Source organism: Bacteroidota bacterium (assembly GCA_039821555.1).
Classification (GTDB): domain Bacteria; phylum Bacteroidota; class Rhodothermia; order Rhodothermales; family Rubricoccaceae; genus JBCBEX01.
This window is the reverse complement of the sequence record JBCBNX010000001.1, coordinates 57,672-112,476: the sequence shown is the minus strand read 5'-3', so window position 1 is coordinate 112,476 and position 54,805 is coordinate 57,672. Positions and strand designations below refer to the sequence as shown.

The window sequence follows — 54,805 nt, the reverse complement described above, 5'->3', positions numbered from 1 at the left end:
GGCTGCACTGGTGGGCACCGGCTGCACTGGTGGGCACCGGCTGCACTGGTGGGCACCGGCTGCACTGGTGGGCACCGGCTGCACTGGTGGGCACCGAGTGCATCGAGCTTCACGGAACAGCGGCATCGAGCCCCTATTTAACTCGTATCACCGCTTTGCGTCCGCCTACGCATGCTGCCCCTGCTACCCTGGCCAACACACGCCCTCCTATGTCGCATCCGGTGCTCGACCTCTTCCCCCGGCCCAAGCCCGTCATCGGCATGATCCACACCGGGCCAACGCCCGGCGCTCCTGGGTCTGACACGTGCGGCTGCCGCTCCGTCGATTGTGCTGTCGAGCGCGCACTCATGGAGGCGATGGTCTACCAAGAGCTCGGCGTCGATGCGCTGCTGGTGGAAAACATGCACGACTTCCCGTGCGTGCACGAGCGCGAGCACGGGCCGGAGGTAGCAGCGTTCATGACGCGCGTCGCCTCGGAGGTCAAGCGCCGCGTTCGCGACATGCCCGTGGGGATCCAGGTTCTCTTCCAGGCCAACAAGACCGCGCTGGCTGTGGCCCGCGCTGCAGGCTGCGACTTCGTGCGCGCCGAAGGCTGGACCTACGCGCACGTGTCCGACAAAGGCATCGCCGATGCGCAGGCAGGCCGCGTCCTCCGCTACCGGCGTGCCATCGGGGCCGACCACATCCCGGTCTTGTGCGACATCAAGAAAAAGCATGCGGCCCACGCGTGGACGGCCGACCTCTCGATCGCAGACATCGCACAGACGATGGCGCTCCACCGTGCCGACGGCCTCGTGGTCACCGGCTCTTCGACGGGCCTGGCTCCTGACGTGAGCGACCTCGAAGAGGTGCGCGCCGTGTCGGACCTGCCGCTCTTCATCGGCTCAGGCCTCGACCGCGACAACTTCGAAGACTACGCGCGCCTCGCCGACGGCTTTATCATCGGCAGTGCCTTCAAGGAAGGCGGTCGCTGGAACGCCCCGGTGTGCGAGGAACGCGTGCGCAGCCTCATCGGCACCATCGAGTACGTCCGCGGGCGTGAGAACGCCGCCGTGCGTGACCTCCGCTGATGGTGTCTTACGCTGCCACGACGGAAGGCATCACCATTGCCGTCCGCCCGGTCTACCTCGACGGGGATTCCGAGGCACTAGGTGGGAGGTTCGTGTTCGCCTATTTCGTCCGGATCGAGAATGACGCGCACGGCGAGGTCCAATTGCTGCGACGCCACTGGATCATCACCGACAGCACAGGTAAGCGCACCGAGGTGGAAGGCGAAGGGGTTGTGGGCGAGCAACCCGTCCTCGGCCCCGGCGATGTCCACGAGTACCAATCGTTTTGCGTGCTGGAAACCTTCACCGGCACGATGGAAGGGAGCTACCTGATGCAGCGCGAGAATGGCGAGCGCTTTCGCGCGCAGATTCCACGGTTCTACCTCGCCGCGCGAGCGAACTAGCAGCGCACTCGACTACACCGAACCGGTTGTGGCTCACTGGAGCCGAGTGCGATCTTCGGCAGCATAGGATCTCTAGCCAGTCACGGACAGCGCAGGCTCCTGGATCTCGTCTGTCTCAGGCTCCACGTCAATGATCAGGCGAGGCGTACGGTCCCAGGTGATGTAGGAGTAGACCCACGAAAAGAAAACCGCGACCTGGTTGCGGAAGCCAGCCAGCTTGACGACGTGGACGAACACCCACGCACACCACGCGACGAAGCCCTTCATGCCCGTCCCGTTGGGCAATTCGAGGATCGCTCGGTTGCGTCCGATTGTAGCCATCATGCCAAGGTCGTTGTAGACGAAGGCCTCCGGGCCGAGGCCGCGGTGTGCGCGTATCGCGTTCCCCGCAGCCTGGATCCCCTGCTGGATGGCTACCTGTGCGACCTGTGGATAGAGCACGCCCTGAGGGTCTGCCGCTCCTGCAATATCGCCGGCCACGAAGACATTGGGGTGCATCGGAAGCCGGAGGTATTCGTCGGTGACCAGCCGTCCCCCCCGCGTCTGTTCGATGCCCTCCGTCTCTGACAGTACATCCGCGAGTGGATTCGCCCGCACGCCTGCGGCCCAGATGAGCGTCTGCGTCAGAATGGCCGTCCCATCCGCGAGACGCACCTCGGTGGGCGTGACCTCCGTCACAGCCGTCTCTAGGCGCACATCCACGCCGATATGTTCGAGGGCGTCCTTTGTGTAGACCTGCAGGTCCGCCTTGTAGGGCAGCATCAGCGCGTCCGCACGCTCAAGTAGGATCACGCGGACGCGGTTGAGGTCGAGTCCCGGAAAGTCCTTGCGCAGCACCTGGTCGAAGAGCTCGCGTAGGCCCCCGGCCATCTCCACGCCCGTCGGGCCGCCACCGACGATGACAAAGTTGAGCACCCCACCCTCGATCAACGCCGGATTGCGGTTCGCTTCCTCGAAGCAACGCAGCACGTGCGCACGCAGCTCGACGGCATCGGCGACGTTTTTCAGGGGGAAGCCGTGTTCCTCGGCACCCTCGACGCCGTAATAGGCCACCGAAGCGCCCGCCCCAATGATGAGCGAGTCGTAGTGGATCGGCGGCCCCTCTTCGACGTGCACGAGCTGCGCTTCCAGATCGACACCGAGGACGGTGGCGAGACGGAAGTCGAAGTTGTCCTGCTGCTGGAAGATGTGGCGAACCGGCATGCAGATGTGTCCGGTCTGCAGGCCTGATGTGGCAACCTGATAGAGGAGCGGCTGGAATTTGTGGTAGTTGTTTCGGTCCACCATCAGCACGTCCACGTCCTCGCCACTGAGGGCCTTGCATGCTTCAAGTCCTGCGTGGCCCGAGCCGATGACAACGATGCGAGGCCGGTGGACCAAGCCCTCGGCGCTGAGTTGTCCGTCGGTGCTGCGGATGGCGGTAGCGGATGTTGCCATGACGTTGCGGCGGTGTACCTAGTTGTTGGATGGTGCCTATGGACGCGATCAGTACGGCGTACGTCTCCGAGGTCACTAGGTTGTTTGCCTCATGCGAAGACGCGGCGTCCAGACTTTTCGCTGGTTCGAGGAACGGCACGCACCTTGCGCGGAGAACCGTAGCCGCGTGCACACGGCGGTTCGCCCGCCAATTGACTACGATTCTCCATCTTCCGTTTCGCAACCTCCCATGGGCAAACAACAACTGCTCCTCATCGTCCTCGGCATCATCGCCACGTTGCTGGCGATCAACACGGGGTTGAACTTGTTCGATGAGTTGGGCGAGCGCAACGCCTACGACAACATGGCCCAGGAAGCGGTCTCGGTGGCGGCGAAGGCCTTTGCCTGGCGCGCCTCCCCGAGCGCGATGGCCGGGGGCAACAGCGCGCAGTACCTCAACGGCGTCACAGCGGAAGCCCTCGGCTTCGAGCGCTACCAGAACGGCACGCCGCTCGACTTTCACGACGACGACGCCTACCGCTGGATCCGGGGTGAAAACTCATCCCGACCTTATGTCCAAATCGCGTCCAAGCGATACCCCGACTTGATGGTGCAGTCCCACGTCTACGGCGCCGACGAGGAGTGCATGACGTTCCGCACCATCCGTCGCCTCGAAGGCTTCTGGGTGCCCGACGGCCCGGTCCCTGATGAGCCTGCCGGCTGCGCGGGCTGGCGCTAAGCCCCGTCTGTTTCCCCAAGCGGTCCGCTGGTGCATCCGGCGGACCGCTTTTCGTTGCGCGTAGTTTTCGGCTCGCTGCCTCCGCGCTTCGCTCACCCCTCAATGCCCCCTGCTACCGACGGCCCGGTCCGGGTCGGCCTCCTCTACGGCGGTCGCTCCTCCGAGCACGATGTCTCGATCCTCTCCGCTCGCAACGTCCACGAGGCACTCGTTGCCCAGCCCAGTCGCTACCGCGTCGAGGCGATCTGTATCGACCGTACCGGCCATTGGCACAGGACCGCTACCGTAGGCGCTCTCGATGGAGCTGCCCTGGAAGATGAGATCGGGCACGTCGGCACCTGGGGCCTCGACGTGGTGATCCCGATGCTGCACGGGCAGAACGGCGAGGACGGACGCGTGCAGGGCTTTCTCCAGACGCTCGGGCTGCCGTACGTCGGCCCGGATGTGCTTGCCTCGGCGGCATGCATGGACAAGGAGGTCACCAAGCGCATGCTCCGCGACGCGGGACTCCCCATCGTACCGTTCCACCTCGTCCGGCGCGGCGACGTTGCCGACTATGACCAGGTCGCGGACGAACTCGGCCCGGCCTTATTCGTGAAGCCCGCGAACTCAGGCTCCTCGGTGGGTACCTCCAAAATCGCGGACGCGGACGACTTCCAGGCTGCCCTTGACGACGCGCTGCAGTACGACCATAAGGTGCTCGTTGAGACGGCGATCCACGGCCGCGAGATCGAAGTCGCGGTCCTCGGTAACCTTCACGGCGAGGGCGCCCCGATGCGCGCGTCTATGCCGGGCGAGATCGTCAACACGGCCCAGTTCTATACATACGAGGCGAAGTACCTCGACCCGGTCGCGGCGCGGATGCAGGTCCCCGCCGACCTTCCCGCTACAACCGCCGAGCAGATTCGCGCTCTCGCCCTCGACGCGGCGCGCACGCTTGGCTGCGAAGGCCTCGCTCGCGTCGACTGCTTCCTCGCCGACGACGGCGCCGTGTTCGTCAACGAGATCAACACGATCCCCGGCTTCACCGCGCGGAGCATGTATCCGGTGATGTGGGCCGAGAGCGGCCTCCTGCTCCCCGACCTCCTCGCCACGCTGATCAATCTCGCGCTTCAGCGCCACACGCGTGACGAAGCGCTTTCTACGAACCGATAGCTATGGCCTTCTCTACAGATACACGGACGATCCAGCCCGGTGACACCTTCGTCGCCATTCGCGGCGAGACGCACGACGGGCACGACTTCGTAGCCCAGGCCGCCGTGAGGGGTGCAGTCGGCGTGGTCGTCGAGCGCGCAGTGGAGGTACCCGAAGGCGTCACGGTGACACACGTCGAGGACAGCGTCGCCTACCTCGTTGCGGAGGCGCAGGCGAAAATCGCCGCGGTGCGGCCCGCTATCGTGGCGATCACAGGCTCCGTCGGCAAGACGACCACGCGAGCCGCGCTCGAAGCGGTACTCGCGGAAGCGTTCCCCGTCGTGGCGTCGGAGGGCAACCGTAACACGCCGCTCGGCCTGGCGCTGCTCATTCTCAACCGCACCATCGCGCCCGACACGGTGATGGTGCTGGAGATGGGCGCGCGGCTCATGGGCGACCTGAAGGAACTGTGCGCCTACTTCCCGCCCACCGTCTCGGTCATCACTAACGTGCGCGGCGTCCACGTCGAGACGTTCGGCAGCATCGAGGGCGTACAGCGCGAGAAGTCGGAACTGGTTCGCGCCCTCGACCGCGACGGCACGGCGATCCTCAACGGCGACGACCCCCGCGTGCGCCAGATGGCCGCCGTCAACGACGGGCGTAGCGTCTACTACGGGACGAGCAAGGACAATGACCTCCGCCCTGCCCTCATCAGCGCCGACCTTCCGCTCCTAGGCGACCACGCTGTCCTGACGGCGCTCGCCGCCTACGGTGCCGGGCAGGCCCTCGGCATGACCAACGCGCAGATCAACGCCGGGCTCGCGAAGATCAAGCCCGAGAAAGGCCGCCTCAACCGCCTACGCGGCATCAACGGCAGCACGCTTATCGACGACACCTACAACGCCTCGCCCGACCCCGTCCGCGCCGCGCTACGCGTGCTCCGCGACCACGAGGCCAGCCGCCGGATCGCCTTCCTCGGCGACATGCTCGAACTCGGTGATCAGGAAGTCGCCCAGCATGTCGAGGTGCTCAATGCGGCTGTCGAGATGGCCGATCATGTGCACACCGTGGGGCCACGCATGGCGAAGGCAGCGGCTAGCTTTCTAGACGACCGGCGCTCGTCGGTCACCACCCACGAGACGTCCGCGGCCATCGCTGAGGCTATCAACGCTGGTACGCTCCTGGTCGCCGAGGGCGACGTAGCGCTCGTGAAGGGCTCGCAGGGCATGCGCATGGAGCGCGTCTCCGAGGCGCTGCTCCACCCCGACCTTGACGCGGCGGACCACCTCCCGCGCCAGTCGACGAGTTGGAAGCAAATCGCGTAGGCTATCTCACCGCAGCGGAGCGAACAGCCGCGCCGTGCAGAGCACAAATCCATCTGGAGTTATCCATGCAGTGTGGCATTACTCGTGTGCCGCGCTCTGACGCTTCCACGTTCCGCTGCGATCTACCGCGAAACCGACTGCTGTTCGTTGGCGCGTCCGCTGAGACCTGCCGCTTCGAGGGGAACGGCCAGGATGTCCTCCCCATCCGTGAAGACAAGCAATCTTAGCGCTTCGACGGGCTGGACGCCCCAGACGTAAGGGAGCGCGGCGATCTTTCGGGCGGTGGGCCCCTCGGGCACGCCGAGTTCAACGGCCCATACCCCGTTCAGGTCTCCGGGGTCGCACACGTCGTCGAGGCACCGCGTCACGAGGAGCGCCTCATCCACCGAGGACACGACCCCGTCGAATGTCGTCCCCTCGTCCGGAACATACAGCGGGGCGTTTGGGCCGAGTCCCTCTCCACGACGCCGGGCGACATAGATGCCGTTGCCAGCACTTCCATCGGACTTGTAGACGAGCAAGTCGCCGGCGTCGGTCAGCGCGGGGTACGAACCGCTCACGCCATACTGCGCGGTCAGGCTCTCTGGCTCCGACCACGTCCCCTCCTCGTAGCGAACCTGCAGGAGCGGGCCGTTCGATCCGACTGCATACACCACCCTCTCGCCGTCCGGCGATACCGCGAGGTTGTAGACGGGGCCGACGCCAGGAATCCGCTCCACACCCCAGCCATCGTCAGTCAACCGGGCGACGAACGGGATTTTCTCAGACCAGTCGTCACCGTACCGTGCGAACACCATAACCCGGCCGTCGCGGGAGAACGACGGGGAGGTTTCCGACGCGCTCGTGCTGATCGTTCCCGGTGCCAGCGGGGCCGCCGTCATGAATGGGCGCGGCCTATCGGTTGTGGCCAGCGTCCGAGCCTCGACGCGCTCTGCCACTCCGTCGCGACTTCGCGTACGGATCGTCCAGCGACCTGCTCCGTCGAACGCCTGGTAGGCGTAGCGGAACGAGGCCACTCCGTCGGACGCAGCGGCGCCGCTGCGCTCGATTCGCCGGAAGTCCCACCCGCGCTTCGTCTCGTCGGTGTTCCACAGCACGTCTTCTTCGCCATACTGCGAGCTGTCGGCGCGATAGTATCGCTTGCGAACCTCGCGGCCGTCCGCGTCGAGGTCGGCTTCGGTCCAACCCGTGACGTCGCCTAGCTCTGAGTAATACGTCGTCGTGAGCAGTGGCCCATCGTCGGCGTAGGTGAACGTCTCTCGGTAAGGGGTCAGCTCGCCGCTCTCGAAATAGATCGCCTCTGCCTCGCGGCCGTCTTGGTCGTGGAGCACGAAGAGCAGCAGGGTGGACGCGCCGTCGGCGTCCGTTACGTCGAGGCGAAGCCGACGGCCGTCGGGACCGAGGTAGGTCTGCTCCGATCCGAGGTACGCTCCGGTGAGGGGATCGAAGACGTCGATGCGCTCCGCCGTGATCGTCGAGGACTCCGCCGGGAGCGATAGCGTGAACAGGGCAGCCCAGATAGCGAGCATCGGCGTGGTCAAGTATGTGTTCTCAGCATCAGGACGCCGTTGACAGATCTTTTGGGTTCGACTCAGGTCTGCTCGTCGTCTAGGAGTAACGAGTAGAGGTTGCGCAGCGGAGCCTCCACCGCGAACGCCTAGGACCGGACGACTGCATCCAGGCCCAGGTAGGCGCGGAGTTGCCAGTCGTCGTCGCCCTCGGGGGTCGGAGATTCTGCAAGACGAGCGGACGGCCTGGGTCCACCAACCAGACTTCCGGTACGGTCGGCAATGACATGTAGCGCACGAGCTTCTCGCCCCGGTCCACCTTGGCCGTCGACTCCGACGACACCTCAACGACCAGTTCTGGGTTGAGGAGGATGCGCGGCCGGCTGTCGTCGTCCTCCGGGCGGTGTGCCACCGCGACTTCAGGGTAGGAGTAGCGTCCGACCTCGCCTGTCGTCACGTTCTGGTCCGAGGATAGTGCACGGCAGCCTCGACGCGTCAGCCGCTTTCCAAGCTCACGACAGATGGTGTCTTTGAGTTGGTTGTGCTCCGGCACTACTCCGGCCAGGGCCGTGACCCCATCGGGCTCGTAGCCATTGACGGGCCAGATGATGCCGTCCCAGAACTCGTAGCGCACGCCGTTCGGCGCGTTGCGGTCGATCTCGTGGTATTCCTCCTCGGTGTAACGCCGGTGGCGCTGGACGGCGGCAGGCATGACGGACACGGGCAGCTGTAGACAACGGAGCCCCAACGTACGCAGACGCAGCTCGCTCCGCCATGCCTACATATTGCGCCGGTACTGCCCGCCTACCTCGAAGAGCGCTTCGGTGATCTGACCGAGCGAGCACACGCGGACGGCGTCCATGAGCGCCGCGAACGTGTTACCGCCCTCGCGGGCTACGTCCATGAGGTGCATGAGCGCAGCCTCGGCCCGGTCCGTGTAGCGGTCCTGGAAGGCGCGGAGGTTGCGGATCTGGTGCTGCTTCTCGTCGTCCGAGGAGCGCATCAGTTCGACGGTCTGCGCGTGCTCCTCCGCATTCGGATTCTGGAACGTGTTCACGCCTACCACGGGCAGGTCGCCGGTGTGCTTGCGGTGCTCGTAGAGCATCGACTCCTCCTGGATTTTGCCGCGCTGGTACATCGTCTCCATAGCGCCGAGGACGCCGCCGCGCTCGCTGATCCGCTCGAACTCGACGAGCACGGCCTCTTCCACGAGGTCGGTCAACTCGTCGATGAGGAAGCTGCCCTGGAGCGGGTTCTCGTTCTTCGCCTGGCCGAGTTCGCGGTTGATAATGAGCTGGATCGCGATAGCGCGGCGGACCGACTCCTCAGTCGGCGTCGTGATCGCCTCGTCGTAGGCGTTGGTGTGGAGGCTGTTGCAGTTGTCGTAGATCGCCATCAGCGCCTGGAGCGTGGTGCGGATGTCGTTGAAGTCGATCTCCTGCGCGTGCAGGCTGCGGCCGGACGTCTGGATGTGGTACTTCAGCTTCTGGCTGCGGTCGTCGGCGCCGTAGAGGTCGCGCATGGCCACGGACCAGATGCGGCGGGCGACGCGGCCGAGCACGGCGTACTCGGCGTCCATGCCGTTCGAGAAGAAGAACGACAGGTTGCGCGCGAAGGCGTCCACGTCCATGCCGCGCGCGCGGTAGTACTCCACGAACGTGAAGCCGTTGGCGAGCGTGAAGGCGAGCTGCGTGATCGGGTTGGCGCCCGCCTCGGCGATGTGGTAGCCCGAGATCGAGACGCTGTAGAAGTTGCGGACGCCGTGGTCGATGAAGTACTGCTGGATGTCGCCCATCATCCGCAGCGCAAACTCGGTCGAGAAGATGCAGGTGTTCTGCGCTTGGTCTTCCTTTAGGATGTCGGCCTGGACCGTCCCCCGCACGGAGGCGAGCGCCCTTGCTGCGAGGTCGTCGTACTCCTCCTGGCTCAGCACGCCCTCTGCCACGAGTTCGGGGCCGCTGATGCCGAGCAGACCGAGCCCGAAGCCGTCGTGGTTGGGCGGCAGGCCCTCGGCGATGCCAGTCGGGCCGTAGGGGACATACTTCCGCCGCCCGCGCTTCGCGAGCACGGCCTTTGCCTCGGGAACGCGGCCCTCTTCCTGGAGGTAGCGCTCGACTTGCTGGTCGATGGCGGTGTTCATGAACATCGCCAGGAGCATCGGCGCAGGGCCGTTGATCGTCATCGAAACGGACGTCGTCGGCGCGCAGAGGTCGAAGCCGGAGTAGAGCTTCTTCATGTCGTCGAGCGTGCAGACCGAGACGCCCGCGTTGCCCACCTTACCAAAGATGTCGGGGCGCTCATGTGGGTCGCGGCCGTAGAGCGTCACGCTGTCGAACGCCGTCGAGAGGCGTGCGGCGGGCATACCCTCGCTGACAAGATGGAAGCGGCGGTTGGTGCGTTCCGGGCTGCCCTCGCCCGCGAACATGCGCGTCGGGTCCTCGCCGGTGCGCTTGAGCGGGAAGACGCCCGCCGTGTAGGGGAAGTAGCCGGGGAGGTTTTCGAGGAGCGCGAAGCGGAGCCGGTCGCCCGCGTCGGAAAGGCGCGGCAGGGCGACGCGCGGCACCTTCGTGCCGGAGAGCGTGGTGTGGTAGAGCGGTTGGCGGATGTCGCGCCCGCGCACCTGGTAGACGAACTCGTCCTGGCGGTAGCGCGCGGCGTTTGCATCCCAGTGCTCCAGCAGATGGCGGCTGCGCGCATCGAGTTGGCTCCACCAGTGGTCGACCATGTCGTCGAGGCGTGCGGTGAGCTGCGCGGCGTCTGGCGGCGCCCAGGCCTGCACCTGGTGGCGCGCCCCTTTCGCCTCGCCCCACATACGCGCGACTTCGGCCAGTTGCTCGGCGTGCTGGTGGTAGGTGCGGCAGGTGTCGGCGATCTCGGCGAGGTAGCGCTGGCGCTTCGGCGGGAGGATGGCGAGCGCCTCGGGATCCATCGGCGGCAGGCTCTCGGTGCCGAACGTGGCCGAGGTACGGCCGAAGCCGTGCGCGTCGTTGAGGCGGTCGAGGAGCGCGAGGTAGAGGCCCGTCACGCCGGGGTCGTTGAAGCGCGCCGCCATCGTCGGGAAGGCGGGCATGGCGTCGGGGCTGCGGTCGAAGGCGGCGCGGTTGCGCTGCATCTGCTTCTTGATGGCGCGGAGGGCGTCCTCGGAGCCGCGCCGCTCGAACTTGTTGAGCGCCACCACGTCGGCGAGGTCGAGCATCCCGATCTTTTCGAGCTGCGTCGGCGCGCCGAAGTCGTGCGTCATGACATATAGCGTGAGGTCGGCGAGGTCGACGGCCTCGGTGTCGCTCTGCCCGATGCCGGCGGTCTCCACGATCACGAGGTCAAAGCCCGCCGCCTGGCACACGCCGATGGCATCGCGGAGCGCCTGGCTCGTGGCGCGGTGTGCCTGCCGCGTGGCGAACGAGCGCATGTAGACACGGGCGCGGCCGTCAGCGTCGCGGGCGAGGTCGCCGTAGAGGCTGTTGAGCCGGATGCGGTCGCCGAGGAGCGCCCCGCCCGTGCGCCGCCGCGTCGGGTCGACGGAGAGGATCGCGATGCGGAGGTCCTCGAAGTCGGTGAGGAAGCGCCGGACGAGTTCGTCGGTCAGCGTGCTCTTGCCTGCGCCGCCCGTGCCGGTGATGCCCAGCACTGGCGCGGTGACGTGTGGGGGTGCGGTGACGTGTGGGCGTGCGGGGGTGTGGGAGGTGGGGAGTGGCGCTCCATCTCCGCTAGGCTCGGTGGCCTGAAGCTCGACCGCGGTGAGGGCCTCGGCGACGGCCTGGACATCGGAGGGGTGCAGCCGTGTCGCGGTGTCACGGTGGCGCGGTGTTTGGTTCTCGTCACCGTCGTCCCCGTCCCCTCTCCCTACTTCCCTATCCCCTGCCTTCGCGATCATGTCCGCGATCATGCCTTCGAGGCCGAGGCGCATGCCGTCCTCGGGGCTGTAGATCTTCGCCACACCGTAGGCCTCCAACTCGGCGATTTCCTCCGGGACGATGACGCCGCCGCCGCCGCCGAAGACCTTGATGTGGCCCGCGCCTCGCTCGCGCAGGAGGTCGACCATGTAGCGGAAGTACTCGTTGTGCCCGCCCTGGTAGGATGACACGGCGATGCCGTCGGCGTCCTCCTGGATGGCCGTTTCCACGAGATCGAGGACGGAGCGGTCGTGGCCGAGGTGGATCACCTCGGCCCCCTGCTGCTGGAGGATGCGCCGCATGATGTTGATGGCAGCGTCGTGCCCGTCAAACAGGCTCGCAGCCGTGACGAAGCGGACGGGGTGGGTCCGGGCCTGTGCGGCGGTGATCTGAGCAGTCGTGGGGAGATCGGCCATGTCGATCGGAAATGAGATTGGAAGCGCTACCACTCCCGGAAGATATCCTGCCTCGCCGGTCGAAACGGTTCAGCCTGCTCGAAATTTCCCGACCGCACGCGACGCGCTCGACTTCGCATCGGTCGGGCGGCGGCAATCGGATGAGCGGGGGTAACGATGTGCAGAGGCGTTGACTTAGAGCACGGGCAGGTGTCGATGTGCCCATGCGTCGTGGGGCAGCCTTTCGTTTTTTCGACGGCACGGGTAAGGGCTCTGCGCAATACGCCGTCCAACTAGCACAATTGATGTTGCGACTTCGATGTTGCTCCACCTATCTTCAACCCAACACACGCCCTCCCATGGCAACGTTCTCCGTTCCCACTCTCGACCAGATCATCGACGCCGGCGCCCGTGCGACGCTGGAACAGATCCAGCAGCAGATCGGGATGGTCCCCAACCTCTACGCCTTCGAAGCGTCCTCGCCTGAGGCTTTCCAGACCAACCTCGCCTTCGCGCACGCCATCGAGAACGCACGCTTCACCAACCGCGAGGTGCAGGCCGTCTACCTCACCACGAGCGAAGTCAACGCGTGCTCGTACTGCCTCGCCGCGCACACCGCGCTGGCCAAGATGAACGGCTTCAGCGAAGCGCAGACGTTCGATCTCCGCGCTGGCACCATCAACGACCCGAAGCTTGGTGTGCTCACCCGTCTCACGCGATCCTTTGTGAAGACGCAGGGTCGCCCCGATGCCACGCTCGTCGACGCCTTCTTCGATGCGGGCTATGCGCAGGCGCACTTCGTGGATCTCGTCGCGCTCATCTCCGTCAAGACGCTCTCGAACTACCTCCACAACGCCACGGACCTCCCCGTCGACTTCCCCGCTGCCAAGGCACTGCCCGAAGCCATTGCGGCCTAAGTCTCCGGAAGCAGGCTTCCTGTGTGGGTCGGGTACGCCCCGTCGTGCCCGGCCCACGTCTCCGTGTTTTCCCAGTCTCATGGCAACTCTTCCTCGTTCCGACGCCCGCTTCACCAGTCCGCACCATCGCCTGCGGGCGACGCTGCTGCGCTCGGCGGCGTGGCTCAAGGAGGAATTCAACGCGTTCCTCACGCCGCACGGGCTGACCCAGCCCCAGTTCAACGTCCTGCGCATTCTCCGCGGTCAGGAGCGACGGGCGCCTGGCGTCCCGCTGAGCACGAAGTGCATCCGCGAGCGCATGCTCGACCGAGGCTCGGACACGTCGCGGCTGGTCGCACGGCTCGAAGGACGCGGGCTGGTCGAGAAGCGCCCCAGCGACACCGACCGCCGTCGCGTCGTGGTGGCGCTGACCGACACAGGCGACGCCCTACTCGCCGAGATCGACGCGCGCGTGGACGCGCTCGACCAGGTTACCCAGGCCCTCTCCGACGCCGACGCCAACCGGGTTGCGGATCTGCTCGACCAACTCACAGCCTGACGGCTAGCGTACGTCCTGCGCGGTGTCCGTCCTGAACGCGCCGTGTTCGCCTTTCTTCTACTCATCGCACCTCTACCCTCTTGAAGCTGCTCACACCCTACCGGCTCGGTCCGCTTACGCTGCCCAACCGGCTGGTGATGGCCCCGCTGACGCGCAGCCGACATCCGGATCACATCCCCAACGTCCTCGCGCCGACGTACTACGCACAGCGCGCTGCAGCGGGCCTGCTCATCGCCGAGGCCACGCAGGTGACGCCGCGCGGTGTGGGCTACCCAGACACGCCCGGCATCCATAGCGACGCGCAAGTAGCGGCCTGGCGCGCAGTCACAGACCTCGTGCACGCCGTGGGCGGCCGTATCGTGCTGCAGCTCTGGCACGTCGGGCGGCGGTCGCACTCAGCGTTCCTCGACGGCAAGCTCCCGGTCGCGCCCTCGCCGATTCCGATCGCGGGCAAGCGCGTCCCGCTCCCGGACGGCTCGAAGGCGGACTATGAGGTGCCGCACCCGCTCTCGGTCGACGAGATCGCCGAGACGGTCGAGGCCTTCCGGATCGGCGCAGCCAACGCCAAGCGGGCGGGCTTCGACGGCGTCGAGATCCACGCGGCCAACGGCTACCTCATCGAGCAATTCCTCGCGAGCGGCACCAACACGCGCACCGACGCCTACGGCGGCTCCGTCCCCAACCGCGTTCGGTTTCTGCTCGACGTCACCGAGGCGATCTTACAGGAGTGGGACGCCGACCGTGTGGGCGTGCGCTTCTCGTTCGGGACCGGGGCAAACGGCGTCGTAGACGACGACCCCGTGGCTACGTTCGGTTTCGCCATCGAGCGGATGGCCGACGCGGGCCTCGCCTACGTCCACGCGATGCGCCCGAATCGCTACATGGGCACCGCTCAAGATGGGCAGCCCGACTTTATCCGGCTTGCGCGCCAACGCTTCCCGCGCACCGTGATCGCCAACGGCGACTACGACCGCACGGACGGCGAACGGTCGGTGCGCGACGGTCAGGCCGACCTGATCGCCTACGGCCGCCCGTTCATCGCCAACCCCGACCTTCCGCTCCGCTTCGCCGCGCAGGCCGCCGGGCTCGACGCCCCCATTGCGACGGCCAACCCGCGCACGTACTACGGCGGCGGTGCCGCTGGCTACACAGACTATCCGCTCTGGCACGCCTCTGACGTGGAGGTCCGTCCCCTCACCCAAGCAAAGGTCGCCTGACCTTCAAGCCCTGCCTTCTCTTCTACCGTCCCCTCATCAACCCTCGTTACACGCATGTCCTCCTCTGTCTCCCGCCGCGACGCCCTGCGCGGACTTGGCCTCCTCGGACTCGGCACGGCCGCTGCCCCTGCCGTCTTTGCCAGCACCCCGTGGCCCGTGGCCTCGCATCCCGACGACCACGGCGCGACGCCCACACCGTACTACCGCGCCGAGATTGGTGACATCACAGCCCACGTCTTCCTCGACACCGTCTTCAATATCCCGCCTGCCGCGTTTGCCACGAACGCCGAAGAGGGTGCGATCCAGGACCTTCTCGCCGCGCACAACCTTCCGACCGACAATGCCGCAACAGCCGTGAACGTGCTGCTCCTGGAGACCGGCGGTGAGCGCGTGCTTATCGACACGGGCGTGGGCGGCGAGAACGGGCAGCTGCTCAACGGCCTGGCAGGCGCCGGCCTCTCCCCGGGCGACATCGACAAGGTGGTGATCTCGCACTTCCACGGCGACCATGTCGGCGGCATGGTGCGTGACGGCGCACCGACGTTCCCGAACGCGTCCTATCACTTCCCCGCCCCCGAGAAGACGTTTCTCGACGGCTATGAGCCGGGCGACAACGCGCAGGCCAACCAGGGCGTCGCGATGGCGCTTGGGGTGCTACAACCGTTGATGGATGCGGGAGTGCTGTCGCTCTTCGACGACGGCGCGTCGCTCGCCGAGGGTATCACGGCCAAGGCGGCGCCGGGGCACACGCCTGGCCACATGGCCTTCCAGATCGCCTCGGGCGACGCGAGCCTGCTCGTTACGGCAGACGCTGCCAACCACTACGTCGCCACGTTTGCGCGCCCGGAGTGGATCTTCGCCTACGACACCGTCCCGGAGCAGACGGTCGCGACGCGGCGCATGCTCTATGGCATGGCTTCGGACGACGGCGGGCGCGTGTGGGGCACGCATATGCCATTCCCCGGCTTCGGCATGGCGATCCGTGAAGGCGAGGGCTTTCGCTTCATCACGGCCCCGTAGCTGGTGTTCATCTCCCTGCAGACGCGTCGGTACGTCCGGCGCGCCTGTTCTCCTCTGCGGTCCTCCCCATGCGCGTCTTCCTGCTCGGCCTTCTCCTCTCCCTTACCGCGTGCCAAGCGCCCGACACGCCTGCGGACCTGGCCTCCTCGGACACTGCGGCCCTCGCGATGCCGTCGGATGCCGCCGTCGAGGCCCGCGCTGCTGAAGCCACAGCCCGACTCGACGCCTCAGAAGCCGGACGGCGCGTCCTCGCTGCCATCGACGCGCATGGCGGGCTGACGACGTGGTACGGCAACGGTCCGCTGCACTTCCGATACGCCTACTCGCGCCTCGGCGGCGGCGCGCCAATCGACACCGAGCAGACGATCGACACCTTCAGCAGCCGGGCCGTCCATACGCTGATGCGCGACGCCGCGGGCGAGCCCATGGACGACGGCCCACGCTTCGGCTGGACGGGCACGACCGCCTGGGTGAGTGATACGACCGCATCGCTGCCCACCGACGCACGCTTCTGGAGCCTGACGCCCTACTACTTCGTCGCCATGCCGTTTGTCCTCGCCGACTCTGGTGTCAACCTTGAGATGGCAGGGACGATGACCTTCGAAGGCCGGCTGTACGACCTCGTCTACGTCACCTTTGACGAAGGCACCGGCGACGCGCCAGACGACTACTATTACCTCCTCCTCGACCCTGAAACTGACCAGGTCGGCGGCGTGCGTTACATCGTCTCCTATCCCGCCTTCTTCCCGGACGGGGGCTTCAACCCTGAGAAGCTGATGATCTACGACGGTGCACAGACGATCGCGGGGCCGGAAGGCGCCATCCTCCTGCAGGAAGGCTTCCGCTCGTGGGCCTGGACCGGCGACGGCATCGGCGCGCCCTCGGCCGAGGGCACCGTCACCGACATTGCGTTCCAGCCTGACCTGTCCGACGAGGCCTTCGCCATGCCAACCGGTGCGCACCCTACGAGCGCACTGTAGGCGTCTAGTCGGTAGCTGTCCGCCGCTACTCCACCGTCACACTTTTGGCGAGGTTGCGAGGCTGGTCAACGTCGCATCCGCGCATCACGGCCACGTGGTAGCTGAGTAGTTGCAGCGGGATCACCGTGAGCAACGGCTCTAGGCAGTCGAGCGTCTTCGGCACGGGGATGACGTACTTGCAAAGGTCGTCGAGTTCGTCGTTGCCTTCGTCGGTGATTGCGATGACCTCGCCGCCGCGGGCGACGACCTCCTCGATGTTGGAAACGACCTTCTCATAGATCGCGTCGCGCGTGGCGATGAACACGACCGGCATGAACTGGTCGATGAGCGCAATCGGGCCGTGCTTCATCTCGGCTGCCGGGTAGCCCTCGGCGTGGATATAACTGATCTCCTTGAGCTTGAGCGCACCTTCGAGGGCGACGGGGAAGTTGCAGCCGCGCCCGAGGTAGAGGAAGTTCTGGGCCCAGCGGTAGTCGCGCGCGATCTGCTCGATGGTGTCGTTGAGCTTCAGCACCTTGCGCATGAGGTCGGGGATACCCGCGAGCGCGTCGAGGTAGGCTTGGTAGGCTGGCATCGAGCCGTTGTGATCGACGCCGCGCTCCTTCGAGAGCATGAGCGCGATCATCGTCAGCACGGACACCTGCCCCGTGAACGCCTTCGTGGACGCCACGCCGATCTCCGGTCCAGCGTGGAGGTACGCACCCGCCTCGGTTTCGCGCGCGATTGTGGAGCCGACGACGTTGCAGATTCCGTAGACAGGCACGCCTGCTTCCTTCGCCTTGCGCAGCGCCGCGAGCGTGTCGGCCGTCTCGCCCGATTGCGAGATCACGAACATCACATCGCCCTCCTGGAAGACCGGGTTGCGATAGCGGAATTCGCTCGCATAGTCGACCTCGACGGAGATGCGCGCGTGCCGCTCGATGAGGTACTCCCCGACGAGCCCGGCGTGCCAGGACGTTCCGCAGGCGCAGATCAGGATGCGCTTCGCGTCGCGGAGCGTCTGAAGAACCTCCGGCGTCTGGAGGCCGCCGAGGTGAATCTCGCCAAGGTCGGGCCGCAGGCGTCCGCGCAGACCGTTCTCGATGGCCTCGGGCTGCTCCATGATCTCCTTGAACATGAAGTGCTCGTAGCCTCCTTTCTCGATCTGCTCGAGGTCCCACTCCAACTCGTGCACCTCCTTGGCGACGGGCGCGCCCTCGATGGAGAAGACCTCGTAGCCATCGCGCCGGACGACAGCCATCTCGCCGTCGTTGAGGTAGACCACGTGACGCGTGTGCTCGATGAGCGGGCTTGCGTCGGACGCCACGAAGTTCTCGCCCTCACCCAGACCGAGGATGAGCGGGCTCCCGAGCCGCGCCGCGATGAGCATGTCGGGGTCGTCCTCGCTCACCACGACGATGCCGTACGTACCGCGCACCTGCGTGAGCGCCTGCCGCACGGCCTCGGCAAGCGAGAGGCGCGTCTTGCGCTGCACGTCGTCGATGAGGTGAACGAGCGCTTCCGTATCGGTGTCGCTGTGGAACGTGTAGCCGTCGGCGATGAGGCGCTTGCGGATGGCACCGTAGTTCTCGATGATGCCGTTGTGCACGAGCGCGAACCGCCCATTCGGGGCCGTGTGCGGGTGCGCGTTGACGTCGTTCGGTGCGCCGTGGGTAGCCCAACGCGTGTGACCGATGCCGAGCGTGCCGTGCACCGGGCTCGCCTCGAGCGCGCTTGCAAGTTCGCCGACCTTGCCCCGCTTCTTGCGGATCGAGACGCTGCCGTTAACGACGGCCACGCCGGCCGAGTCATACCCGCGGTATTCGAGGCGCTTGAGGCCGGTGACGAGGAGGTCGCTCGCTTGACGCGTGCCGATGTAGCCGACGATGCCACACATAGACGTTGAGGAGGGTCGCAGAGGAAGAGGGCGAGACGCAACGATGGCATCAACTCCGAAAAGCATGCCAATCACCCACATGGAACCGATCCCACGGAGCGGGCGCAAACTACACGCGCCGCACGCTCAGACCAATTCCAGCGCCGGGCTTGGCCAAATATGTGGCGATCCGCGCCTACCAGCGCTGCCTGCGAGGTGCTAGGCCTCCGCGAGAGGAGCGCGCACCGTGCGGCCCACGACCTCGGCTACGCGACGTACCTGCGCCATGAGGTCCGCGAACTGGTCGAAGTAGAGGGACTGTGGGCCGTCTGAGAGCGCGCTCGGCGGGTCGGGGTGCGTCTCGATCATCAGGCCGTCGGCGCCGACGGCGGCCCCGGCGCGCGCGAGCGGCAGGATCTTGTCGCGTAGGCCGACGCCGTGGCTCGGGTCCACGAAGATGGGCAGGTGGCTGTGCTTCTTGATGACAGGCACCGCTGAGAGGTCGAGCGTGTTGCGCGTTGCCGTCTCGAAGGTGCGGATGCCGCGCTCGCAGAGGATCACGTTGGGGTTGCCGCCCGCGAGGATGTACTCCGCGCTCATAAGCCACTCCTTGATCGTGGCCGAGAGGCCGCGCTTGAGGAAGACCGCCGTGTTGGTCTTGCCGACCTCCTTCAGCAGCGGGAAGTTCTGCATGTTGCGCGCGCCAATCTGGAAGACATCGGTGTACTGCCCGATCAGTTCCACGTCGGCGGGGCGCATGACCTCGGTGATGATTTTGAGGCCGTGGCGGTCGGCCGCGGCGCGCATCCACTTCAGGCCGTCCTCGCCGTGGCCCTGGAACGAGTAGGGCGACGAGCGCGGTTTGAACGCGCCCCCACGCAGAACCGGCACACCCTGCGACGCCACGAAGGCCGCCGACGCCTCGATCTGCTCCTCGCTCTCGACCGAGCACGGCCCGGCCATCACCACGAACTCGTCGCCGCCAAGCACGACACCGTCGCCGAGATCAACGGTCGTGTTCTCCTGCCGCCACGTGCGGCTCGCGAACTTGTACGGGCTCGTCACGCGGTACACGTCCGCGACGCCTTCGAGGATCTTGATGTGGCGGACGTCGAAGTCGGGCTGCACGCCGATGGCGCCGAGCACGGTCTGCGCCTCGCCGGAGGAGCGGTGCATGTCGAAGCCGTATCCGTTCAGGCGCGCGATGACGGCTTCGATCTGGGCCTCAGAGGCCCCGCTTTGCATGACGACAACCATGAGAACAGGAGAGTGGTGGCTGGGTGAGTGCAGGGATGCGTCCGAACGAGAAGGTAGGCCGGACGTTCGGACCGAGATGGGCTTTTCCCCGGCCCCCCGTCTTCTCACGCAGACTTCATGCTCCGATTTTCGTTTTTAGATTTCTGACGTGCGGTTGCACAGAAACCTCTTCCCCAAATCGTCCATCGGAAATCATCCATCAGCAATCTTGTACCGCTCCAGCGTGAAGCTCTCGCCGAGGTAGTGGCGACGCACCTCCTCGTCGTCGGCGAGCTCTTCGGCGGTGCCATGCTTGTAGATCGCGCCGTCGATGAGGATGTACGCGCGGTCGGTGATGGCGAGCGTCTCGTGGACGTTGTGGTCCGTGATGAGCACGCCGAGGCCGCGCGCGCTCAGGCCCGCCACGATCTGCTGGATGTCCTCCACGGCGATGGGGTCCACGCCCGCGAAGGGCTCGTCGAGCAGGAGGAATTGCGGGCGCGTGGCGAGGGCCCGGGCGATCTCGGTGCGCCGCCGCTCGCCGCCGGAGAGCATGTACCCCTTCGAGCGCCGCACCTTCTCCAGGCCAAACTCCGCGATCAGTTCTTCGACGCGCGCCTCGCGGTCGGGCTTGTCCATCTTCTGGAATTCGAGCACCGCCATGATGTTGGCCTCGACGGTGAGGTTGGCGAAGACCGACGCCTCCTGGGCGAGGTAGCCGAGGCCGCGGCGCGCGCGCTGGTACATCGGCATGCGCGTGAGCCGTGTGCTTGCGTGCCCCCCCTGTCCGTCGGGTTCGTCGAGGTAGATGTGCCCGTCGTTGGGCCGCACCATCCCGACGATCATGTAGAACGTGGTTGTCTTCCCCGCCCCGTTCGGCCCGAGCAGCCCGACGATGCGCCCCTGCTGCACCTCCAGGCTGATGCCCTTGACGACGGTGCGCTTGCGGTAGCGTTTGACGAGGCCTTCGGTGCGGAGTACGCGGGCGTCGGCACGGTCGAGCACGGGGGAAGGCGCGGGAGCCTGCATAGCGTGGTGGATTCGGGGAAACGGTCGCCCCACGAAACGCCTGGGGCGCGACACGTTCCCAAACTACCGCCTCACGTCCACGCCGCCTCGGTGTCATCGCCGTTGACGAGGCCCTGCGCCCACGCCCACGCGACGGCCTGGGCCCGCGTCTGCACCCCGATCTTGGCGTAGACCTGGTGGACGTGCTTCTTGACAGTGCTCTCGGTGATGTAGAGTCGCTCCCCCACCTCAGCATTCGAGTAGCCCCGCGCGACCTCCAGCAACACCTCGCGCTCGCGCTCGCTCAGCGCATCGAGAGCGCCCGGCTCGGGCCTGCTGCGCCGCTGCCCCACGAAGAGCGCTGCGATCCGCCTGGAGAGCCAGCCCGTCTCGCCGCGCGCCGCGCCCTGCACGGCCTCGCCGATCAGGTAGAGCGACTCCTGCTTCGTGAGGTAGCCCGCCGCGCCGCGTTCGAGCACGCCGAAGATGTACTCGTCGTCCTCGTACGCGCTCAGGATGAGCACGGGGAGGTCCGGGTGGCTCTGCCGGAGCCGGTCGAGCACGTCGAGGCCGGAGAGGCCCGGCATCTGCAGGTCGAGCACCAGCACGTCGGGCGGCATCGCCTCCACGGCGGCGAGCGTCGCTGCCCCGTCGCTGGTCTCGGCGAGGATCGTGCATCCCGCTTCCTGTTCGAGGAAGGCCCGCAGTCCAGCGCGGAAGGTCGGGTGGTCGTCGGCGATGATGACGCGGGGGGACATGCAGGAGGCGCAGTGTGGAGATGGTGCGAGGCGAGGTGCAAGATCGGCAGGCCGCAGACGCGCGGCAGCCCGGCGCGGCCCACCAACCGCCCCAAGCCACCGCGTTCCTCCCAGCCGACGAGCGGCTGGGCTGGCTTCGTCGAGCCTGGCTCCGTCTACTCAGCGACGTAGAACCAGACTTCGTTCATGCCTTCGAGGTAGCGGGTCGGGTCGGTAGCATCGCGCACCTGCTGCCCGGCTGGGACAAAGCGTCCCCCGGCGATCTCGAACGAGTAGGTCCGCACTTCGTCGTCCACGTTCGGCCCCGTGAGCGTGAGTTCGAGCGTGTAGGCGCCGTCGATGAGGTGCTCCATGCGCAGCACCTTCGGTGAGCCGACGCAGTCCTGCGGGAGCAAGTAGAATGAGGCCGTGTAGGGCCCGGTGCTGTGATCCGCCTGCGTGTACGCTCCCAGCGGATCGTCGACGCGCTGGCACGTTCGGTCGATGTCGTGCGCAGCCACCGTCCGCCCGCTGCGCTTGATGACGGCGACGTACTCGAACTCGGTGCGCCGTTCCAGGTCTGCGCGCAGCGCCTGCTTGTAGAAGCTGAAATAGACCTGCGGCGAGGCGTCGATCTCGCGGCTGTTGAACGAGACATAGCCAACGTCGTCCCACAGCCCCCGCAGGAAGAGCGACGCGCCTCGTGTGCTGTAGGGGTCGCTGCTGCCCCTGCTGACCACCTCGAAGGGGAAGGTCCAGAAGAGCCGATCGTCGAGGTAGAAGTCGAGCTGATACGAGCCGGCAGTCAGCATGTCGTTGACACCCGGCTCGTAGTTGGCCTCGGGCTGCTTGTTGCCCGAGAGCGTGCGGTTGAAGCTGAAGTCCATCGACGGGCCGTTGTGGACGCTGCTGCCGCTGTAGTAGCGGTGCCAGACCTCAGCCCCGCCCTTGACGAGCTTCACATGCATGCGCTGCTGGTCGTAGTAGTCGACAGCGGCTCCGTTGGCGTCCTTCGTCGGCACGAAGACGGCGGTGAAGTCGGTGAGCGCGAACCGCCCGTCGGCCTCAAACTCGACGTAGTCGAGCAACCGCGCGGTGTGGATTGCCGGATCGAACGGACGGTCGTAGACGAGCGGAGCCAGCCCGGTTGGCTCCGGTGTCGCGACCTCTTCGGTGTCTTCGAGCCCACGACTTTCGAGGTACTGCTCGCGGCGGCTCGGACGCTCAGCCTCGGCGGCACTCTCGTCATTGCTGTCGCGCTGCACCTCCTCGGCGGCCTTGCGGGCCCGGTCGCGAAGGCGGTCGAACTGTGCGCTGCTCTCAGGGACCGCTGCCACTGCCAGGAGGCAGCCTAGCAGGAAGAGCGCCATGTGGCGGGAGCAAGCACGGGTCGTCATGGTCGGAGCCGGTCGGTGGAGGAGGCTCCGCAAACAACGCGGGGGCATCCCCCTGCCGGATGGTCCGAAGGTTCCGTTCTCGCCGACATCGGTACCAATCGAGCGCCTCGAAGTCCCTCTGCTCCAGACCGTGGCGGGGGGTTACCCCTGGTCAGCGTCGAGTTCTACGAGCACCTGGGTGCCGTGCCCCGGCGTGGACTCCACCGCGAAGCGCCCGCCGAGTTGCTCGACGCGCTCGGCGGCACCGACGAGGCCATAGCGCTCCTCTCGCGCGAACCGTACGAGCCGGTCGGGGACGGCAAAGCCGCGCCCGTCGTCGCGAACCGTGAGGCGCACGCGCGGCCCCTCCTCCGAGAGACGGATGAGCACGGCGCGCGCCTCGGCGTGCTTGGCGGCGTTGGCGAGGGCTTCCTGCGCGATGCGGTAGAGCGCGTGCTGGGCGTCGAGTGAGAGTTGCCGTCCGTCCGCTTCAATCTCGGCGTGGAGATCGGCATCGGGGAAGTGCGGGCGGGACTGCCGGACGAGCGCGCCGAGGGCGGCTCCCACACCAAGGTGCTCGATGAGCGGCGGGCGGAGCGTGCTCAGCACGCCGCGTAGCTCGCTCGCCACGCCGGTGAGGGCATCGCGCGCGGCCTGCACAGGTGGGGCGACCTGCGCCTCGTGATGGGCCAGCCGGTCGAGGTCGTGGCCGATGCGGTAGAGCTGCTGCACGGGCCCGTCGTGGAGCTCGCGGGCGATGCGGGCGCGCTCGCGCTCACGGCTCTCGGCCAGCCGCCGCTGCATCTCGGCGGCCTCGGCCTGCTCGCGCCGCCACGCCGCCTCGCGCCGACGCACCGTCCCCACGCCGAGCGCACCGAGGCTGACCGTCGCCAGCAGCAGCGCGCCGCTCCGGAACCACCACGCCTGCCACCAGGCTGGCACAATGTCGAGCGTCAGCCGCACCGCCTCCGGGTTGTAGAGCCCGTCGTGGTTCGCGCCGAGCACCTCGAACGTGTACGTGCCGGGCGGCACGTCGGTGTAGCGCGCCTCGGGCCGCTCTCCCATCGTGGTGCGCCACTGTTCGTCTACTCCGATGAGGCGGTAGCGGTACTGGTTCTGGCGCGGCCGCTCGAAGTCGAACGCCGCAAACTCGAACGAGACGAAGTTCTCGTTGTGCGCGAGGCGGAGCGTGTCGCCGTCGGCGGGCAGGCCCGGGCGCGCCTGGTCGAAGGTGCGCACGCCGGTGATGGCGACCGGCGGGACATAGGTACTTGCGCGAAGGCTGTCCGGGTGAAACGCGTAGAAGCCGCGCGGACCACCGAAAAAGAGCCGCCCATCGTCGGCGCGATGGTAGGACATGAAGTCGAACGCGTCGGAGCGCAGCCCTTCCGTCGCGGCAAACACGGTAAATGTCTCCGTGGCGATCTCTAGGCGGGCAAGGCCGCCGTTGGTGCTCATCCAGAGCCCGCCGTCGTCGTCAGCGAGAACGCCATAGACGGTGTTGTTGGGCAGCCCGTCGGAGGTCGTGTAGCGACGGCACGTCTCCGCGGCGAGGTCGAAGCGGCACAGCCCTCCTCCGATCGTCCCGACCCAGAGCGCACCCGGGTCGGCAGCGCTCTCGGTGATGGTCCACACGACATCCGCGCCGAGGCTCGTCGGATCGTCGGGGCGGTGCCGCACACAGTCGAAGCGGCCCGGCGGCGTCTCGTCCACTAGGCGACACAGCCCACCGTCGGTACCGATCCAACGACCGCCAGCGGAGTCCTCGTGGACGATGCTGACGCGGGGATCGGGAAGCCCCCCCAGTCGGCTCGGGTCATGGAGGTAGCTCGTGAGCGTTCCATCTGGATCGCGTCGAAAGAGCCCGATCGAGGTACTGATCCAGAGCGTGTTGTGCTGGTCCTCTGTGAGGTGGCGGACCGGGAGGATAGACCACGCTTCGATGCCGAGTTCTTCGGGGAAGAGTCCCGGCGGGATGTAGATCGATTCGAACCGCCCCGTCACACGGTCGAGGCGCATCAGGCCGCGGCGTTTTGTGCCCAGCCAGAGCGTACCCGCCCGGTCCTCGAAGGGCCACCAGAATGCGTTGGCGTGTTCGCCGTCGAGGTCGGTCCGCAGCGGCTCGAAGCCCTCCTCGCCGGCGCGGCGGCGGTTCAGGCCGTCGTTGGTCGCCACCCACAGCGTACCCGCGCGGTCCACGAGCATCCCGTTGACGCGGTCGTCGCTCAGCGCGCGCGCGTCCCCCTCGATGCGCCGCTCCCAGTTGAAGGACGAGGGCGTGCCGCCGAAGCGAAAGAGCCCCTGGTTCGTTCCGACCCAGACGAGGCCCTGGCGATCGCGGAAAAGCGCGAAGACTTGCACGGGCGGTCCTACTCCCCCCCCGCCCGGTGGCCCCAGCGAGAGCAATGCGACGGTCTCGTTGTCCAGGTCGATCTCGGCGATGCCTTGTCCCTCCGTCGCGGCCCAGATGATGCCGTCGCTCAGGCGGATGCTCACCTGGGTGCCAACGGGGATGCTGCTCGCGGGCCAACGAGCGAACCGCTCCCACGCGCCGCGCTTCCATCGTTCGATCCATAGGCCCAGCCCCGGATCTCCGCCGATCGAGAACGCCTCACCCAGGTGGCGCGGGCCAGCCTCGACGATGAGCGGCCCGTGGAAGGTGGTCGACGGGCGCGGGTAGCTGCACCGCAAGTCATAGATACTGAAGGGGCAGGCTACGTTTCCGGGGGCCAGCTTGCCTCGCTGCCGTAGGGTAGCTCTCGCTAGTCCGGCGCTGTCCTGCGGGCCGTCCTCGACCAGCTCGCACAGGTACGACGCGTTCGTACCCACGTGCAACCGTCCCTCCGGATTGCGGTCGATGGCGACGACGAGGCCGTTGCAGTGGCCCGCGCTGTCCACCGCCGCACGATACCGCTGAAACGCTCCGACGCGACGATCGAAGCGGCTGAGGCCCTGCTGGGTGCCCACCCAGAGCGTCCCGTCGTCCTCGACGTGGAGTGCCGTGACGCGGCTGTGCGGCAGCGAGCGCGGCTCGTCCGGATCGTGGCGATAGATGCGAAAGCCGGTGCCGTCGTAGCGGCTGAGGCCGTCGTCGGTGCCGAACCAGAGGAAGCCCTCGGCGTCCTGCGCGATGGCGTTGACGCGGCTGTGCGAGAGCCCGTCGTCGACGCCGAGGTAGGCGTGCCTCAGCGGGGCACGCCTGGGCCTCTCGGAAGACTGAGCCTGTGCGGACACAGCCACGGCAACCACAAGAAGCAGGACCCGCATGGAGCTTGATGGATGGTCGCGTCTCCACGGCGAGGTCGTGCTAGTCGGATAGGAGACGCCGCGCAGGGCGGTAATAGGCGGCGAATCTACTCGCGCGTGGTCGCCCCGCCAACCCTCCTCCGGGCCGGAAGCATAGTCCTTTCGTACCGATTTCTATCGATGCTGTACCCTTGCCTCCTCGCATTGTTGTCGCTCGTCTCCCGTCGCACGCGGAGCCTCCTCCCCTAGGCATTGCACGTCACCCTAGGCCTATGCCGCAGCCTGCACGCCTGGTGCCTTGAGTCCGGCGACCTGGTTCTGTGCGTCTGCGATGGCTGCGCTCACGATGGCCGCTGCTTCCCGCGCCTGCTCCGGCGTGTGTGTCGCCATGGCTTGCATCCGAAACCGTGCTCCGTCCTCCGGGACGGCCGGATATTCGACGAGGTTGGCGAGCACCCCGCGCTCCGCGATGAGCTTCGCAGCAATCCGCGCCACGTCCCGCTCACCGATCGGCACAGGCACGATGGCGGAGGGCGCACCGAGGCACGCGATGCCTTCGTCGGCCAACGCACCCCGGAGCGCGGTCACAGCCCGGAGCAGCGAGGCCCGCCGCGCGGCCCCCTCTTCGGAACGCACGATGCGGAGCGCGGCCTGGACCGCCGCGCACTGTAGCGGCGAGAGCGCGTTCGAGAAGATGTGCGGCCCGCCCATGATCTTGAGGTAGTGCTTCACGGCAGGGTCGCGCACGGCGACGAAGCCGCCGTTGGACGCGAACGTTTTCGAGAAGCTCCCCATCACAAGGTCGACCTCGCCTAGCAGCCCCTGGAGGCCTAGGCTTCCGGTGCCGTCCGGTCCGAGCGACCCGAAATCGTGCGCGATGTCGACCAACAGCGTGGCGTCGTAGTCATGACAGAGGGCTTGCAGGCGCGCGAGGTCTGGCGTGTCGGAGTCCATCGAGAAGAGGCCTTCCGTGATGACGAGGACGCCGTTCTTGGAGTCCTGTGCGCGGATCGCGGCCAGCACTTTCTCCACATGTTCGGCCGAGCCGTGCCGATGCCGATGGACGTTGCGCGTGGCGGCATGGGCCCCCTGCTGTAGACAGGCGTGAGCCAGTTCGTCCATCACGATGTGGTCGTAGGGGCGCACCAGCCCGACGATCGCCCCGAAGCCCGCCGCCCATCCCGTCGGGAAGAGCACCGTCTCGGCCATGTGCAGGGCGTCCGCGATCTCGCGCTCTAGGTCGAGCGAGAGGGCCGTGTTGCCGAGCAGCATCGGCGACCCGGCGCTGTGCGGACCGAAGGCAGCGAGGGCGTCCGACACCGCTTCGTGCACGGCCGGGTGCGCCGAGAGGCCGAGGTAGTCCTGCGAGGCGAAGTTGATGCCACGCTGCGCCTGGCCGCACTCGCTGCGGATGGCGACGGTCGGCCCCGTGGCCTCGTCGAGGGACCGCGAGTAGGACCAGCAGGCCGCGCTCGTGCGGGCGCTGTGCCACGCGTGGAACGGCTGCGTGCGTGCGAGCAGGTCAACGCCGCGAGGGCGTGCGAAGCGGGCTACACTACCGGAAAGAGCAGCAATCGACATGAGAGGTACCTGGGTGAGGAGAGGTCTTGCGGTTAGGCGATGCGCCAGACTAGACCTCCACCCTTCGTCGTGGCCTCGTGTGATTACCCGAAAAAGCCTCCGCTTTTACTGCTCGCACTGCGGCACGAGGGCGGCGTTTGTGCGTACGCGAAACCGCTATGCCTGACGCTTCCCACCCCACTCCGCTTTCTGTGTCAGACGGCCACGACACGGCGCTCTACGGCAAGGACCCGGCCGAGGGCCTCGTGGCGCTGCACCTCGTGCGTGACACCTCGGGGCGCGAAGCGGAACCCGCACGCATGCGGCTCTACTGGCGGCGCGGCTTCGATCACCCCGACGGAGGCACGATCGAGACGGAGGAGGTGCCGTTCTACCCCTTCATGCTCATCCATGACGCCGAGTTGCTGCGCGGCTTTGGGCGCGAGCGCTTCCGCTACCAACGCCTCGACGCGTCCGTGAAGGTAGACGAGGATCGCGGCGGGCAGGCCTACTTTCGCGACCTCGTCGTCTTCACGTCGGTCCGCGCCTACTGGGACGCCGTGCGCCACGTCGAACGCGCCACGGAATCGGACAAGCGGCGCCCAGACGAGATCTATTTCGCTGGCAACCCGGAGCAGCTCTACCTCATGCAGACCGGCCGCACGCTCTTCAAGGGCATGGCCTTCGAGCACATCCACCGGCTGCAACTCGATATCGAGGTCTACGCGCCAGACGGCTTCCCGCAGCCCGAGCGGCCCGAGCACGCCGTCATCATCGTCGCGCTGAGCGACAACCAGGGCTGGTCGCGGCTGCTGCACGCGCGCGACTCGTCGGAGAAAGCGCTGCTCGAAGAGACGGTCCGCGTCATTCAAGAGCGCGACCCCGACGTGATCGAGGGCCACAACATCTACGGCTTCGACTTCGACTACCTCCGGAAGCGCTGCTCGCTCCACGGCGTCCCGTTCTCCATCGGCCGCGATGGCTCAGTACCGCGGCAGTTCCCGAGCTCGATGCGCTTCGCTGAGCGGATGGTCGACTTCCCCGCGCTCGACATCGCCGGGCGGCACGTCGTCGACACGCTCTTCCAGGTGATGAGCTTCGACGTGTTCAAGCGCGACCTCCCGGGCTACGGCCTCAAGGTCGCGGCGAATTATTTCGGCTTCGCGGATGACAGCCGCACCTACGTCGCAGGCAACGACATCGCGCGGGTGTGGGACGAGGACCCGGCGCGGCTCCTGGACTATGCGCTCGACGACGTGGTGGAGACGGAGCGGCTGGCGCGGCACCTCTCGGGAAGCACGTTCTACCTCACGCAGATGGTGCCGATGCCCTACGGCCAGACGGCGCGTACTGGCCCGGCGAGCAAGATCGAGGCCCTGTTCGTACGCGAGTACCTCCGCCAGCGCCAAGCCCTCCCCCGCGCGGCGTGGGGCAGCCAGACCATCGGCGGCTACACCGACGTGTTCGTCACGGGTGTCGTCGGTCCTGTCGTGTATGCCGATGTCGAGAGCCTGTACCCGAGCATCATGCTGCAGTACGATGTCCGCCCAAAGGACGACGCGCTCGGCGTTTTTCCTGATCTCCTCCGCAAGCTGACCGACCTCCGCTTCGACACCAAGGCCGCGATGAAGGCGACGAACGACGCGGGCGCGCGCGCCGAGTTGGACGCCCGGCAGACGGCGTTCAAGAACATCATCAATAGCTTCTACGGCAACCTCGCGTTTAGCCTCGCGCTGTTCAACGACTTCGCCGAGGCCGACCGCGTGGCGGCGACCGGCCAGGACCTGCTGCGTCAGATCATCCGCCTCGTCCGCGCCGACGGCGGGACGATCATCGAGGTGGACACCGACGGCGTGCTCTTCATCCCGCCCGACGGCCTCCGCGGCGACACGGAGGAGCGCGCCTACGTGCGCACACTCTCCGAGCGCATGCCCGAGGGCATCCGCATCGGCTTCGACGGGCGCTTCCAGAAGATGCTGTCGTACAAAAAGAAGAACTACGCGCTGCTCGGCTACGACGGGCGCATCAAGTTCAAGGGCTCGTCGCTCGTCTCCCGCTCCACGGAGTGCTTCGGGCGGCGCTTTGTCCGCGAGGCCGTCCGGCTGCTACTCAACGAGGACATCCAGGGCCTGCACGACCTCTACCTCGCCCAGCGCGACCGCATCCTCGCCCACGACTGGAACGACGGCGTCGCCGACTTCCAGCGCACCGAGACGCTGAAGAACACCGTCGAGGCGTACGAGGCCGACGTGCAGGCCGGGCGACGCACGCGGACGGCGTCGTACGAACTCGCCAAGCAGCGCGCCGCGCAGACCGGCCAGTTGCCACGCAAGGGCGACCGTATGAGCTACTACCTTGCCGGACCCGGCCCCGCCTTCGAGGCCGCCCGCCTCGCCGACGCCTGGGACCCGGCTGCGCCCGACGAGCACACGCCGTACTACCTCGACCGCCTCGACCAGGTCGCCGCCAAGTTCGTCCCGTTTTTTGAGACGGAGCACCAGCACCGCCTCGTGTTCTCCCCCGAAGACCTCTTCGGCTTCGACGCCGCAGGCATCCGCCTCGCTCGCACCGAACGCGCGCTCGACGACGTGGAGGACGACGTGCCGTTCTGAGTACGGCGGTGTCCCGCTGCTCACGTTCTAGTCCCTCGACAAAGGGAGAGCAGCGCTTGGGTATGGAGCGAGGTGGGAGGATTTGGTCGGCAATCCCGACAGAATGCCTCCTCCACAATGGACCGATGTGTCCAACTCTGACAAGGCACCAAGCTGGTCACACTAGGACTCCGCCATTCTTCGTCACACCTAGATCACCCTCGCTCCGCCGGCCTCAATCGCCCGCGTCCAAAAGAGTATCGAGGCATTCGCCTGTTTTTTTATCGTTGCCCAAGGAAAACAATAGTGTAATAGCTGACAGCATCTCGGTTGACCTTAGCTCCCAAATTTTCCTTATGCTGTTAAAAAAACTGTGCCTATCCCCTTGCTTAGCAATCTATACGTTCTATATTGGCCTATCGGAAAACTCTCTTCGGCTGCGTGTTTTTCTGAGCACTTACCCACGACCACCAAGAGTCAGCTGCATTGTCAACCTAACCTTGAACGGTCCCATGTCCAACGAATCATTCCACCTCGCCGCCACTGACTACCCTCTCGTCCGAGTGACGAAGAACTACAAGCCCTTGGCCCAGAGCACGGTCATCAAGAAGGAAGTAACCGTCGGAAAGCTTCTAGACGCCCATGCCAAGCTTAGAGAGATGGGCGGCTCTGCCGCGGCAGGCGGTGAGCTAGTAGGGCCGTGGTACGTCTACAAGGAAGGCAGTGAGCTTGAGAAGGCAGCGATCACCCAGGAGCAGGTCAGCGTGCTAATCGACGCGGGGGTTGTCAACCGCGAGATCACCATCCACGAGTTGATCCGAGTCGGTCAAGACTTCTCGGGGCCGACTCTCGCCGCCGGTGGAGAGCTGATCGGTCCTTGGTATGTGCTCCGAGAAGGGAACAACTCCTTCGAGACGCTTGGTGATCTCTCCGGCCTCGCCGGTAGAGGCTGAACGGGTAGCTCGTAGCACGTTGCTCTGGAAGGTACCCGTTCCGTGAGTCTTGATTTCTCCCCATCTGTGCGGTGGTTAGATCGGCATATCGATCTAATCCTACCGCACCTAGAGACGGCGTCCATTGACAGGAAGCTCCTCCAGCGCGCTGGAGAGTTTGCCATCCTATACAGGGCCCTCCGCGGCGCCCGTGGAGTCCCTGACGACCTCCTCACGCGGTGGCAGAGCGTACTCACGGCGTACGTCAACAGCCAGGAGATCGCCGAAGCCGCCAGGAAGTCGCTCCCCGGAGCCTGGGCGTGGCTCATGCCCTACTTCGTGCTGAAGCACCTCCACGGGCACGTGGTCCCCGAGCATGAGGCCACCATGGAGTTCGCCCTCCGGGCTGGCTTTCCCTACGCCAGCGAGGTGGTGCCCTATCGGCGCCTCGACCAACACTACTTCCTCTCACTGTACGAGGGCCGTAGCCTCGATCCAGCTCGCTTCGTGCCAGCTACCGCGCTCAACACGTGCCGCAGCCTGTTGAGCATGGACCGAGACACGGCCTATAGCATCACCCACACGCTGTTCTACCTGAACCACTTCGGACGGTGTCGGATGGGTCACGACCATCCGGCCCGTGGGAAAGTCGTGCTGGTGCTGCAGAGCCTCCTTCCCCATTTTGCGCGACGAGGTGATTGGGACGTGTTGGGCGAACTATTGATTGCTGCGCGGTGCACGGAGGGTTTCCCCTCCACCACGCTCGATCGATATCTAGCGCTCTTCCAAGCGCAGCGCGACCCGGATGGTTATACGCCCCCTTCCGAGGCAACGAGGCAAGCGATGGGAGACGACCCAGACCGAGATCGGGTGTTTTATGCTTGTTGCCACACCACGCTCGTCGCTGCCCTGCTCGACGTGGCTGCGCCGCCGGACGCAGAGCAAGTCCCCCACTTCGAGCTAGAGCCACTCGGTCAGGAGAACGACGACCATGTACTTCGCCGGGTCCTCGAAGCTCGAAACCGAGCCGTCCTCTATCTCAACGCACAGAGCGAGCTCGGGGCGCATGTCCCGACGTTTGACGCAGTCTCCACTCCAAACGGTGAGCCCCGAGACGACAGCGCCGGAGCATTGAGGCCTGACCGTGATTTTGTCTTGTCTGGCTTAGCGACGCACGCCGATCCCGGATTAGACAATGCCGACGCACTGGACCTTGCCGAGTGCTTTGCCAGAGAGGGCGATGTCGAGGTCGTAGCCCGACTCGTGGCCAGCCACCTCGCGCAGCGGCCTTTGAACGAGCGGCTTTCATCCGTCTTGGACTATCTGCTTCAGTCCCAAAAGCCCGACGGAAGCGTGGGCTACTTCTTGAGAGAACGGAGACTCCTAGGCGTCGGCGACATTAGCAACATTCGACTGGGCTTGACCCACTTGTTCGTAGAGGCCGTCGAAGCGTGGCTAGACTACAGGATCGCCAAAGGACGGTCGAGCGGCGAACCGGTCTCGCAGCCGATGCCTGCAGCCTAAGCCGTGCTCGCAGAGGCCTGCAGCCTAAGCCGTGCTCGCAGAGGCCTGCGGAGGATCGCGCTTGCAGGCCCGCGTAGTACGAGATGCTGGCTTTCGAGGGTAGTGCACTCGTCCACGTTCCGACCTACCTCGTGCACCGGATATGTTCGGCTGACGGGGAACGTGGCGTTCTCATGCCCTTCGCAGGCGTGCGACGGTGGATCATATGACACGGCGGTAGAGCACCCCCGGAAGTGAGGCGAGCACCGCAGCAACTCCTCGCCACCGCTTCGTCACATAGACGACGCTCCGCCGCTTTTCGATCGCCGCCACGATCTGCGACGCCGCCCGTCCCGGTGTCGCTACCCAGAACAGGCCGTCACCTTTCGCCATCGCAGTATCCACGAACCCTGGACGCACGTCCGTCACGACGAGGGCAAGATCCGACTTCACGGCGCGGTGACGAAGCCCGGCGAGATAGCGCGCGGCGAAGGCTTTTGATGCGTGGTAGGCCGGGGCTAGCCCACTCTCACGCACCGCTGCCACCGAAGTGATTCCGACCAGGTGCCCGTGCCCACGCGTCTCGAAGTGACGGTAGGCAGCATCGGCGAGCGCTGCGAACCCGAGCACATTCGTTTCGACGGTCTCGCGGACGTGGGCCCAAGACTTTGCTTCGTCCGTGTGCCCTGTCCCAGCGCTAATCACAACGAGGTCCACACCACCCATGCGCTCTACTAGCCCGTCGAATCCGCGCCTGGCACCAGCAAGTTGGGTCACGTCCATCTCAGCCGCCTCAGACGTTGCGGGGAGTTCAGCTAGCAACTCAGTGAGGAGATCCGCTCGCCGCCCTGTAACACCAACAGCGTATCCGCGGGCTCCTAAGGCCAACGCAAGCGCGCGGCCGATTCCCGAGGTAGCTCCAACGACAATGGCCTTCTTCATCGAGCTCACTGAATCCGTACGGAAACCGCTGGAGTCACCGACCAACTATCGGTTGAACATAGTAAGCAAGCTTCACCATTCTAGCACGTTATGCAGCACTGCTACTCTCTGCCACCCTCTCGACCACATCGGCGATGATCTGGGTGAGCTTAGGCTCGGCTTCGCCAGCGGCAGCTAGGATCTCGGGGATGGAGACGGGTTTGAGCGCGTCGGGGAAGCACTCGTCGGTGATGACGGAGATGGCGAGCGTCTGCAGCCCCATGTGCTTGGCGACGATGACCTCTGGTACGGTGCTCATGCCCACGGCGTCGGCTCCCATGGCGCGTAGCATCCGGTACTCGGCGCGCGTCTCCAGGTTGGGGCCTTCCACGGCCACATAGACGCCCTCCTGCAGCTTGAGCGCCCGGTCGAGCGCCGCCTGTTTTGCAACGGTGCGGAGCGACGCGTCGTAAGGGTCGCTCATGTCAGGGAAGCGCGGCCCCCAGGCGTCCACGTTTGGTCCAGCGAGCGGGTTGGCGCCCTGGAAGTTGATGTGATCCGTGATCAGCATCAGGTCGCCGCGCCGGAAGTGCGGGTTCATGCCGCCTGCTGCGTTCGAGATGAGCAGCGTCTCCACGCCAAGGGATCCCATGACACGAACTGGAAAGGTGACCTGCTTCGGCGTGTAGCCCTCATAAAGGTGGAAGCGCCCCTGCATTGCCAGCACGGGCACACCGCGCAGCGTTCCCGCGATCAACCGCCCGTGGTGCGACTCCACCGTCGAGACGGGGAAGTGCGGGAGGTCGTCGTAGGACACGTCGGCCGCGATCTCGATCTCGTCGGCGAGCTTGCCGAGGCCGGTGCCCAGGATCAGACCAATGCGCGGCGGGTCGGTGCCGAGGTCGAGGTGAGCGCGAACGGCGGCGGCGGCCTCCTCGACACGAGCGCGGTACGCATCAATGTCAAAGTCGAGGCCTTCGGTGACGGGCATGGGGGAGGTACGAAGTCAGGCGGTCGAAAGGCGAGGAGGAAGCTACGCTCGTGGCGCTCGCTCATTGTCCGCGATCCTACTGCGCGTCCACCTCTCTCACTAACAGGTACGCATTTGACATCAAGCCATGCCTCCCGCTATGGCACGCTGAACTCGACTCAGCAACTCAGCAAGGCCACGGAACAGCGGAGCCGTCAGTGATCCTGAAGCGAGTTCAGGACGACAATATCAGTGCTTGCTAGCTAGATCCTGGTCCCCTTCGGCCTTCGTGCTGCGGCACTCTCAGTCGATGTCCTCGATGATGCGTCGGATGGTCGCCTTTTCGAGTTCCGTGTCGCGCTGCACGGTGTCCGTCACTGCTGGGCGGGAGGGCGGTGTGAAGAGGGCCCGGAAGTCCATCGCCGACCGTGAGGTGTCGGCCGGGGCAGGCTCGCTCGGGCGTGTTTCTGCAGGTCGTGCTTCCGCTGGGCGGGCTTCGACAGGGCGCGTCTCCGTGGCGCGAGGCTCGGCGGGACGGGGCTCGGCAGTGCGTGCCTCCTCGGTTGGGGACTCGGGGTGGACGGGGGCGTCGCCGACGAGCGGCGCGCCGGCGGCAGGCAAGGCACGACGGGTGCCCTGAGCCACGCGGGGAAAGTAGCCGGTCGGCTCCTCGCCGGTGAACGCGGCCAGGATCTCCAACTCCGACGTGTGGAACGCGCGCAGCCGAGCCGTTACCTCGGAGATGCGGTTGTTGAGCTTCGAGAGGTCCTGCTTGGCGAGGTAGCGCTCGTGCTCGGCGTCCTGCACGAGTTGCTGGGCGCGCATCTCGGCCTCTTCGGTGATGAGCTTCGCGCGCTGCTCCGCCGTCTCCTGCGTGCGGCGGGCGTTCTCTCGGGCCGAGTGCACAGCCTCTTGGAGGGCTTCCTCGATCCGGACGTAGTGGGCGAGTTTGCCTTCGAGTTCCTGCACGCGCGCCTCGGCGCGGCGGTTGTCACTCAGGAGCTCTTCCCACTGGCGGGACACCTCGTGGAGAAAGTTGCGGACCTCGTCTTCGCTAATACCTCGGAAGGCGCTAGTGAATTCTTTTTTTCGAATCTGAAGGGGGTCGAGCATGCGATGCCTCGATGGGTCGGTGGAGGGTGGCTGGTAAAACGTGGACGGGTGAAGTCTGGGAGGACCAACCGATGCAACGCGCGGTCGTTCTTTTCGAGCGGCAGCACGGTTTCACGAAGCCGCTGCAAGCTACGGCTTTCCATCGTCGTTCTGCGGAAGGGTGTCGGAAAACGTGACGAAGGCTTCGCTACCCACGTGCCCCGAAGAGTGCCGAGCCAACGCGCACGTGCGTCGCGCCCTCCTCGATAGCGACCTCGAAGTCACCGCTCATCCCCATCGAGAGGCAGGGCAGCCGGTCGCGCCCAACCTGCTCGGCGAGGCAGCGAAGACGTCGGAACTGCGGTCGCACCAGCGTCTCCAATTCGTCGGGCGCGCGGGCTGGCGACGCGAGTGTCATCAGCCCAACAGGTCGGATGTGCGCATACGCGTTTAGGCTGTCGATGAAGCCGGGCGTCTCTTCGGGGGCCAACCCTGACTTCGTGCCCTCGCCCGAGACGTTGACCTGGACGTAGCACGGGAGAACGCGGCCGACCGCTTCGGCCCGCTTGTCCAGTTCGCGCGCCAGGCGCGGGCTGTCGAGCGCGTGGAACACGTCGGCGACCTCGCAGACCGTCTTAGCCTTGTTGCGCTGGAGCGACCCGATGTGATGCCATCGGATCGCCTCGCCCGACTGTATGCTGGTCACTGCGTCATTGTCGTCCATGGCGTCACTTACGATGGCGTCACTTACGGACGCATGACTTGCGCAGGCATCGAGGAAGGCACCGGGCAGGGCGCGCGCTTTCTCGTCGAGCTCTTGCACCCGATTCTCCCCGAAGTCGCGGAGCCCTGCAGCCACCGCCGCACGAATGCTGCGAAGCGGAAACGTTTTGGACACCGCGATGAGCGTGACGTCACCCGGCTCCCGGCCAACCCGCGTCGCTGCTGCGCTGATGCGCGCGCTAATCGCGTCGTACCTAGCGCGCAGGCGCTCGCTGAGGTCAAGGAGATCGGCGGTCATGGACGAGGGAGACGGCTCGGGCGGGGTGAGTGGCAGAGCCAACGCTGCAGTCCGCGCGCGGGTCCGACGAGTTGTTTCTGAAAACGTACCTGACCACCCCCTCTCTCGTGGTAGTTGCGACTCTCTCCGCAGACGCCCGGACGCGTCGACACCCTGTTTTCCTTGGTCAGGCGTCACGACCGGATACCTAATAGTCGAGATGATATAGCGGCCTCTCCTAACCGCTGGGCGCGGCATGTAGTGTGCACCACCGGGGTCTCCTGAATTCCCCCTGCTCCGATGGACGAACTGCGTGCCCTCTACCGGTCTTTGCTTGCTGACCATCGCCACAGCCTGGAAACGCTCCGAGTCCAGGCGATGGCGGGTGAGCCTGCCGCTTGGGACTCGATTCTTCGCGAGGCACATACGCTGAAAGGCTCAGGGGGACAGTTCGGCTACCCTGAGATCACCAATGCCGCCCGTACGCTGCGAGAGGCTCCCGAGGTTGCCCGCCCCGATCTCCTGGATGCCTTGCTGGAGGTCGTCGTAGCCTGCATGGAAGGCCGAGAGACGGCACCATGCCCGCCTGCGCCTGGGCCAACACCACCGCCGAACTCCGAGTGCGAGGCGGTTGCCCGGCACGTGCTGGTCGTGGAAGATGACCCCCTCATCGGCTCGGTGATCTGCAACGCGCTGCGTCGCCATGGGGCCACGCCCACACACTGCGACCTAGGCACGAAGGCCGTTGCGATGCTGTTCGACACGCCAAATGCTCCGCCCTTCGATCTCGTCCTCCTGGACATCTCAATGCCTGGCATGAGCGGGCTGGAGGTGCTTGCCCGCATCCGCCGCGAGCCAACCACCGCGGATCTACCGGTGATGATGGTGAGCGCGCACAACGATGCCTCCACCATCACCTACGCGCGATCGCTCGGTGCCGACGACTACCTCACCAAGCCGTTTGCGCCGAAGACGCTGCTGCGTCACATTGAGGCGCTGGTGGCGGCGCGCGATCTGGGCACACCAGTTGGAGTAGGCACGGTCGCCGCTGCGTGACTCTCTGCCCGCAGCACCGGGCCCATGAGGGGGACCCGGATACCCGTTCCGAGGTAAGCCTGGTATCGTTCGGGGCGTCCTGGCGCGTACGTTGTCGCATGCGCCGCCTGCGCACACTCGCGGATGCTTCCGGCCCACGAAAGCGCCTCCTTGTCTTTCCCTCGCACTCTGTCGATGCCCTCCACCGCCACGCCGCCGTCCGTCGATGCTGCTTCTCACGGCATCCGGGCACGCCTCCTCGACCGCTACCAAGCCGTACGCGCCCACACCGAGGCCTTCTGCTCGCCCCTTGCTATCGAGGACTACGTCGTCCAATCGATGGCCGATATCAGCCCCACCAAGTGGCACCTCGCGCACACGACCTGGTTCTGGGAGACCTTCGTCCTCACGCCGTTCCTCGACGGCTACGCGCTCTACGACGACCGCTTCCTGTTCCTCTTCAACAGCTATTACGTGCAGGCGGGCGAGCGCCACTGCCGCGCGCAGCGGGGCTACCTGTCGCGGCCTACGGTCGACGAGGTCAAGCGCTACCGGGCGCACGTTGACGCCCACATGGAGCGGCTTCTCGACGGGCTCGACGAGGACGCGCACCGGCCCCTCGCCGACACGGTCGAGATCGGGCTGCACCACGAGCAGCAGCACCAGGAGTTGATGGTGACCGACCTGAAGCATGTCTTCGCGGTCAATCCACTCCGCCCCGCCTATGACGCCCGGCCCCATGTTCAGGCAGGCGACCCAGGACCGATCGACTATGTCCCGTTCGAGGGTGGCATCTATCACGTGGGCTTCGCAGCCCCGGAGGGCGCAACGGTGGGCGAGCGGTTCCATTTCGACAACGAGGGGCCACGCCACCGCGTCTTCCTCGAACCCTATGCACTCGGCGGCCGCCTGGTGACGAACGGCGAATTCCTCGCATTCATGGCCGATGGAGGCTACGACCGCGCGGAGCTATGGCTCTCGATGGGCTTCGCGCACGCCCAGGAGCACGGATGGACGGAGCCCTTCTACTGGGAGCGCCGCGACGGCGTGTGGATGCACTACACGATGCACGGCTTCCGCGAGGTCGACCCCCACGAGCCCGTCTGCCATCTCTCCTACTTCGAGGCGGACGCCTACGCTCGCTGGGCCGGAGCCCGCCTTCCTACTGAGTTTGAGTGGGAGGCTGCCGCCCGATCGCTCCCCGTCGTCGGGCCGTTTGTGGACGCCGGACACCTCCACCCGCCCGCGATCTCAGACCGCGTCGGCGGCCCGGTCGGGGGCGACGGGGCACCAGCCGACGTGCCACAGCTCCGGCAGATGTACGGCTCGGTCTGGCAGTGGACGTCAAGCAGCTACGGGCCGTATCCCGGGTATCGCCCCGTCGAGGGAGCGCTGGGCGAGTACAACGGCAAGTTCATGTGCAACCAGTACGTCCTCCGCGGCGGCAGTTGTGCCACGAGCCGCTCGCACATCCGCCCCACCTACCGCAACTTCTTCCCGCCCGAGGCCACGTGGCAGTTCACCGGCCTCCGCCTCGCGCGCAGCCTGTAGGACGGACCGTCGCTTCTCTCTCATGGATCGTCGTTCCTCTCTCACGTCTCTAACCTCGGTCTCATGACCAACGCCATCACCTCCAAGCCTCTCGACGCTGCGTTCCTTGCCGATGTCGTCGAGGGCCTGACCAGCTCTCCAAAGACGCTTCCCTGCAAGTACTTCTACGACGAGCGCGGATCGGCTCTGTTCGACGAGATCACGGAGTTGGAGGCCTACTACCCTACGCGGACGGAGACGGCGATCATGGAGCGCCACATCGCTGCGATGGCCGCCGCGGTGGGTCCGCGCGCTGCGCTCGTAGAGTACGGAAGCGGGTCGAGTCAGAAGACACGCATGCTGCTCGGCGCCCTGCCGAACCTCGCCGCCTACGTGCCCATCGACATCTCGGGCGACTATCTCCAGCAGCAAGCCACCAGTCTCCGTGCGCAGTTTCCGGAAACGTTAATCCTACCTGTCGCCGCCGACTTCACGACGGCGTTTGACCTCCCGGCGCTCCCTCCTGACACCAAGCGTAGAGTCGTCTATTTCCCTGGCTCGACCATTGGCAACTTCGCACCCGACGCTGCCGAGCGGCTGCTGCGCCGCATGGCGGACATCGCTGGCCCGGGCGGCGGGCTGCTCATCGGCGTGGACCTCGTGAAAGACCGCGACGTGCTTGTTCGCGCCTACGACGACCCGCAAGGCGTCACGGCGGCGTTCAACAAAAACCTGCTGGCCCGAATTAACCAAGAGGCTGGAGGCACCTTCGACCTGGACGCGTTCGAGCACGAGGCGCGCTGGAACGACACCGACGCCCGCATTGAGATGCACCTCGTGAGCCCCGTCGCCCAGACCGTGTACGTGGGCGACACTGCGTTCGGCTTTGCGGCAGGAGAGTCGATCCATACCGAGAACTCGCACAAGTACACCCTCGACGAATTCTTTAAGCTCGCTGGGCGGGCGGGGTGGACGCGTCGCCACATCTGGACCGATGCGGCGGACTGGTTCAGTGTCCAGTATTTTGAGGCTGCTCCACCTCGCAACTAGGCTGTTTCAGCGCGGCACTGTTTGTGTGAAGGTGGGGTCCCCCAACCGTTCCACCCCACCCCACCCCCTCGATGGCCTCGAAAGTGCTCGGGATCGACATCGGGGGCACCGGCATCAAAGGTGCCCCCGTCCATCTCAAGCGTGGCGAGCTGATCGCCGACCGACACCGCATCCCGACGCCTCAACCCGCCACGCCAGAGGCTGTCGCCGAAGTCGTCGGGGCTATCGCCAAGCACTTCGACTGGAAGGGACCCGTCGGCTGTGCGCTGCCCGGCGTAGTGCGCCACGGCACGGTCTACACGGCCGCCAACATCGACAAAGGGTGGGTGGGCACGAACGCGAAGAAGCTGCTGCGCAAGGTGCTACCCGAGCCGCCCGTCGTCCTCAACGATGCCGATGCGGCTGGCCTCGCAGAGGTGCGCTACGGGGCAGGACGACGCCATCGGCGCGGTTCGCTGCTCCTGCTCACCTTTGGCACGGGCATCGGGAGCGCCCTCTTTCACGACGGGGACCTCGTCCCGAACACCGAACTAGGGCACCTTCACTTTCTTTCAGGAAGGCACAGCGGGATCGCCGAGCACTACGCTGCAGCCCGGCAGCGTGAGGACGACGCCCTAAGTTGGGAAGCGTGGGCGGACCGTGTCCAGGCGTACTTGGACTACGTCGAAGAGCTGCTCAATCCGGACACGATCCTCATTGGCGGGGGCGTGAGCAAACTGAAACGGTGGAGCCAGTTCGGCCACCACCTCTCCACCCGTGCCAAGCTGTTGCCCGCCGAATTGCAAAACAACGCCGGCATCGTGGGTGCCGCGGCTGCCGCCGATTGAGGCGCGTCGAATAGCTCGACCTGTTACCTGGTTGTGCCGGCCCCGTTGAGGGTACCGTGACTACGGCCCATGGTCGTCGATGACTAGGTAGCGTTGACATTTGAGTCGGACGGCCGATGGTCGATACCCGCAGCAACCAACCTCTGCTGCCCGTGCCCGCTCATACCCTCACCGACCAACAGTTCGCACGCATCGCTCCCCTGCTGCCCGGGAAGCCCGGCGACCGAGGACGCACCGCCCGCGACAACCGCCTCTTCCTCGAAGCCGTCCTCTTCGTCGCCAACAACGGCGGGCGCTGGCGTGACCTCCCCGAGCGCTTCGGCAAGTGGAACAGCGTCTTCGTTCGCTTCAACCGCTGGAGCAAGAAGGGCGTCTGGCAGCGCCTCTTCGAAGCCGTTCAGGACCCGGACCTCGAGTGGCTCATGGTTGACTCGACCATCCTCCGGGCTCACCAAGATGCCTCACGAGGGCGCAAAAGGGGGCTAGCAGCGAGCTAGCGGCCCAACGGGAGGCCCTAGGGCGCAGCCGCGGGGGCCTCTCGACCAAGCTGCATGTGGCCTGCGACGCGCTCGGCAACCCGGTCCGCTTCGCGCTCGCACCGGGGCAAAGCGCCGACAGTCAAGCGGTGTTGCCGCTCATCGAAGGACTGGCTGCCGAAGCGGTGCTCGCCGATGCCGCCTACGACTCTGATGCTATCCGGATGGCGTTGGCGGCGCAGGGCATCGAGGCGGTGATCAAGCCGAGTGCGGCGCGTTCACGGAAGCCGGCCTTCGACCGCGAGCTCTACCGGGAGCGCAATCAAGTAGAACGGCTGATCGGTCGGTTGAAGCGGTATCGTCGGGTGGGGACGCGCTACGAGCAGACGGGCCGCAACTACCTCGCGTTTGTGCACGTGGTATCGACGCTACTCCTGCTCGCCTAATGTCAACGCGGCCTAGGCCTGATGGGCTCCCTATTTCTGAAGGCCGCAGGCACAGTCGTTTGCACAGCCGTTTGCAGGATTTGCCTTTCGAGAGCCTGCGCTACCGCGTATGTTGCGCCATTCCACTCCGAAGTCCGTGTCTTTTCCCCGATCAATGCTTCGCCCCCTTTTCGGCCTCACGGTCGCCCTGAGCTTCGTCGCTCTCGCTCCCTCGACCCTCGCTCAGACCGTCCTCACGTTTCCGGGCGGCGTTGCGCATGACCACGAACGGTGTGCGACGCCTCAGCCCACGCTGCAGGACCGCCGCATGATGAAGGGCGTTGATGTGGAGGCCGCTCTGGAGCGCCTCGCTGGTCAAGAGCTCGTGGTGCCCGTTGCCTACCACGTCATCCGCCCCGACAGCAGGCAGGCCGACATCCCCGACACCCGGCTCGATGCGCAGACGGATAGCCTGAACCGGCAGTTCGAAGGCACCGGCATACGCTTTGTCACAGTCAGCGTGGACCGCACCGTCAACGCGGCATGGTACAACGGCATCGACCTCGGCAATGCGCTTGAGCAGACGGCCAAGCGCACCCTCGCTATCGACCCCGCCCGTGTGCTCAATCTCTACTTCTCCGAGATCGACGCCCTGGGATGGTGCTACTTCCCGACCTCGTTCCCCGAGTCCAGCACACAGCATGGCTGTTTCATGGCTACCGGCTCCGAGCCTGAAGGTGGCCTCGCCCCTTATGACGGCGGCGACACCGCCACGCACGAGATCGGCCACTTCTTCGGCCTGTTCCACACCTTCCAAGGGGGCTGCAACGGTGGCGACGACGTTGCCGACACTCCGGCCGAGGCGGAGCCCAACTTCGATGGCTGCGACCCCATGCGAGACACCTGCCCGAGCGTCCCTGGCTTTGACCCGGTGACCAACTTCATGGACTACAGCGTCGATGCGTGCCTAAACGAGTTCACGCCGGGCCAGATCGCTCGCATGCAAGCGCAGGTGGCCGCGTTCAAGCCGACGCTCCTGCTCGGGCAAACCGCAGGACTCGGGCTCGGCCGCGAGGCGTATGACTTCGGCGAGATCTTCGCGGGCGAGACGCTCACGCAAGACCTCTTCGTCGCCAACTACGAGGCCGAGGCCGGCGCCTCGTTTGCCGTCACAAGCGCGACGCTCAACGGCGACGCGGACGCCTTCGAGGTATCGTTCCCTGACAACCCGACGACGCTCGGCCCGGGAGAACGGCTCCCGCTCACCGTCACGTTCAAGCCTACCGACGGCGGCACGTTCACGGCAACCATCACCGTCACGACCGATGACCCGGAGAATGGTACGCTAGAGATCGCGCTCGAAGGAAACAGCGTCAACGCCCCGGTAGCCACGCTGAGCCCGGAGACGTTCCGCCTCCCCGTTGATCAGGGCACGTCGCGCACGGGGACGGCCCGCATCGGGAACGTAGGCCCTCAACCGCTCTCGTTCGAGTTTGTGCCGCCTGACCCGACCTCGTTCGTCGTCGATATCACTCCAGCATCGGGTGCCATCCTGACCGGTCAGACCGGCGAGATCGAAATCACCCTGGACGCCGGGACACGTGCTCCTGACGACTATGACGAGACCCTCACCATCACCACCAATGACCCGGAGAACGCCTCGCTGGAGCTTCCCGTGGTCATGCGCGTCCGCGCTGTGGTGGATACGGAGGACCGGACGACCCCCTTCGCGTTCGAGTTGGACGGCAACTATCCCAACCCCTTCAGGCCCACCACCACCATCCGCTTCACGCTCGCGGAAACTGCCCCGACCACGCTTGTGGTCTATGACGCCTCGGGTGGTGAGGTTGCCCGGCTCGTCGACGAGCAGCTTGCACCTGGCGGGCATGCGATTCCTTTCGACGCCACCGGCCTGTCGAGCGGTGTCTACTTCTACCGGCTCGTCTCTGGGACCGAACAGGCTACGGGATCCCTGGTCTTGCTGAACTGATCAGTGATCCCTAGCTTTAGAGCGTTTCTTCAACTCGACGATCCCGACCCATGCGCGCTGCCCTCTGCCTGTTCCTGCTGCTCGCGCTCGTGGGCTGCCGGGAGTCGCTGCTGACTCCGGAGGACGAACTCGTCAATGAAACGGAGGAGGCTGCCGACGAATCCCTCGCAGATGTGAGGCGAGGGTACCTCAAAGGTCCAGGCTATGTCGCGGTCGGGGAAGAAGGCACGTTCAAAGCGGCCCCAGACTCGTCCGTGTTCTTCTACAAATGGACGCAACGAGGCGAGGGCGCCTTCCGCGTCTTCACCACACGCGAGCGCATCGTTGACTTCCCAGCCTGGCGAGCCGGAGAAGTGCTCGTCGAGTACGTGGCCTACTCCCGCGAGGGCGAGCCGGTCCTACGCGGCAACCTTCTCGTGGACGTGCTTGAGTGAGCTTCAGGCCCAGCCGTCCCGAATTATGCCGCCGAAGCTGACTACGCGACCGCTTCGGCGGTCTCTTTTTATTCGCGTGGCACGCTAATTCTAGCCAGCGGCTAGGCTAGACGCCCAGCACGGTGAAGCGCGACCCCTCAACAGGGTGCTTCTCGACTTCGATCCGCACAGGGAACGCCTCTTTCAATTCGTCGAGATGGGTGATCACGAGGATTTTGTCGAAGTCGTCGCGGACGGCGTTGATGGCTTCAACGAGGCTGTGGAGCCCCTGCTTGTCCTGAGTGCCGAAGCCTTCGTCGACGACGAGCGTGCGGATGCGGACCCCGCTGCGCTCTGCGAGCAACTGGGCAAGGGCAAGACGCAGCGCGAAGTTGACACGGAAGGCTTCGCCTCCGGAGTAGGTCTCGTAGGCCCGCGCCACGCCGTGCTCGTCCGTGATGTTGATGTCGAGCGTTTCCTTCGTCCCGCCTGCCTTTTTGTCCTTGAGCGTCTCCAGCAATACCTGGGTGCGCCCGCCCCCCCGCCCGGCTGTGAGCCGGTCGAGCAGTTCGTTGGCGCGCGCCTCGACCTCGGGCAGGGTCTCTTCGATGATGAGCGACGGGATGCCATTCTTGCCGAAGGCGGTGCGCAGCTTGGTGTAGATCGTGCGCTGGCGTTTCACCTCGCGGTGCTTGGCGCGGGTCTCCTTGAGGGCAGCCCGGTCCGAGGCACACCGTTCGAGTCGAGCGCGCAGTGCACCGCAGCGCCCAGTCGTCTCACCGAGGTCGGCGTCCACCGTTGCAACACGGGCTGTGAGGGCTTCGCGCTGCTGTTCGAGCGTGGCACGCTCCGTAAGGGCTTGGGTGGCGGCGTCGAGCTGGACCCGCGCTGCCTCGCGCTGCTCTGTGAGGGTTGCCTGCTCCTCAGCCAGGGTTGTCTGGCGCGCGCGCCACTCAGCGAGGCGCCCTTCGGCCCCCATCAGCCCCGCCACTTGCTCGGGAATACCGGCTAGCGCCTGGAGCTCTTGGCGTACCGCACCATGCCGCCCAGCGTCATAGCCGATCCGCTCGAGTTGCTCTCTGAGATGCGTCTGCTTCTGACGCGGCACAGCCAGGCTCCCGCCGTCGTGGAGGTCGGTGCGGAGCGCGTCAAGCGTACGGCGATGGCGGTCCACGGCCGCACGCAGGCCCTCTGCCTGCCCAGCAACCTCGTCCAACGTCCGACGCTCCTGCTCCCAACGCCCCAGCGAAGCAGCCACCGTCTGTGCCACTTCGAACGCCGCCTGGTCAAACGGCTGCGCATCAAGACGCGCCTGGGCGTCTGCAAGCCGCTTCCGAGCCTCCGGTGTAAAGGTGTCACGCTCCAGTGAATCACGTACCTGCGCTAGCCGACTCGTCAGTCGCTGACGCTCGGCCTCCTGCTGCGCGTGGCGGGCCAGGCGCTCCGTCAGCGTTGCATGCCGCGCTTCGACCCCGTTGAACTGCTGCACTTGCGCGTCGAGCGTGCGATAGTCCTGACCAATATGCCCGCGCCGCTCCTGCATCGCACGGAGCCGCTGGTCCAGATCGTCTGCCCGCGCCTCGACCCCAGCAATCTCCGCATCGTAGGTCGCCCGGACGGTTGCGCGGTGGTCGGCAGTGAGCACCGAGCCGCACGTGGGACACTGCTCCATATCCAGGGCATCGATGCGCTGTCGTTTTTCCTGGAGCGCCTTGACCTCGGCAGTAAGGTCTTGTCGCAGTGTCGTCGCGCTGTCGATCTCAGCACGTACGTTCATGCCAGCCTCTTTGACCTGCGTAAGTCGGTCACGGGCATCACGGAACGCCGTGAGTTCCTCGGCGCAGGCAGCGAGGTCAGACTCGAGGACGGACCGCTCGGGAAGCGGGTCGTCCCTGTGGAGCGCACGATCTAGCTGCGTAGCCTCACCTTCGAGACGGGCCCGTTCAGCCGTGATTGTGGTCTGACAGGCGTGCACCTCCGCCTCGTCCGACCGGCGCCGCTCGGCGATGTTACGAAGCCGTGCCACCGTCGCCTGAGCCTCGTTGGCCCTGGCCAGTTCCTCCTCCACTCCGGTACGCGTGGCCAGACGGCCCTCCGCCTCCTCTAGCTTCTGCGTATCGCGGCGGAGGTCGGCCTCGTGCTGTTTGAGCCGGAAGTCGAGGTCGCGCTGTTGGTGCTCGATCTGGAGCGTGAGCTGCTGCAGTTGCGCCTCCACGCCACGCCGGAGGTCGGCCTTCTCGTCGAGCGTGTCGCGCTCCGTGCGCAGCGCCTCGTAGCGCCGTTGGGCGGCCACGATCTCCTCGCGCCGACCGAGGAGGCGCTCCGTGTCGGCGACTTTGGCGGCAAGCGCGTCGTGCTCCGAGGCAAGCGCGGCGTTCCGCTCAGCGAGGCGGTGCAGTGTGTCCTGCTGGTGCTGCGCTTCACGCGCTGTGGCCTCAAGCGCGCTGAGGCGGTCTACGAGGGCGCGTTGCTCCGTACGTAGCTCTACTTTCTGAGCGTCGAGAGCCGCGCGATGTGCCTCGGCGGCATCGAGGTCTTCTTGCCAGCGCCCTTCCTCTTCGAGGGCGAGCGTCAGCCGGTCGATCTCGGCTTCGAGGCGCTCGCCCTCGGATTTGTACTGCCGGATGCGGTCGCGGGCCTTGTCGGCCAGCTTGTCGTAGCGGCCGAGCGCCAGGATCTGCGCCAGGATCTGCTTGCGGTCGGCGGGCCGCTTCTTCGTGAACTCGTCCGAGCGGCCCTGCAGGAGGAAGGCCGAATTGATGAACGTGTTGTAGTCAAGCCCAATCTTCTCGTCGATGACGGTCTGCGTCTCCCGGATCGACGGGGTCGTGAGCGGGCGCCACTCCCCGGTACCGGGATCGAGGACTTGAAACTCCAGGGTCGGCTTGGAGGTCTTGCCCGACGCCGACTTCTGGTAGGCACGCACGACACGGTAGCGCGCGTCGTCGAGGTCGAAGGTCAGGTCCACCTCCATCCGTGACTGGCCGATGCGCAGGAGGTCGTCGTCCGGCTTGCGGCTGTCGCCAGACTTGCGCGCCTCGCCCCAGATCGCCCAGGTGATCGCGTCGAGGAGGGCCGACTTGCCCTGGCCGTTGCCACCAGAGAGGCACGCGACGTGAAACTGCTCGAAGTCGAGCGCCTCGTTGGCCGTGCCGTAGGAGAGGAAGTTGTGGAGCTTGAGCGCGACGGGGACCATGCGCGGACGCGACAGCGGAAGAGCCGGGGACGGTGGTACGGACGGCTCCAAGGTACGTCCGCCTCTACCTCTGCGATCCGTGCCGCTGCAGGATCGACCCCACCTACGACGACCGTGCTACGGGGCCCGCCCGCTTTACCGACACCTGCATCGAACGCGCAATTTCGTCGAGGCGTGGCGTGTCCACGTCCAGGTCTACGGCCGCCTCCCACCGATTCACCTCATACTGATCGAGCCAGCGGCGGAAGCGCATCATCTCTTCAGGCGAGAGCTGCGCGACGAGGAGGGCAAGGCGGTTGAGCGGCGTCATCGTAGATCGGTCGACCAAGCGAGGGGCGGCAGGGACTCGTCTCGTAACCCAGCGCTACGATCGTTCCGCGTGCACGCCGGAATCGGTTCAAGGTCGGATAGCTGCAACAACTAGGCCGCGGAGAGCTCTTGGGTCACACGAATCGTCACGCCCGGAATGTGCCAAGTCTGGCCCCACTGACACGGGTCAGTCGCCGAACCCTTGAATGGTCGTGCTTGGCGGCGGATCGTCCTCGAACCGGCCTGCTTCGAGGTCGTCGACGGCTTGAAAGAGCCGCTCGCTCAAGCCGGGCAGGATTGGCTGCACGGCGCCCCAGGTGGCCGGGGCTAGGCCGCGTACGGGCTCGTAGAACATCGAGGTCTCACGCGTCTCGTCGCCGATGACGGGTGAGGTAGCCCCTGCCATCAGCGGCAGCATGTTGACGAACCCGAGCATGAGGCTGAGCACGAGCAACGCCTTAAATCCGCCGAAAGCGCCGCCGCCCACCTTGTCGAGACTGCCAAGCGCCAGCGCCGACAGGGTATTCTTGATCGCGCGGACGAGGAGGAACACGCCCAGCATGACCCCCGCGAACACTACCGCAAATCCCACCGTGCCAGCGATCCTCGGCGACAGCCCCATGCTATTCACCACCATGCTCCCGATGGGTCCCGCGAACATAGCGCTGAGGATGATGGCCGCCACAATCCCGACGAGCCCCAGCACCTGATCGACGAGGCCTTTGTGCCAGCCCCGCATGAGGCCGAGCACCGCTACGACCGAGATGAAGGCATCGAGGTAGGAGAGGTCAGCGAGGAAGTCCATAGGTAGGGAGGCAGATGGCTGGGCGTAGAATAATGCCAGGGCTATGCCAGACGAGCTACTTACTCCAATACCTGCGATTTACGGAGGCACGATCAGCAGGCCTCAACCCTTTAGGAGCGCCTCCACGGCCTGGCGGACGCGGTTGCCGTCGGCGAGGCCGCGAAGCGCGCCCATGGCCCGGCCCATCACTTTGCCCATGTCTGCCATTGAGGACGCTCCTGTCTGCTCTACGATCGCGGCTACGCGTGCCCGTAGCTCCTCGTCGCCCAGTTGTTTCGGGAGGTAGTCGTTAATCAGTTCCAGCTCTGCGCGCTCCTTGGCTGCGAGGTCCTCTCGGCCAGCGTCCTCGAATTGGGTGATCGACTCACGGCGCTGCTTTGCCTGCTTCTGGAGGATGGCGAGCGCTTTTTCGTCCGTCAGGGCACCCTGCCCGCTCTTCTCAAAGTCGAGGAAGGCGGCACGGAGCAGACGGAGCGTGCCGACCCGTTGGGCATCCCGCGCCTTCATGGCGGTCTTGAGGTCGGCGTTGATCTGGTCGGCGAGGGGCATGACAGTGTGGGCGAGAGCCAAGAGAAAGGAGCAGCACAAACTACGGTCCTGCCCCCTGCCAGACAGCGGCGTCTGTGCCAAACCCGACCGAGTTTCGAGCGGCGCTACCGCAAGACGAGCCGCACGGCAATGACGCCCAGCCCGACCTGCATCGCACCAAGCCCCACGGCCGAGTAGGTGTCGAGCCGCTGCGCTTCGTCGCGGAGCGCTGGGTCTCCCCGCTCCGGGCTGCCCAGGTTCCTGTAGCGGTCGTCGACGTCGTCGGCGCGGAGCTTGAAGTAGACCGCCGTAGCTCCGCCCGCGAGCGCGAGCGCGCCCGCCGCCACATCGATCCAGCGACTGGGACGCGCCTCCATCAGTCCAATCACCTCAGCGCCGTCCTCCGAGCGCAGCGGCCGAAGCAACACGCTCTGCTCGTTTGTGAACCCGGAGCCGGGTGTGAGTTGTTGCGAAGCATAGCCGTCCTTATTCAGGCGTAGCGTCCCGCCTAGCTGCACAGGCCGATCAATCGAGAGCGGCGTAGCGCCGAGTTGGGTCTGGGTGCCATCGGGAGCTTCATGCACGACCGTCGCCCCATATGGCACCGAGGTGATGCGATACCGGACCGGAAGATCGAGCTTCGCCACCGCGGTCGCCCCTGCCGAAACGTGTACGGTAGCCGACGCGCGACGCGCGTCCCAGGTATCCGGCTCTCCCACGAGCGCCAATACCATGATGGTCCCAGGCGCGACTTCCAGCACGCCGTCGTCCGTAAGCATCACATGCCGCCCGTTGACGAAGAACGTAGCCTCGGGCGCGTTGGTCTCAACGCGGACATACCCCACGTCCTGCGCCCACGTCGGGGCCGCAGTCAGGAAGCTGACGAGGAGGATCAGGCGGAACATCATTACCGAGCGGCAAGGGAATCGACAGCGGAAGCATCGACGATGGCGTCCGACACCGGCGGTCCAAAGAGATAGACTTGGCGAGGCTCGGCCATCACAACGAGGTAGCCGCCAGCGACGAGCGGGGCCGTCTTGACGCGTCCGCCAATCTCGGTCTGCCAGCGCACCGTCCCCGTGGCAGCGTCGAGCGCGAAGACGCGCTTGCGTAGCGAGCCAACAAACAGGACGTCCCCTGCGAGGTGCGGCGCGGCGGCGATCACGCCGTCCTCGGTGTGGGTCCAGCGCACGTCGCCCGTCTGCACGTCGAGCGCGGCGATGGTGCCGTCGGACGTGCCGACGAAGAGCGTGCGGCGGTCGGTGGCGGGACTCGTCAGGCGCGTCGTCGGAGTCGCGGCGGCATACGTCCAGCGCCGCTGCCCGGTGGCGGCGTCGAGGGCGACAAACTGCCCGCGCGTCGTCGGCACGAGGAGAAGCCCGTCTGCAACAGCGGGCGTGGCATAAACGGGGACCTCGAGGTCGGCTGTCCAGCGCGGGCTCCCGTCCGTGAGGCTGTGTGCCGAGATGCGCCCCTGGTCGTCGACAACCGCCACCGTCGCGGCATCGAGCAAGACAGGGGACGCGTGCACGGCCTGCACCGAATCGGAGGCCAGCTCCCACTGCACGGCGCCCGTGCGGACGTCCAGCGCGCGGATCGTACCTAGTAAGCTCGCTGCGACGAGCGTGTCGCCGACACGGAGCAGCCCGGCTGCATGCGGCTCGGCGTCGAGCTTCCACGCGATGCGTCCCCGCACGATGTCGTACGCCACGACCCCGTCGCCGCCGGCCGAGATTGGCGCAATCAGCAGCCGGTCGGTCAGCACGGGCGCGCCGTCGATGGCATCGCCGAGGTCGGTCTGTCCGGTAAAGGTGCGCTCCTCGGCGAGGTCGAGCGAGCGGACCTCGCCCTGGCGCGTGGCGACGAACAGCTGCCCCTCCGCGACGAGCGCCGCGGCCGGCCCGAACGCGCCCTCGGCGTTGTAGACCCATTTCTCCTCTAGTGGTAGTGCGAGTTCACCCTCAGCCTCGAAGGTGCGCGCCGCCGAGCCGCCCTCCGTCGTCCACGCCCCCTCGTCCAACGCGAGCGGGCGGCCCACCTGCAACACCTCGCAGCCTACCCAGAACAGGGCGACCAGCAGCAGCCAGACCGCCGAGCTTCGCCCTCCGACTATGGACGTTCTAGAAATCATAGCCGAAGAAGAACTGGCTGAACGCCTCGCGTTCGTCCCACTGGATGCCGTCGCGGAAGCGGAAGCCCCGGTCGTAGCGCAGCACGAACGCGCCGAAGAGGTTGAATCGGAGGCCAAGCCCGGTCGCGCCGAGCGTCCGCCCTGCGTTGAGCTGCGCCTCGGCGATAGAGTCGCTGTAGAAGTCGTCGTTCCAGGCATGGGCCGCGTCGAAGAAGGCCGCGCCTCGGATGTTGGCGAGGCCGAACGGGGCGAGGATCGGCAGGATCGCGCCGGGCGCCTCCACGAGCGGGAAGCGGAGTTCCTGCGACGTGAACAGGATGTTGCGCGCACGCACGTCGAGGAAACCGAAGCCGCGCAGGTTCCAGCTTCCGCCGAGCAGGAAGAGCCGCGAGCGCCGCCCTATGTTCGACTGCGCGAGGCCCCACGAGGCGAAGGTGAGCCCGGGCACGATGCGGAGGTAGTGCCGCAGGTCGGCCGAGAGCGTGACGTAGTTGACGTTGGCGTTGAGCACGTCGGTCGTGTAGCCGACGGTGAGGTTGCCGCGCCACCCGTCGACGGGGCCGTTGAAGCCGTAGAGCGCCGTGTCGTGCACGAGCGCCACGCTGTTGCTTACGAGCACCGACTCCAACGTCTCGGTCGCCGTGATCTGGTCCTTCTGGCTCCACGCCGCCGACGTGCCGAGTTCGACGCGGCGGAACTTCGAGAGCGGGTAGCTGACCGCGCCGAAACCGCCCCACACCTCCTCGAAGAAGACCGGGTAGGTTGCGGCCGCGTCCGGATCGCCGCGGTCGAAGCGCCGCCCGCCGAGGCGGAACGCGCCGTAGCCGAAGTTGGCGCGACGTCCAAGGTGCAGCCGCGAGACGGACACGTTGAGGCCCTCCCAGAACGAACGACCGGGCGTGTTGACCTGGAAGGCGGACACGTACCAGCGGTCGTTGCCGAGCATGTCGGAGAAGGCGAGCACCGCGCCGCCGGAGGTGCCCCAGACCGGGTTCGTGCTAACCCCGCCCTGGGCGATGTCGAGGTTGTACGCGCGCTTGTAAGGGCGCTGCCGCTCCACCTCCGTGATCGGGATCGGGTCGAACGCCCACCCTTCCTCGGGTGGCGTTCTGTCATCGGGTGAGGTGGCCACGGGGCGGGCTGCCCACGCCTCCGGCGGCTCCCACGAAAGGCCCACGCGCGCGCGCAGCGCCACACTTGCGGAGATCGCCTCGCTGGGCGGTGTCTCAGCGAGGGGCCCGTCCTCGGCAAACGCATCGCCGCCTCCGGGCACGTTGGCTGCATCGTCGTCTGGGATCGGCATGACCACCGAGCGCGGCGACGCCGGCGCCGTCTCACGCTGCGCCAGCAGCGGCGCCGTCGGCCCAAACCGGTCGAGGGCGGGACGCACCGCCACAATCGAGACGGGGTCATCTACCAACCCGCGCGCGTCCATCGTGCGGATCGTGAAGCGGAAGTTCTCGAAGCTGGCGAAGACGATGCGGTCCGTGTCGGTCCAGACGGGGTCGAACGAGGCGCTGGTGAAGCGGGTCAGCCGCGTCGCCTGCCGGGTGGGCGCGGCCGTGCTCGTGCGGGCCAGGAGCGGGGTAGCGCTCTCGGCTTCGACCGTCCAGAGGTCTTGGGCGGTGAAGCGGCCGGTGGCCTCGTCGCGGACCGTGCTCGTGTAGACGACGCGCGTGCCGTCGGGCGTCCAGCGGGGGCTCAGGTCGAGGTGCGGGCCGTAGGTGAGGTAGGCGAGCGCGCCCGCGTCCATCGCCCCCTCTTCGAAGGTGTAGGTGAAGAGGTTGTAGGCACCCTCGTGCCCGAACGCCGTGCGGTCGCTGGAGAAGACGAGGCGCGTGCCGTCGGGGCTCCACGCCGGGTCGCGGTCGTCGTAGGCGTCGTCGGTGAGGCGGGCGAGGCGGCCGTCGGCGAGGTCGTAGACGTAGAGGTCGGAGAAGCCCGACCGGGCGATGCCGGTGAACGCGAGCCGCCGGCCGTCCGGGCTCCAGTGCGGCGAGTAGATCGCCACGAGATCGTCGAAGGCGAAGGTGTGGAGACGGCGCTCCTCGACCATGTCGAACACGTGCACGACGTCGGTCCCGCCCGACTTCGTGACGAAGACGACATGGCCCTCGTCGTTCACGTCGTGGCGGCTGTCAAACATGTGGAACGCCTCATAAACGGCGCTGCGCTCACCCTCGACCACCACGCGTGGGTCTTCGACGGGTGCCATCGCTGAGTCCACGGCCACGCGGTAGAGGTTCGTGTAGCCGTTCTTGTTGGCCGCGTAGACGACGTGCCGCTGGCCCTCGGCGTCGGTCCAGAGTGCGGGCTTCATGCTGTAGCCGCGCGCCTGCACGGGCTGCGCCACGAGCGACGTCACGTCCGCGCCCTCGACGTCGGGGACGTACTGTGCGCGCACCCACTCGTCCCAGCGCTCGGAGAGGGTCTCGAAGTCTTCCTGCAAGACGTGTTCGATGACCTTCGTGAAGTCGGGGTCGCGCCAGGCGTTTTCCATCATCAACAGCAGCTTCTCGTCGCCGTAGGTCTCGCCGATCCAACGGCAGACCGCCTCGCCCTGCTTGTACATCACGTAGCTCCCCCGGATGCGAATGATGTTGTCGAGCGGCACGAGGAAGTTGGACGCGACGGCGTCGCGCATGATCATCTCGTGGTTGTGGTCGGCGCTGCCACTCCAATACTCGGCGATGCCTTCGGTGAACCACAACGGGATAAAGGTCTCGGCGGGCCGCCGGTAGTCGGCGTAGGCCCGGCGCACCTTCGAGAAGGTGAACACGTGCACCAGTTCGTGGCGGATCACGCGGCGGAAGCGGTGCAGGTCGCCGTTTGAGGGCACGACCACGCGGCCCTTGAGGAATTCGAAGAAGCCGCCGACGTTGTCCGGGATGAAGCCCGGCGTGATGTTGGTCTGCTTGAAGTGGAGGTTGGTCGCGTAGAAGACGACGGGCACGCGGCGGACGAGCGAGAAGTTGAAGCGGTGCTCCAGCTCGTCGTAGACCTCCTCGGCGAAGGCGGCCCCGTACTCGGCGAGTTCCTCCATCTCGGGGTAGTAGTACACGTCGAAGTGCTCCGTCTCCAGGACGTGCCAGTCGAAGTCCTCGTACTGCACCTTGTTGCGTCCGAACGAGAAGCCGTACTGCGCCGCGACGGGCGGCGCGCAGAGCCCGACGACGAGCGCGAGCGTGAGCAGGCGGGGCACGAGGGCGAGGACGGACCGGAAGGCAGGCACGGTGGCACGTCGGACGGGTTGGGGGACGACAGCCCCGCACGTTACATGGACCTAGGCCCAGCGTCAAGGGCCTTTCGCCTCACCTACCCGCTTCGTGCCCCGAATAGCCACCCGGAGCGCCCGAATCGCTTCACCAGACCCGTCGCCGACTCCTTGCTAGCTCAGACGGCCTCGCTTTCCAGGACAATCTCGTCACTAATTTCGAGCGCGAACCGGTTGTAGGCGAGCGTGAGCCCAAGCGCCAGCACGGCCGCCCCGACACCGATGAGAGCGCTGATGTAGGGCGGGGCCGCGAG

42 protein-coding genes and 1 pseudogene (1 of these 43 running past the window's edge) are annotated in these 54,805 nt (G+C 66.2%); 20 read left to right on the top strand and 23 right to left on the bottom strand.

The features are described from left to right. The first annotated feature begins 209 nt into the window (after positions 1–209). Together AAFU51_00445 and apaG are read left to right on the top strand one after the other, a co-directional pair. Positions 210–1,070, top strand: coding sequence for a BtpA/SgcQ family protein (locus AAFU51_00445; GenBank protein ID MEO1569716.1), 861 nt, complete (start codon positions 210–212; stop codon positions 1,068–1,070). Next, positions 1,070–1,453 (top strand): Co2+/Mg2+ efflux protein ApaG, encoded by a 384-nt coding sequence (gene apaG / locus AAFU51_00440; protein ID MEO1569715.1) that lies wholly within the window; start codon positions 1,070–1,072, stop codon positions 1,451–1,453. Before AAFU51_00445 ends, apaG begins: the two co-directional genes overlap by 1 nt. A 72-nt stretch (positions 1,454–1,525) precedes the next feature. Here apaG and AAFU51_00435 read toward each other — a convergent pair whose 3' ends face one another. Then, positions 1,526–2,890 (bottom strand): NAD(P)/FAD-dependent oxidoreductase, encoded by a 1,365-nt coding sequence (locus AAFU51_00435; protein MEO1569714.1) that lies wholly within the window; start codon positions 2,888–2,890, stop codon positions 1,526–1,528. 229 nt (positions 2,891–3,119) lie between these two features. Here AAFU51_00435 and AAFU51_00430 point away from each other — a divergent pair, with 229 nt between their 5' ends. The 3 genes from AAFU51_00430 to murF all read left to right on the top strand — a co-directional run bounded on the left by AAFU51_00430 (position 3,120) and on the right by murF (position 6,067). After that, positions 3,120–3,608, top strand: coding sequence for a hypothetical protein (locus tag AAFU51_00430; protein MEO1569713.1), 489 nt, complete (start codon positions 3,120–3,122; stop codon positions 3,606–3,608). Positions 3,609–3,710: 102 nt separating this feature from the next. Further along, positions 3,711–4,763: a D-alanine--D-alanine ligase family protein gene (locus AAFU51_00425; protein ID MEO1569712.1), complete on the top strand. Its 1,053-nt coding sequence runs from the start codon at positions 3,711–3,713 to the stop codon at positions 4,761–4,763. Positions 4,764–4,765: 2 nt separating this feature from the next. Further along, positions 4,766–6,067, top strand: coding sequence for a UDP-N-acetylmuramoyl-tripeptide--D-alanyl-D-alanine ligase (gene murF, locus AAFU51_00420; protein ID MEO1569711.1), 1,302 nt, complete (start codon positions 4,766–4,768; stop codon positions 6,065–6,067). A gap of 122 nt (positions 6,068–6,189) precedes the next feature. On the opposite strand, the gene AAFU51_00415 is transcribed toward murF, so the two are convergent. The 3 genes from AAFU51_00415 to AAFU51_00405 form a co-directional block, all read right to left on the bottom strand. Beyond that, positions 6,190–7,596: a hypothetical protein gene (locus AAFU51_00415; GenBank protein ID MEO1569710.1), complete on the bottom strand. Its 1,407-nt coding sequence runs from the start codon at positions 7,594–7,596 to the stop codon at positions 6,190–6,192. A gap of 79 nt (positions 7,597–7,675) precedes the next feature. Next, a complete protein-coding gene (locus AAFU51_00410) occupies positions 7,676–8,287 on the bottom strand; it encodes a Uma2 family endonuclease (protein MEO1569709.1) in 612 nt (203 codons plus the stop codon). A 66-nt stretch (positions 8,288–8,353) separates the two neighbouring features. Beyond that, positions 8,354–11,884: a methylmalonyl-CoA mutase family protein gene (locus AAFU51_00405; GenBank protein ID MEO1569708.1), complete on the bottom strand. Its 3,531-nt coding sequence runs from the start codon at positions 11,882–11,884 to the stop codon at positions 8,354–8,356. Positions 11,885–12,222: 338 nt separating this feature from the next. Between AAFU51_00405 and AAFU51_00400 the strand changes: the two genes are divergently transcribed. The 5 genes from AAFU51_00400 (at position 12,223) to AAFU51_00380 (ending at position 16,535) form a co-directional block, all read left to right on the top strand. After that, a complete protein-coding gene (locus AAFU51_00400) occupies positions 12,223–12,780 on the top strand; it encodes a carboxymuconolactone decarboxylase family protein (GenBank protein ID MEO1569707.1) in 558 nt (185 codons plus the stop codon). A 79-nt stretch (positions 12,781–12,859) separates the two neighbouring features. Then, the gene (locus tag AAFU51_00395) at positions 12,860–13,318 is read left to right on the top strand and encodes a MarR family transcriptional regulator (protein ID MEO1569706.1); all 459 of its coding nucleotides are present in this window, start codon (positions 12,860–12,862) and stop codon (positions 13,316–13,318) included. Positions 13,319–13,398: 80 nt separating this feature from the next. Continuing rightward, the gene (locus tag AAFU51_00390) at positions 13,399–14,535 is read left to right on the top strand and encodes an alkene reductase (protein MEO1569705.1); all 1,137 of its coding nucleotides are present in this window, start codon (positions 13,399–13,401) and stop codon (positions 14,533–14,535) included. A gap of 54 nt (positions 14,536–14,589) precedes the next feature. Continuing rightward, a complete protein-coding gene (locus tag AAFU51_00385; protein ID MEO1569704.1) occupies positions 14,590–15,555 on the top strand; it encodes an MBL fold metallo-hydrolase in 966 nt (321 codons plus the stop codon). A 68-nt stretch (positions 15,556–15,623) separates the two neighbouring features. Beyond that, positions 15,624–16,535 (top strand): hypothetical protein, encoded by a 912-nt coding sequence (locus AAFU51_00380; GenBank protein MEO1569703.1) that lies wholly within the window; start codon positions 15,624–15,626, stop codon positions 16,533–16,535. Between the two features lie 25 nt (positions 16,536–16,560). Here AAFU51_00380 and glmS read toward each other — a convergent pair whose 3' ends face one another. From glmS to AAFU51_00345, 7 genes are all read right to left on the bottom strand, one after another. After that, positions 16,561–18,411: a glutamine--fructose-6-phosphate transaminase (isomerizing) gene (gene glmS, locus AAFU51_00375; GenBank protein ID MEO1569702.1), complete on the bottom strand. Its 1,851-nt coding sequence runs from the start codon at positions 18,409–18,411 to the stop codon at positions 16,561–16,563. 198 nt (positions 18,412–18,609) lie between these two features. Then, the gene (gene aroF, locus AAFU51_00370) at positions 18,610–19,647 is read right to left on the bottom strand and encodes a 3-deoxy-7-phosphoheptulonate synthase (protein MEO1569701.1); all 1,038 of its coding nucleotides are present in this window, start codon (positions 19,645–19,647) and stop codon (positions 18,610–18,612) included. Between the two features lie 192 nt (positions 19,648–19,839). After that, entirely contained in the window at positions 19,840–20,631 is a 792-nt protein-coding gene (gene lptB, locus AAFU51_00365) for an LPS export ABC transporter ATP-binding protein (GenBank protein MEO1569700.1), read from the bottom strand. Between the two features lie 95 nt (positions 20,632–20,726). Then, positions 20,727–21,392, bottom strand: a complete 666-nt coding sequence (locus AAFU51_00360) for a response regulator transcription factor (protein ID MEO1569699.1) — start codon at positions 21,390–21,392, stop codon at positions 20,727–20,729. A 155-nt stretch (positions 21,393–21,547) separates the two neighbouring features. Next, positions 21,548–22,768, bottom strand: a complete 1,221-nt coding sequence (locus AAFU51_00355; protein ID MEO1569698.1) for a hypothetical protein — start codon at positions 22,766–22,768, stop codon at positions 21,548–21,550. A 141-nt stretch (positions 22,769–22,909) separates the two neighbouring features. Then, entirely contained in the window at positions 22,910–26,014 is a 3,105-nt protein-coding gene (locus AAFU51_00350) for a two-component regulator propeller domain-containing protein (GenBank protein MEO1569697.1), read from the bottom strand. Positions 26,015–26,263: 249 nt separating this feature from the next. Beyond that, entirely contained in the window at positions 26,264–27,574 is a 1,311-nt protein-coding gene (locus tag AAFU51_00345; GenBank protein ID MEO1569696.1) for an aminotransferase class I/II-fold pyridoxal phosphate-dependent enzyme, read from the bottom strand. A gap of 158 nt (positions 27,575–27,732) precedes the next feature. On the opposite strand from AAFU51_00345, the gene AAFU51_00340 reads away from it, so the two are divergent. The 3 genes from AAFU51_00340 (at position 27,733) to AAFU51_00330 (ending at position 32,600) form a co-directional block, all read left to right on the top strand. After that, positions 27,733–30,165 (top strand): DNA polymerase domain-containing protein, encoded by a 2,433-nt coding sequence (locus AAFU51_00340; protein ID MEO1569695.1) that lies wholly within the window; start codon positions 27,733–27,735, stop codon positions 30,163–30,165. Between the two features lie 491 nt (positions 30,166–30,656). Then, positions 30,657–31,097 (top strand): hypothetical protein, encoded by a 441-nt coding sequence (locus tag AAFU51_00335; GenBank protein MEO1569694.1) that lies wholly within the window; start codon positions 30,657–30,659, stop codon positions 31,095–31,097. Between the two features lie 66 nt (positions 31,098–31,163). Continuing rightward, positions 31,164–32,600, top strand: coding sequence for a hypothetical protein (locus tag AAFU51_00330; GenBank protein ID MEO1569693.1), 1,437 nt, complete (start codon positions 31,164–31,166; stop codon positions 32,598–32,600). Between the two features lie 201 nt (positions 32,601–32,801). On the opposite strand, the gene AAFU51_00325 is transcribed toward AAFU51_00330, so the two are convergent. The 4 genes from AAFU51_00325 to AAFU51_00310 form a co-directional block, all read right to left on the bottom strand. Next, complete coding sequence (locus AAFU51_00325; GenBank protein MEO1569692.1) at positions 32,802–33,521, bottom strand: SDR family NAD(P)-dependent oxidoreductase; 720 nt, start codon at positions 33,519–33,521, stop codon at positions 32,802–32,804. 88 nt (positions 33,522–33,609) lie between these two features. Beyond that, positions 33,610–34,491 carry a purine-nucleoside phosphorylase gene (locus AAFU51_00320; protein ID MEO1569691.1) on the bottom strand — a complete coding sequence of 294 codons (882 nt, stop codon included), beginning with the start codon at positions 34,489–34,491 and terminating at the stop codon, positions 33,610–33,612. A 282-nt stretch (positions 34,492–34,773) separates the two neighbouring features. Continuing rightward, positions 34,774–35,583, bottom strand: a complete 810-nt coding sequence (locus AAFU51_00315) for a DivIVA domain-containing protein (protein ID MEO1569690.1) — start codon at positions 35,581–35,583, stop codon at positions 34,774–34,776. 187 nt (positions 35,584–35,770) lie between these two features. Beyond that, positions 35,771–36,583, bottom strand: coding sequence for a YggS family pyridoxal phosphate-dependent enzyme (locus tag AAFU51_00310; GenBank protein MEO1569689.1), 813 nt, complete (start codon positions 36,581–36,583; stop codon positions 35,771–35,773). 279 nt (positions 36,584–36,862) lie between these two features. On the opposite strand from AAFU51_00310, the gene AAFU51_00305 reads away from it, so the two are divergent. The 7 genes and pseudogenes from AAFU51_00305 (at position 36,863) to AAFU51_00275 (ending at position 44,329) form a co-directional block, all read left to right on the top strand. Then, positions 36,863–37,618 carry a response regulator gene (locus AAFU51_00305; GenBank protein ID MEO1569688.1) on the top strand — a complete coding sequence of 252 codons (756 nt, stop codon included), beginning with the start codon at positions 36,863–36,865 and terminating at the stop codon, positions 37,616–37,618. Positions 37,619–37,792: 174 nt separating this feature from the next. Next, entirely contained in the window at positions 37,793–39,148 is a 1,356-nt protein-coding gene (gene egtB / locus AAFU51_00300; protein ID MEO1569687.1) for an ergothioneine biosynthesis protein EgtB, read from the top strand. Positions 39,149–39,211: 63 nt separating this feature from the next. Then, positions 39,212–40,177, top strand: a complete 966-nt coding sequence (gene egtD / locus AAFU51_00295) for an L-histidine N(alpha)-methyltransferase (protein ID MEO1569686.1) — start codon at positions 39,212–39,214, stop codon at positions 40,175–40,177. Between the two features lie 71 nt (positions 40,178–40,248). Beyond that, positions 40,249–41,004, top strand: coding sequence for an ROK family protein (locus AAFU51_00290; protein ID MEO1569685.1), 756 nt, complete (start codon positions 40,249–40,251; stop codon positions 41,002–41,004). Positions 41,005–41,120: 116 nt separating this feature from the next. Beyond that, positions 41,121–41,926 (top strand): annotated as a pseudogene (locus tag AAFU51_00285) (IS5 family transposase). Between the two features lie 154 nt (positions 41,927–42,080). Next, complete coding sequence (locus tag AAFU51_00280) at positions 42,081–43,895, top strand: M43 family zinc metalloprotease (GenBank protein ID MEO1569684.1); 1,815 nt, start codon at positions 42,081–42,083, stop codon at positions 43,893–43,895. A gap of 50 nt (positions 43,896–43,945) precedes the next feature. Further along, the gene (locus tag AAFU51_00275; GenBank protein ID MEO1569683.1) at positions 43,946–44,329 is read left to right on the top strand and encodes a hypothetical protein; all 384 of its coding nucleotides are present in this window, start codon (positions 43,946–43,948) and stop codon (positions 44,327–44,329) included. 106 nt (positions 44,330–44,435) lie between these two features. Here the strand turns inward: AAFU51_00275 and AAFU51_00270 are convergent, their stop codons facing one another. From AAFU51_00270 to AAFU51_00235, 8 genes are all read right to left on the bottom strand, one after another. Then, positions 44,436–47,504, bottom strand: a complete 3,069-nt coding sequence (locus tag AAFU51_00270; protein ID MEO1569682.1) for an SMC family ATPase — start codon at positions 47,502–47,504, stop codon at positions 44,436–44,438. A 103-nt stretch (positions 47,505–47,607) separates the two neighbouring features. Continuing rightward, positions 47,608–47,832, bottom strand: coding sequence for a hypothetical protein (locus AAFU51_00265; protein ID MEO1569681.1), 225 nt, complete (start codon positions 47,830–47,832; stop codon positions 47,608–47,610). Positions 47,833–48,000: 168 nt separating this feature from the next. Next, entirely contained in the window at positions 48,001–48,618 is a 618-nt protein-coding gene (locus tag AAFU51_00260; protein MEO1569680.1) for a CvpA family protein, read from the bottom strand. Positions 48,619–48,720: 102 nt separating this feature from the next. Further along, positions 48,721–49,167 carry a GatB/YqeY domain-containing protein gene (locus tag AAFU51_00255; protein ID MEO1569679.1) on the bottom strand — a complete coding sequence of 149 codons (447 nt, stop codon included), beginning with the start codon at positions 49,165–49,167 and terminating at the stop codon, positions 48,721–48,723. 104 nt (positions 49,168–49,271) lie between these two features. Continuing rightward, positions 49,272–50,051, bottom strand: a complete 780-nt coding sequence (locus AAFU51_00250) for a hypothetical protein (GenBank protein ID MEO1569678.1) — start codon at positions 50,049–50,051, stop codon at positions 49,272–49,274. 2 nt (positions 50,052–50,053) lie between these two features. After that, positions 50,054–51,277 (bottom strand): PQQ-binding-like beta-propeller repeat protein, encoded by a 1,224-nt coding sequence (locus tag AAFU51_00245; protein MEO1569677.1) that lies wholly within the window; start codon positions 51,275–51,277, stop codon positions 50,054–50,056. After that, on the bottom strand, positions 51,267–54,509 hold the full coding sequence (locus tag AAFU51_00240) for a BamA/TamA family outer membrane protein (GenBank protein ID MEO1569676.1): 3,243 nt from the start codon (positions 54,507–54,509) through the stop codon (positions 51,267–51,269). Before AAFU51_00240 ends, AAFU51_00245 begins: the two co-directional genes overlap by 11 nt. Positions 54,510–54,670: 161 nt before the next feature. Further along, positions 54,671–54,805: the 3' end of a hypothetical protein gene (locus tag AAFU51_00235; GenBank protein MEO1569675.1), read on the bottom strand. It continues 732 nt past the right edge of the window; 135 of the gene's 867 nt are visible here — the last part of the coding sequence; its start codon lies beyond the right edge, outside the window; the stop codon is at positions 54,671–54,673.

Coding starts and splice junctions, on each gene's coding strand:
- AAFU51_00350 (MEO1569697.1), bottom strand. CDS start 26,014: ATGCGGGTCCTGCTTCTTGTGGTTGCCGTGGCTGTGTCCGCACAGGCT.
- glmS (MEO1569702.1), bottom strand. CDS start 18,411: ATGTGTGGCATCGTCGGCTACATCGGCACGCGTCAAGCGAGCGACCTC.
- AAFU51_00355 (MEO1569698.1), bottom strand. CDS start 22,768: ATGACGACCCGTGCTTGCTCCCGCCACATGGCGCTCTTCCTGCTAGGC.
- apaG (MEO1569715.1), top strand. CDS start 1,070: ATGGTGTCTTACGCTGCCACGACGGAAGGCATCACCATTGCCGTCCGC.
- AAFU51_00280 (MEO1569684.1), top strand. CDS start 42,081: ATGCTTCGCCCCCTTTTCGGCCTCACGGTCGCCCTGAGCTTCGTCGCT.
- AAFU51_00270 (MEO1569682.1), bottom strand. CDS start 47,504: ATGGTCCCCGTCGCGCTCAAGCTCCACAACTTCCTCTCCTACGGCACG.
- AAFU51_00395 (MEO1569706.1), top strand. CDS start 12,860: ATGGCAACTCTTCCTCGTTCCGACGCCCGCTTCACCAGTCCGCACCAT.
- egtB (MEO1569687.1), top strand. CDS start 37,793: ATGCCCTCCACCGCCACGCCGCCGTCCGTCGATGCTGCTTCTCACGGC.
- AAFU51_00255 (MEO1569679.1), bottom strand. CDS start 49,167: ATGCCCCTCGCCGACCAGATCAACGCCGACCTCAAGACCGCCATGAAG.
- AAFU51_00380 (MEO1569703.1), top strand. CDS start 15,624: ATGCGCGTCTTCCTGCTCGGCCTTCTCCTCTCCCTTACCGCGTGCCAA.
- AAFU51_00345 (MEO1569696.1), bottom strand. CDS start 27,574: ATGTCGATTGCTGCTCTTTCCGGTAGTGTAGCCCGCTTCGCACGCCCT.
- AAFU51_00360 (MEO1569699.1), bottom strand. CDS start 21,392: ATGTCCCCCCGCGTCATCATCGCCGACGACCACCCGACCTTCCGCGCT.
- AAFU51_00315 (MEO1569690.1), bottom strand. CDS start 35,583: ATGCTCGACCCCCTTCAGATTCGAAAAAAAGAATTCACTAGCGCCTTC.
- AAFU51_00425 (MEO1569712.1), top strand. CDS start 3,711: ATGCCCCCTGCTACCGACGGCCCGGTCCGGGTCGGCCTCCTCTACGGC.
- AAFU51_00400 (MEO1569707.1), top strand. CDS start 12,223: ATGGCAACGTTCTCCGTTCCCACTCTCGACCAGATCATCGACGCCGGC.
- AAFU51_00405 (MEO1569708.1), bottom strand. CDS start 11,884: ATGGCCGATCTCCCCACGACTGCTCAGATCACCGCCGCACAGGCCCGG.
- egtD (MEO1569686.1), top strand. CDS start 39,212: ATGACCAACGCCATCACCTCCAAGCCTCTCGACGCTGCGTTCCTTGCC.
- AAFU51_00290 (MEO1569685.1), top strand. CDS start 40,249: ATGGCCTCGAAAGTGCTCGGGATCGACATCGGGGGCACCGGCATCAAA.
- AAFU51_00410 (MEO1569709.1), bottom strand. CDS start 8,287: ATGCCTGCCGCCGTCCAGCGCCACCGGCGTTACACCGAGGAGGAATAC.
- AAFU51_00340 (MEO1569695.1), top strand. CDS start 27,733: ATGCCTGACGCTTCCCACCCCACTCCGCTTTCTGTGTCAGACGGCCAC.
- AAFU51_00245 (MEO1569677.1), bottom strand. CDS start 51,277: ATGATTTCTAGAACGTCCATAGTCGGAGGGCGAAGCTCGGCGGTCTGG.
- AAFU51_00415 (MEO1569710.1), bottom strand. CDS start 7,596: ATGCTCGCTATCTGGGCTGCCCTGTTCACGCTATCGCTCCCGGCGGAG.
- AAFU51_00435 (MEO1569714.1), bottom strand. CDS start 2,890: ATGGCAACATCCGCTACCGCCATCCGCAGCACCGACGGACAACTCAGC.
- AAFU51_00275 (MEO1569683.1), top strand. CDS start 43,946: ATGCGCGCTGCCCTCTGCCTGTTCCTGCTGCTCGCGCTCGTGGGCTGC.
- AAFU51_00325 (MEO1569692.1), bottom strand. CDS start 33,521: ATGAAGAAGGCCATTGTCGTTGGAGCTACCTCGGGAATCGGCCGCGCG.
- AAFU51_00310 (MEO1569689.1), bottom strand. CDS start 36,583: ATGACCGCCGATCTCCTTGACCTCAGCGAGCGCCTGCGCGCTAGGTAC.
- AAFU51_00430 (MEO1569713.1), top strand. CDS start 3,120: ATGGGCAAACAACAACTGCTCCTCATCGTCCTCGGCATCATCGCCACG.
- AAFU51_00335 (MEO1569694.1), top strand. CDS start 30,657: ATGTCCAACGAATCATTCCACCTCGCCGCCACTGACTACCCTCTCGTC.
- AAFU51_00260 (MEO1569680.1), bottom strand. CDS start 48,618: ATGGACTTCCTCGCTGACCTCTCCTACCTCGATGCCTTCATCTCGGTC.
- AAFU51_00250 (MEO1569678.1), bottom strand. CDS start 50,051: ATGTTCCGCCTGATCCTCCTCGTCAGCTTCCTGACTGCGGCCCCGACG.
- aroF (MEO1569701.1), bottom strand. CDS start 19,647: ATGGTTGTCGTCATGCAAAGCGGGGCCTCTGAGGCCCAGATCGAAGCC.
- AAFU51_00445 (MEO1569716.1), top strand. CDS start 210: ATGTCGCATCCGGTGCTCGACCTCTTCCCCCGGCCCAAGCCCGTCATC.
- AAFU51_00385 (MEO1569704.1), top strand. CDS start 14,590: ATGTCCTCCTCTGTCTCCCGCCGCGACGCCCTGCGCGGACTTGGCCTC.
- AAFU51_00320 (MEO1569691.1), bottom strand. CDS start 34,491: ATGCCCGTCACCGAAGGCCTCGACTTTGACATTGATGCGTACCGCGCT.
- AAFU51_00305 (MEO1569688.1), top strand. CDS start 36,863: ATGGACGAACTGCGTGCCCTCTACCGGTCTTTGCTTGCTGACCATCGC.
- murF (MEO1569711.1), top strand. CDS start 4,766: ATGGCCTTCTCTACAGATACACGGACGATCCAGCCCGGTGACACCTTC.